56 protein-coding genes (2 of these 56 running past the window's edge) are annotated in these 57671 nt (G+C 53.7%); 39 read left to right on the top strand and 17 right to left on the bottom strand.

What is annotated here, in order from left to right; all coding sequences use genetic code 11:
• The 6 genes from KE671_RS02390 to opgB form a co-directional block, all read left to right on the top strand.
• Positions 1–639: the 3' portion of a threonine/serine ThrE exporter family protein gene (locus tag KE671_RS02390; protein WP_206161551.1), read on the top strand. It extends 138 nt beyond the left edge of the window; the window shows 639 of its 777 coding nt (coding positions 139–777); its start codon lies beyond the left edge, outside the window; the stop codon is at positions 637–639.
• Positions 630–1103 carry a threonine/serine exporter gene (locus tag KE671_RS02385; protein ID WP_042321994.1) on the top strand — a complete coding sequence of 158 codons (474 nt, stop codon included), beginning with the start codon at positions 630–632 and terminating at the stop codon, positions 1101–1103. The genes KE671_RS02390 and KE671_RS02385 overlap by 10 nt, the downstream gene beginning before the upstream one ends.
• A 96-nt stretch (positions 1104–1199) precedes the next feature.
• The gene (gene dnaT, locus KE671_RS02380; RefSeq protein ID WP_206161550.1) at positions 1200–1739 is read left to right on the top strand and encodes a primosomal protein DnaT; all 540 of its coding nucleotides are present in this window, start codon (positions 1200–1202) and stop codon (positions 1737–1739) included.
• Positions 1740–1741: 2 nt separating this feature from the next.
• Complete coding sequence (gene dnaC, locus KE671_RS02375; RefSeq protein WP_206161549.1) at positions 1742–2479, top strand: DNA replication protein DnaC; 738 nt, start codon at positions 1742–1744, stop codon at positions 2477–2479.
• Positions 2480–2534: 55 nt separating this feature from the next.
• Positions 2535–3032 (top strand): DUF2501 domain-containing protein, encoded by a 498-nt coding sequence (locus tag KE671_RS02370; protein WP_283093062.1) that lies wholly within the window; start codon positions 2535–2537, stop codon positions 3030–3032.
• A 272-nt stretch (positions 3033–3304) separates the two neighbouring features.
• A complete protein-coding gene (gene opgB / locus KE671_RS02365) occupies positions 3305–5596 on the top strand; it encodes a phosphatidylglycerol--membrane-oligosaccharide glycerophosphotransferase (protein ID WP_206161548.1) in 2292 nt (763 codons plus the stop codon).
• 57 nt (positions 5597–5653) lie between these two features.
• Here opgB and KE671_RS02360 read toward each other — a convergent pair whose 3' ends face one another.
• A complete protein-coding gene (locus KE671_RS02360; protein WP_206161547.1) occupies positions 5654–6676 on the bottom strand; it encodes a zinc-binding alcohol dehydrogenase family protein in 1023 nt (340 codons plus the stop codon).
• Between the two features lie 139 nt (positions 6677–6815).
• Between KE671_RS02360 and KE671_RS02355 the strand changes: the two genes are divergently transcribed.
• The 5 genes from KE671_RS02355 (at position 6816) to KE671_RS02335 (ending at position 11288) form a co-directional block, all read left to right on the top strand.
• Entirely contained in the window at positions 6816–7721 is a 906-nt protein-coding gene (locus KE671_RS02355; RefSeq protein ID WP_206161546.1) for a GntR family transcriptional regulator, read from the top strand.
• Between the two features lie 172 nt (positions 7722–7893).
• Positions 7894–8865: a C4-dicarboxylate TRAP transporter substrate-binding protein gene (locus KE671_RS02350; RefSeq protein WP_206161545.1), complete on the top strand. Its 972-nt coding sequence runs from the start codon at positions 7894–7896 to the stop codon at positions 8863–8865.
• Positions 8866–8932: 67 nt separating this feature from the next.
• A complete protein-coding gene (locus KE671_RS02345) occupies positions 8933–9406 on the top strand; it encodes a TRAP transporter small permease (protein ID WP_206161544.1) in 474 nt (157 codons plus the stop codon).
• Positions 9403–10674 (top strand): TRAP transporter large permease, encoded by a 1272-nt coding sequence (locus tag KE671_RS02340; protein ID WP_206161543.1) that lies wholly within the window; start codon positions 9403–9405, stop codon positions 10672–10674. Before KE671_RS02345 ends, KE671_RS02340 begins: the two co-directional genes overlap by 4 nt.
• Positions 10675–10772: 98 nt before the next feature.
• Positions 10773–11288: a GNAT family N-acetyltransferase gene (locus tag KE671_RS02335; protein ID WP_206161542.1), complete on the top strand. Its 516-nt coding sequence runs from the start codon at positions 10773–10775 to the stop codon at positions 11286–11288.
• Here the strand turns inward: KE671_RS02335 and tsr are convergent.
• Positions 11285–12949: a methyl-accepting chemotaxis protein gene (gene tsr / locus KE671_RS02330; RefSeq protein ID WP_206161541.1), complete on the bottom strand. Its 1665-nt coding sequence runs from the start codon at positions 12947–12949 to the stop codon at positions 11285–11287. The genes KE671_RS02335 and tsr overlap by 4 nt on opposite strands.
• A 165-nt stretch (positions 12950–13114) precedes the next feature.
• Positions 13115–14122, bottom strand: coding sequence for an Ldh family oxidoreductase (locus tag KE671_RS02325; RefSeq protein ID WP_206161540.1), 1008 nt, complete (start codon positions 14120–14122; stop codon positions 13115–13117).
• Between the two features lie 296 nt (positions 14123–14418).
• Here KE671_RS02325 and btsT point away from each other — a divergent pair, with 296 nt between their 5' ends.
• The 3 genes from btsT to yjiA all read left to right on the top strand — a co-directional run bounded on the left by btsT (position 14419) and on the right by yjiA (position 17850).
• Positions 14419–16569 (top strand): carbon starvation CstA family protein, encoded by a 2151-nt coding sequence (gene btsT, locus KE671_RS02320; protein WP_206161539.1) that lies wholly within the window; start codon positions 14419–14421, stop codon positions 16567–16569.
• 108 nt (positions 16570–16677) lie between these two features.
• Positions 16678–16881 carry a YbdD/YjiX family protein gene (locus KE671_RS02315; protein ID WP_024130742.1) on the top strand — a complete coding sequence of 68 codons (204 nt, stop codon included), beginning with the start codon at positions 16678–16680 and terminating at the stop codon, positions 16879–16881.
• Between the two features lie 12 nt (positions 16882–16893).
• Positions 16894–17850 (top strand): GTPase, encoded by a 957-nt coding sequence (gene yjiA / locus KE671_RS02310; protein WP_206161538.1) that lies wholly within the window; start codon positions 16894–16896, stop codon positions 17848–17850.
• 93 nt (positions 17851–17943) lie between these two features.
• Here yjiA and KE671_RS02305 read toward each other — a convergent pair whose 3' ends face one another.
• The 4 genes from KE671_RS02305 to KE671_RS02290 all read right to left on the bottom strand — a co-directional run bounded on the left by KE671_RS02305 (position 17944) and on the right by KE671_RS02290 (position 20850).
• The gene (locus KE671_RS02305; protein WP_206161537.1) at positions 17944–19008 is read right to left on the bottom strand and encodes a DUF2955 domain-containing protein; all 1065 of its coding nucleotides are present in this window, start codon (positions 19006–19008) and stop codon (positions 17944–17946) included.
• The gene (locus KE671_RS02300) at positions 18998–20065 is read right to left on the bottom strand and encodes an HlyD family secretion protein (protein ID WP_206161536.1); all 1068 of its coding nucleotides are present in this window, start codon (positions 20063–20065) and stop codon (positions 18998–19000) included. The genes KE671_RS02305 and KE671_RS02300 overlap by 11 nt, the downstream gene beginning before the upstream one ends.
• 5 nt (positions 20066–20070) lie before the next feature.
• Positions 20071–20535: a MarR family transcriptional regulator gene (locus KE671_RS02295; protein ID WP_206161535.1), complete on the bottom strand. Its 465-nt coding sequence runs from the start codon at positions 20533–20535 to the stop codon at positions 20071–20073.
• Positions 20536–20685: 150 nt separating this feature from the next.
• Entirely contained in the window at positions 20686–20850 is a 165-nt protein-coding gene (locus tag KE671_RS02290) for a DUF1127 domain-containing protein (RefSeq protein ID WP_206161534.1), read from the bottom strand.
• A 176-nt stretch (positions 20851–21026) separates the two neighbouring features.
• On the opposite strand from KE671_RS02290, the gene KE671_RS02285 reads away from it, so the two are divergent.
• Positions 21027–22472 carry a PLP-dependent aminotransferase family protein gene (locus KE671_RS02285; protein ID WP_206161533.1) on the top strand — a complete coding sequence of 482 codons (1446 nt, stop codon included), beginning with the start codon at positions 21027–21029 and terminating at the stop codon, positions 22470–22472.
• Positions 22473–22498: 26 nt separating this feature from the next.
• Here KE671_RS02285 and KE671_RS02280 read toward each other — a convergent pair whose 3' ends face one another.
• The gene (locus KE671_RS02280) at positions 22499–23149 is read right to left on the bottom strand and encodes a GntR family transcriptional regulator (RefSeq protein WP_206161532.1); all 651 of its coding nucleotides are present in this window, start codon (positions 23147–23149) and stop codon (positions 22499–22501) included.
• Between the two features lie 273 nt (positions 23150–23422).
• On the opposite strand from KE671_RS02280, the gene KE671_RS02275 reads away from it, so the two are divergent.
• The 7 genes from KE671_RS02275 (at position 23423) to KE671_RS02245 (ending at position 30176) form a co-directional block, all read left to right on the top strand.
• Complete coding sequence (locus tag KE671_RS02275) at positions 23423–24196, top strand: SDR family NAD(P)-dependent oxidoreductase (RefSeq protein ID WP_206161531.1); 774 nt, start codon at positions 23423–23425, stop codon at positions 24194–24196.
• A 14-nt stretch (positions 24197–24210) separates the two neighbouring features.
• Positions 24211–24921 carry an SDR family oxidoreductase gene (locus KE671_RS02270; protein WP_206161530.1) on the top strand — a complete coding sequence of 237 codons (711 nt, stop codon included), beginning with the start codon at positions 24211–24213 and terminating at the stop codon, positions 24919–24921.
• Positions 24922–25004: 83 nt separating this feature from the next.
• Positions 25005–26285 (top strand): MFS transporter, encoded by a 1281-nt coding sequence (locus KE671_RS02265; protein WP_206161529.1) that lies wholly within the window; start codon positions 25005–25007, stop codon positions 26283–26285.
• A 17-nt stretch (positions 26286–26302) separates the two neighbouring features.
• Positions 26303–27442 carry a mandelate racemase/muconate lactonizing enzyme family protein gene (locus tag KE671_RS02260; protein ID WP_206161528.1) on the top strand — a complete coding sequence of 380 codons (1140 nt, stop codon included), beginning with the start codon at positions 26303–26305 and terminating at the stop codon, positions 27440–27442.
• A gap of 2 nt (positions 27443–27444) precedes the next feature.
• Entirely contained in the window at positions 27445–28326 is an 882-nt protein-coding gene (locus KE671_RS02255; RefSeq protein ID WP_206161527.1) for a D-hexose-6-phosphate mutarotase, read from the top strand.
• Positions 28327–28335: 9 nt separating this feature from the next.
• Positions 28336–29454 (top strand): mandelate racemase/muconate lactonizing enzyme family protein, encoded by a 1119-nt coding sequence (locus KE671_RS02250; RefSeq protein ID WP_206161526.1) that lies wholly within the window; start codon positions 28336–28338, stop codon positions 29452–29454.
• A 2-nt stretch (positions 29455–29456) separates the two neighbouring features.
• A complete protein-coding gene (locus KE671_RS02245; RefSeq protein WP_206161525.1) occupies positions 29457–30176 on the top strand; it encodes a serine aminopeptidase domain-containing protein in 720 nt (239 codons plus the stop codon).
• 36 nt (positions 30177–30212) lie between these two features.
• On the opposite strand, the gene KE671_RS02240 is transcribed toward KE671_RS02245, so the two are convergent.
• Positions 30213–30926 carry a FadR/GntR family transcriptional regulator gene (locus KE671_RS02240; protein WP_206161524.1) on the bottom strand — a complete coding sequence of 238 codons (714 nt, stop codon included), beginning with the start codon at positions 30924–30926 and terminating at the stop codon, positions 30213–30215.
• 270 nt (positions 30927–31196) lie between these two features.
• Between KE671_RS02240 and KE671_RS02235 the strand changes: the two genes are divergently transcribed.
• The 9 genes from KE671_RS02235 (at position 31197) to mdtM (ending at position 42116) form a co-directional block, all read left to right on the top strand.
• Complete coding sequence (locus KE671_RS02235; RefSeq protein WP_241029714.1) at positions 31197–32912, top strand: dihydroxy-acid dehydratase; 1716 nt, start codon at positions 31197–31199, stop codon at positions 32910–32912.
• A gap of 50 nt (positions 32913–32962) precedes the next feature.
• On the top strand, positions 32963–34267 hold the full coding sequence (locus KE671_RS02230; protein ID WP_206161523.1) for an FAD-dependent oxidoreductase: 1305 nt from the start codon (positions 32963–32965) through the stop codon (positions 34265–34267).
• An 11-nt stretch (positions 34268–34278) separates the two neighbouring features.
• Entirely contained in the window at positions 34279–35175 is an 897-nt protein-coding gene (locus KE671_RS02225; protein ID WP_206161522.1) for an NAD(P)-dependent oxidoreductase, read from the top strand.
• Positions 35175–35939 carry an HpcH/HpaI aldolase family protein gene (locus KE671_RS02220; RefSeq protein WP_241029713.1) on the top strand — a complete coding sequence of 255 codons (765 nt, stop codon included), beginning with the start codon at positions 35175–35177 and terminating at the stop codon, positions 35937–35939. Before KE671_RS02225 ends, KE671_RS02220 begins: the two co-directional genes overlap by 1 nt.
• A gap of 60 nt (positions 35940–35999) precedes the next feature.
• The gene (locus KE671_RS02215; RefSeq protein WP_206161521.1) at positions 36000–37349 is read left to right on the top strand and encodes an MFS transporter; all 1350 of its coding nucleotides are present in this window, start codon (positions 36000–36002) and stop codon (positions 37347–37349) included.
• A gap of 60 nt (positions 37350–37409) precedes the next feature.
• Positions 37410–38933 (top strand): UxaA family hydrolase, encoded by a 1524-nt coding sequence (locus KE671_RS02210; protein ID WP_206161520.1) that lies wholly within the window; start codon positions 37410–37412, stop codon positions 38931–38933.
• 119 nt (positions 38934–39052) lie between these two features.
• Positions 39053–39868, top strand: a complete 816-nt coding sequence (locus tag KE671_RS02205) for a helix-turn-helix domain-containing protein (protein ID WP_206161519.1) — start codon at positions 39053–39055, stop codon at positions 39866–39868.
• A 48-nt stretch (positions 39869–39916) separates the two neighbouring features.
• On the top strand, positions 39917–40558 hold the full coding sequence (locus KE671_RS02200) for a LysE family translocator (protein WP_206161518.1): 642 nt from the start codon (positions 39917–39919) through the stop codon (positions 40556–40558).
• Positions 40559–40883: 325 nt separating this feature from the next.
• On the top strand, positions 40884–42116 hold the full coding sequence (gene mdtM / locus KE671_RS02195; RefSeq protein WP_206161897.1) for a multidrug efflux MFS transporter MdtM: 1233 nt from the start codon (positions 40884–40886) through the stop codon (positions 42114–42116).
• Between the two features lie 30 nt (positions 42117–42146).
• On the opposite strand, the gene metC is transcribed toward mdtM, so the two are convergent.
• Both metC and KE671_RS02185 read right to left on the bottom strand, forming a co-directional pair.
• Positions 42147–43337, bottom strand: a complete 1191-nt coding sequence (gene metC, locus KE671_RS02190; RefSeq protein WP_206161517.1) for a cystathionine beta-lyase — start codon at positions 43335–43337, stop codon at positions 42147–42149.
• Between the two features lie 26 nt (positions 43338–43363).
• Positions 43364–44602: a dicarboxylate/amino acid:cation symporter gene (locus KE671_RS02185; RefSeq protein ID WP_206161516.1), complete on the bottom strand. Its 1239-nt coding sequence runs from the start codon at positions 44600–44602 to the stop codon at positions 43364–43366.
• 224 nt (positions 44603–44826) lie between these two features.
• Here KE671_RS02185 and KE671_RS02180 point away from each other — a divergent pair, with 224 nt between their 5' ends.
• The 8 genes from KE671_RS02180 to KE671_RS02145 all read left to right on the top strand — a co-directional run bounded on the left by KE671_RS02180 (position 44827) and on the right by KE671_RS02145 (position 51866).
• Positions 44827–45753: a LysR family transcriptional regulator gene (locus tag KE671_RS02180; RefSeq protein WP_206161515.1), complete on the top strand. Its 927-nt coding sequence runs from the start codon at positions 44827–44829 to the stop codon at positions 45751–45753.
• A gap of 50 nt (positions 45754–45803) precedes the next feature.
• Positions 45804–47087, top strand: a complete 1284-nt coding sequence (locus tag KE671_RS02175; RefSeq protein ID WP_206161896.1) for a DUF445 domain-containing protein — start codon at positions 45804–45806, stop codon at positions 47085–47087.
• 9 nt (positions 47088–47096) lie between these two features.
• Positions 47097–47336, top strand: coding sequence for a DUF2164 domain-containing protein (locus KE671_RS02170; RefSeq protein ID WP_206161514.1), 240 nt, complete (start codon positions 47097–47099; stop codon positions 47334–47336).
• A 96-nt stretch (positions 47337–47432) separates the two neighbouring features.
• Positions 47433–48584 (top strand): double-cubane-cluster-containing anaerobic reductase, encoded by a 1152-nt coding sequence (locus KE671_RS02165; protein WP_206161513.1) that lies wholly within the window; start codon positions 47433–47435, stop codon positions 48582–48584.
• Positions 48585–48593: 9 nt separating this feature from the next.
• On the top strand, positions 48594–49361 hold the full coding sequence (gene yjiL, locus KE671_RS02160; protein WP_206161512.1) for a putative 2-hydroxyacyl-CoA dehydratase activator YjiL: 768 nt from the start codon (positions 48594–48596) through the stop codon (positions 49359–49361).
• Positions 49358–49615 carry a DUF3343 domain-containing protein gene (locus tag KE671_RS02155; RefSeq protein ID WP_206161511.1) on the top strand — a complete coding sequence of 86 codons (258 nt, stop codon included), beginning with the start codon at positions 49358–49360 and terminating at the stop codon, positions 49613–49615. Before yjiL ends, KE671_RS02155 begins: the two co-directional genes overlap by 4 nt.
• Positions 49616–49796: 181 nt before the next feature.
• Positions 49797–50588, top strand: coding sequence for an SdiA-regulated domain-containing protein (locus KE671_RS02150; protein WP_241029711.1), 792 nt, complete (start codon positions 49797–49799; stop codon positions 50586–50588).
• Between the two features lie 78 nt (positions 50589–50666).
• Positions 50667–51866 (top strand): MFS transporter, encoded by a 1200-nt coding sequence (locus KE671_RS02145; RefSeq protein ID WP_206161509.1) that lies wholly within the window; start codon positions 50667–50669, stop codon positions 51864–51866.
• Between the two features lie 80 nt (positions 51867–51946).
• On the opposite strand, the gene KE671_RS02140 is transcribed toward KE671_RS02145, so the two are convergent.
• The 6 genes from KE671_RS02140 to tssH all read right to left on the bottom strand — a co-directional run.
• On the bottom strand, positions 51947–52147 hold the full coding sequence (locus KE671_RS02140; RefSeq protein ID WP_206161508.1) for a hypothetical protein: 201 nt from the start codon (positions 52145–52147) through the stop codon (positions 51947–51949).
• 618 nt (positions 52148–52765) lie between these two features.
• Positions 52766–53185 (bottom strand): hypothetical protein, encoded by a 420-nt coding sequence (locus KE671_RS02135; protein WP_206161507.1) that lies wholly within the window; start codon positions 53183–53185, stop codon positions 52766–52768.
• A 180-nt stretch (positions 53186–53365) separates the two neighbouring features.
• Positions 53366–53887 carry a toxin-antitoxin system YwqK family antitoxin gene (locus KE671_RS02130; protein WP_206161506.1) on the bottom strand — a complete coding sequence of 174 codons (522 nt, stop codon included), beginning with the start codon at positions 53885–53887 and terminating at the stop codon, positions 53366–53368.
• The gene (locus KE671_RS02125; RefSeq protein ID WP_206161505.1) at positions 53887–55848 is read right to left on the bottom strand and encodes a type VI secretion system Vgr family protein; all 1962 of its coding nucleotides are present in this window, start codon (positions 55846–55848) and stop codon (positions 53887–53889) included. Before KE671_RS02125 ends, KE671_RS02130 begins: the two co-directional genes overlap by 1 nt.
• A 61-nt stretch (positions 55849–55909) precedes the next feature.
• Positions 55910–56422, bottom strand: coding sequence for a hypothetical protein (locus KE671_RS02120; RefSeq protein WP_206161504.1), 513 nt, complete (start codon positions 56420–56422; stop codon positions 55910–55912).
• 1 nt (position 56423) lies between these two features.
• Positions 56424–57671, bottom strand: the 3' end of a protein-coding gene (gene tssH / locus KE671_RS02115; protein WP_206161503.1) for a type VI secretion system ATPase TssH. 1293 nt of this gene lie beyond the right edge of the window; the window shows 1248 of its 2541 coding nt (coding positions 1294–2541); its start codon lies off the right edge, out of view; it ends in the stop codon at positions 56424–56426.

The following is a 57671-nucleotide window of genomic DNA, read 5'->3' as shown; positions in this document are numbered from 1 at the left end:
AGCGTCGAAAGCGCTATCTCCTCTAATGCAATCGTTCTGACCACAATTAAAGACGGGCAATGCCTGACCTCCACGCGAAAAAACCAGGATCGCGGCATTAATATGCATGTGGTCACTGAGGTTCAGCACATCGTCATTCTCGCCGAACATAAGCTGCTGGATTACAAAGGCGTCGAGAAGCGTTTCAGTCAGGTCAGGCCCTTGCGCTATCCGCGTTGGCTGGTCGCGCTGATGGTCGGCCTCTCCTGCGCCTGTTTCTGTAAGCTGAATAACGGCGGTTGGGACGGCGCGGTGATTACCTTTTTTGCCAGTATGGTGGCAATGTATATTCGTCAAATCCTGGCGCATCGCCATTTGCATCCACAAATCAACTTTTGCGTTACGGCTTTTGTCGCGACCACCATTTCCGGTCTGATGTTACACCTTCCCACCTTTAGCCAGACGCCCTCGGTGGCAATGGCCGCCAGCGTCCTGCTGCTGGTTCCCGGCTTTCCGCTGATCAATGCGGTGGCGGATATGTTTAAAGGACACATCAATACCGGCCTGGCGCGTTGGGCGATCGCCAGCCTGCTGACGCTCGCAACCTGCGTGGGCGTGGTCATGGCGTTGACACTTTGGGGGCTTCGCGGATGGGTATAATCGATTTTATTCTTGCGTTGATGCAGGACATGGTGCTTTCCGCGATCCCTGCGGTAGGGTTCGCGATGGTCTTTAACGTCCCGCACCGCGCCCTGCCCTGGTGTGCGCTGCTTGGCGCGCTCGGTCACGGTTCGCGCATGGTGATGATGACCGCCGGGTTTAATATTGAATGGTCCACGTTTGTCGCCTCGCTGCTTGTCGGCAGCATCGGCATCCAATGGTCGCGCTGGTATCTGGCGCATCCCAAAGTGTTTACCGTTGCGGCGGTGATCCCCATGTTCCCAGGAATCTCAGCCTATACGGCGATGATCTCAGCGGTGAAAATCAGCCACTTCGGCTACAGCGAACCGTTGATGATTACGCTGCTGACCAATTTTCTGAAAGCCTCGTCGATTGTGGGCGCGCTTTCGATCGGACTCTCCGTGCCCGGCCTGTGGCTCTACCGAAAACGCCCACGCGTTTAATCGCCGCGGCAGGCGCATCCCTGCCGCTCCCCCTCATCGGTGTGTTACTATAGAAGCAGTGTCCCTTCTCGGTTGCAGTCGGTATTGAGAAACGTTATGTCATCCAGAATTTTGACCCCGGACGTCATTGGTATTGACGCCTTATTACACGATCACCAGACGGTGCTGGCGAAGTCTGAAGGTGGCGCGGTGGCGGTGTTTGCCAATAACGCCCCGGCTTTTTATGCGCTGACCCCCGCACGCCTGGCGCAACTACTGGCGCTCGAAGAAAAGCTCGCCCGACCAGGGAGCGATGTGGCGCTGGATGCACAGTTTTATGAAGAACCGCAGCCAGTGCCGGTCGCCGTACCGCTGGGTAAATTCGCTATGTATCCCGCCTGGCAACCGGATGCCGATTTTCAGCGCCAGGCCGCGCTCTGGGGCGTGGCATTGAGTGAACCTGTCACTCCCGAAGAACTGGCCTCGTTCGTCACGTACTGGCAAGCGGAAGGCAAAGTGTTTCACCACGTGCAGTGGCAGCAAAAACTGGCGCGCAGCGTCCAGATCGGCCGCGCGAGCAACGGCGGCCTGCCGAAGCGCGATGTGAACACGGTCAGCGAACCGGATAATCAAATTCCACCGGGTTTTAGAGGTTAACCATGAAAAACGTTGGCGATCTGATGAAACGTCTGCAAAAAATGATGCCCGCCCATATTGAACCAGCGTTCAAAACGGGTGAAGAGCTACTGGCGTGGCAGAAGGAGCAAGGCGAAATTCGCGCCGCCGCCCTGGCTCGCGAGAATCGTGCAATGAAAATGCAGCGCACTTTTAACCGTTCCGGCATCCGTCCGTTACATCAAAACTGCTCGTTCGAAAACTATCATGTGGAATGCGAAGGCCAGATGAATGCGCTAAGCAAAGCACGCCAGTACGTGGAAGAGTTCGATGGCAATATCGCCAGCTTTATCTTCTCCGGCAAACCGGGGACAGGGAAAAACCACCTCGCCGCGGCAATCTGCAACGAACTGCTGCTGCGCGGAAAGTCAGTGTTGATTATCACCGTGGCGGACATCATGTCAGCGATGAAAGAGACGTTCAGCAATCGTGAAACCAGCGAAGAACAGTTGCTGAACGATCTGAGCAATGTTGATCTGCTGGTCATTGATGAGATCGGCGTACAAACCGAGTCGCGCTATGAAAAGGTGATTATCAACCAGATCGTCGATCGCCGTTCCTCTTCAAAGCGCCCGACCGGCATGCTCACCAACAGCAACATGGAAGAAATGACCAAACTGCTGGGTGAACGCGTCATGGATCGCATGCGACTGGGCAATAGCCTGTGGGTGATCTTCAACTGGGACAGTTTCCGCAGTCGGGTAACCGGCAAAGAGTATTAAGACCATTCTGAGACTTTGCGGCGCTATACTGCAACGAAAGTCCTCTCTACGAGTAATGATGATGAATACGACCAAACGTCTTTTGTGCTGTGCAATAACCGCGAGCGCACTGTTCGCCACCAGCGCCTTCGCCGCCTCCTGGCAAGAATCACTCTCCAGCGCCGCCAGCGAACTGAGCAAGCAGAGCACCGCCTCATCGCAAAGCGGTACTTCGCTCTCTTCCCTGACCAGCCTGCTCAATGGCGGCAACCAGGCGCTGAGTGCGAACAATATGAATAACGCCGCCGGGATTTTGCAGTACTGCGCAAAACAGAAGCTGGCGTCGGTTACCGATGCAGAAAATGTGAAAAATCAGGTGCTGGATAAACTGGGGCTTGGCGCAACCGAGCAAAAGCAGGACACCAACTATCTGGACGGTATTCAGGGTCTACTGAATACCAAAGATGGTCAGCAGCTTAACCTGAATAATATCGGCAGCACGCCGCTCGCTGAAAAAGTGAAAACGAAAGCCTGCGACCTGGTGCTCAAACAGGGTATGAGCTTTATTTCCTGATCCCTGACGCCGCGTTTTGGTCGTTTTCTGCCAGAGGCGGCGTGTCTCTCCCCTTTCCCCCCTTCTCCATGACGCATCCCAGGTATGGCGGGAAGTGACGGTGATCAAAAAAGTCCCTATCTAAACCAATTCTGAATAACAACGTAATTAAATGTCACTAGAATTGCAGCTAAGTGACAACCCCATTACATTGTACTTTCTGTAAACGCTGAGCTGCCAGTCGAACGCCTGGTTTAGAGCCTTATCACAAGGCTATTTGTGAGGATCGTCCGTTGTCTGAGTTACTCTCCATCGCGCTGTTTCTTGCCTCTGTACTGATTTATGCCTGGAAAGCGGGTCACAACACCTGGTGGTTTGTCGCCACCCTGACGGTGCTGGGCCTTTTTGTGGTTCTGAATATCACACTCTTCGCCAGCGACTATTTCACGGGTGATGGCATTAACGATGCGGTACTCTACACGTTGACGAACAGCCTGACGGGGGCCGGTGTCGGCAAATACATACTACCGGGCATCGGCATTGCGCTGGCGTTAGTGGCGGTTTTTGGCACGCTGGGCTGGGTGCTGCGTCGCCGCCGTCATCATCCCCACCATTTTGGTTACAGTCTTCTGGCACTGCTGTTAGCGCTGGGCTCCGTCGATGCCAGCCCGGCATTTCGTCAGATCAGCGAACTGGTTAAATCTCAAACCCGCGATGGCGATCCCGATTTCGCGACCTACTATAAAGAACCAGCGAAAAGCATACCCAACCCGAAGCTGAATCTGGTGTACATCTACGGTGAAAGTCTGGAACGTACCTATTTCGACAATGAGGCTTTCCCGGACCTCACGCCAGAGCTTGGCGCGTTGAAAAACGAAGGCATGGATTTCAGCCATACCCAACAGTTACCGGGTACAGACTATACCATCGCCGGGATGGTGGCATCCCAGTGCGGCATTCCCCTGTTCGCGCCGTTTGAAGGCAACGCGTCGGCATCGGTCTCCAGTTTCTTCCCGCAGAATGTCTGCCTCGGGGATATCCTGAAAAACTCCGGCTACCAGAACCACTTTGTCCAGGGGGCTAACCTGCGTTTTGCCGGGAAAGACGTGTTCCTGAAGTCCCACGGTTTCGATTATCTGTATGGCGCCGAAGAGTTAAAAAGCGTCGTTGCCGATCCGAATTACCGCAACGACTGGGGCTTCTATGACGATACTGTACTGGATGAAGCGTGGAAGAAGTTCGAAGAACTCTCCCGTTCTGGTCAGCGTTTTTCATTGTTTACCCTGACCGTCGATACCCATCATCCGGACGGCTTTATCTCACGTGCCTGTCAGCGAAAACGCTATGATTTCGACGGTAAACCTAACCAGTCTTTTAGCGCCGTCAGCTGTAGCCAGGAAAATATCGCGGCGTTTATCAATAAAATCAAAGCCTCTCCGTGGTTTAAAGATACGGTGATCGTGGTCTCTTCGGACCATCTGGCGATGAACAACAGCGCATGGAAATACCTGAACAAACAGGACCGCAACAATCTGTTTTTCGTGATACGTGGCGACAAGCCTCAGCAGGAGACGCTGGCGGTCAAGCGTAACACCATGGATAACGGCGCCACGGTGCTGGATATTCTCGGCGGTGATAACTTTATCGGTCTGGGACGCAGTAGCCTTTCAGGCCAGTCGATGTCGGAGGTGTTCCTTAACAGCAAAGAAAAGATCCTCGCCATGAAGCCGGATATCATTCGCTTGTGGAACTTCCCGAAAGAGATGAAGGATTTTACCATCGACCAGGATAAAAACATGATTGCCTTCTCCGGCAGCCATTTCCGTCTGCCCCTGCTCTTACGGGTATCAGATAAACGCGTCGAGCCCCTACCGGAAAGTGAATACTCAGCCCCACTGCGCTTCCAGCTTGCCGACTTTGCCCCACGAGATAACTTCGTCTGGGTCGATCGTTGCTACAAGATGGGCCAGTTGTGGTCACCAGAACTGGCGCTCTCAACCGACTGGTGCGTCTCGCAGGGCCAGCTTGGCGGAGAGCAAATCGTCCAGCATGTTGATAAAGCGCAGTGGAAAGGCAAAACGGCCTTTAAAGATACGGTTATCGACATGGAACGCTATAAAGGGAACGTCGATACCCTGAAAATCGTCGACAACGACATCCGCTACAAAGCCGACAGCTTTGTCTTCAACGTGGCGGGCGCGCCGGAAGAGGTGAAACAGTTCAGCGGAATTTCTCGTCCGGAATCCTGGGGGCGTTGGTCCAACGCGCAACTGGCTAAAGAAGTGAAGATTGAATACAAACAGCCGCTGCCGAAAAAATTCGACCTGGTGATCACCGCCAAAGCCTTCGGCGACAATGCTAATCGACCGATCCCGGTACGCGTAGGCAATGAAGAGCAGACGCTGGTGTTGGGCCACGATGCCACCACCACTACCCTACATTTCGACAACCCAACGGAGGCAGATACGCTGGTGATTGTCCCGCCCGAACCCGTTTCGACCAACGAAGGCAACATTCTCGGTCACTCGCCGCGTAAGCTAGGGATCGGGATGGTAGAAATCAAAGTGGTCAGCGCTCAGGGCTGACCACCGATAATAAAAAAAACAGCGCCCAACACAGCTCCGGGCGCTGCATGGCAATCGTCAGAACGTTATCACCCCTTTGATCAACGTCCGGTTGTTAATCACATCGCGTTCGAAGACCTCCGCAAGCTGGCTGAACGGATAGCGATGCGTAAGCATCATTTCAGCGTTCAGTTTGCCTTCTGCCATCAGTCGTCCGACCTTCGCAAAATCCTCCGGCGTGGCGTTACGGCTACCCATCATGGTGGTCTCTTTCTTGTGAAATTCCGGGTCAGAGAACTGTAAATCGCCCTTAAATAACCCGACAAAGACAATGGTGCCGCCGTGACGAATAAGATTAACGCTATTGTTCATCGCGTGCTGGCTACCCGTCGCATCAAGCACTTTCAGCGCCAGTGAACCGCCAAATTGCGCGCGCAGTTGAACCTCAAAATCTGCCGCAGAGGGATCCACCACCGGCAGCCCAAGCCGGGACGCAACGTGTTCGCGACGCGCAGCACTGGTATCGGCGACAACCACCTGCGCCCCCTCCGCTTTGGCAATCGCCGCTGCGCCGATACCAATCGGTCCGGCCCCAACCACCAGCACCTGTTCACCCGGGGCGATCGCCGCCCGGCGCACCGCATGTGCGCTGATTGCGTAAGGCTCGATCAGTGCTGCCGCCTGAGGATCAATCCCCTCCGCCTGCAGCAGATTGGTTGCCGGCACGCTGAGATATTCGCTAAACCCTCCATCCTGATGCACGCCGATCACGGAGATCTTCTCGCAGCAGTTCGTACGTCCACCCAGACACGCAGGGCACTGCTGACAGGCGACATAAGGGATCACCGCCACCTGCTGACCTACTTTAAACTGCGTTACCTTCTCGCCGAGCGTCACAATATCCCCACATATTTCATGGCCTAACACGCGTGGATAACTAAAAAAAGGTTGATTACCACCCCAGGCATGAATATCGGTTCCGCAAATCCCGACAGATTTAATTTTAATTAGCGCTTCATGTTTATCCGGAACCGGAATCTCGCGTTTCTCATGAATTAATTTTTTGGGTTCCTGGCAAATCAACATATTCATTGTGGACATCGTTATACGCTCCTGTTTCTTTGATGCTTCAGATATTGATGAAAATAGAAATAGGCGCGTAACGAGAAAGCTAATTTGTGAAACCCTGCGCATTAAAATGTTTTAAATCGGGTTTTAATGCAGTCAAAAGGAGATCCCGATGAGCCGTTCGCAAAATTTACGTCACAATGTCATTAACCAGGTGATCGATGATATGGCGCGCGGTCATCTTCCTTCTCCGTTGCCGTCGCAAAGCGCACTAGCGGAGATGTACAACATCAGCCGTACCACCGTGCGCCACATGCTGAACCACCTCAGCGAGTGCGGCGTACTCACCCTTGTTGGCAACGAGTACGTCATTACCCGAATCCCCGAACATGATGATGGTTTTGCCTGCACCACCGCTTCTATAGCGGAGCAGAGCCGTATCTTCGAGCAGGCGTTTTATACGATGATTAACCAACGCCAGCTTCGCGCTGGCGAGACGTTTTCTGAACTTCAACTGGCCAGAGCGGCGGGCGTCAGCCCGGTGGTGGTACGAGAGTACCTCTTAAAATTTGGACGTTACGATCTTATCCAGAGCGAGAAGCGCGGCCAGTGGAGCATGAAACAGTTCGATCAGTCCTATGCCGAACAGCTTTTTGAGCTGCGAGAGATGCTGGAAACCCATGCTCTACAGCATTTTCTCAATCTGCCGGATGACGATCCGCGCTGGCTGCAAGCCAAAATGCTGCTGGAACGCCACCGCATGCTGCGCGACAGCGTCGGCAGCAACTTCCGGATGTTCTCCTTGCTGGACCGTGATTTTCACGCGCTACTGCTTTCCGCCGCCGATAATATATTTTTCAATCAATCACTTGAGATTATCTCGGTGATCTTCCATTTCCATTACCAGTGGGATGAGCGCGATCTTAAACAACGTAATATCATCGCCATTGATGAGCACATGACTATCCTCAGCGCACTGATTTGCCGCAGCGATCTCGATGCGCTTCTTGCTCTGCGTAACCACCTGAATACGGCGAAGCAATCGATGATTCGCTCTATTCGACAAGAAAATGCGTAAAATTAAAAACACATTAAAAACAACAAACCTTTAGCAAGAGCACGATTTCATACAACACCTACAGCACCATAATGACTTTCTGCTTACTTTCTGATTAGGCAGGATTCACGCTGAATTATTCCGCCAGTACAAATGTTGGTTTTATTCGTTGACCCCTGGGAGCAAGTAGAAAATGAACAAGATAATAGCCGTGCTGATTACTGTTTGTACTTTTTTTCTGCCATTCACCATTCAGGCGAAACCACTTTCAATTAAAGTTGCATATGAGAATAATCCAGGCGAGCCATTAGATGTGGTGATGCGCTACTGGGCTGACATTCTGAACAAAAAAAGTAATGGAGAAATAACGCTGGTTCTCTATCCCAGCTCACAGCTAGGGTCAAAACAAGATGTGACTGAACAAGCCATGATGGGAATGAACGTCATCACGCTCACCGACGTGGCTTTCCTTGCCGATTATGAACCTGATTTAGGTATTTTGTTTGGGCCTTATCTGACTGACGATCCACAGAAACTTTTCAAAATTTATGAGAGCGACTGGTTCCGTCAAAAAAATGAAGACCTGAAGAAAAAAGGGATTCATGTGGTGATGAACAATTATCTGTACGGCACCCGTCAGATTATTTCCAAAAAACCGATTCGCAAGGTGGAAGATCTTGCAGGGATGAAAATCCGCGTACCAAATAACGTCATGCAAATTAAAGCTATCCAGGCAATGGGCGCCACGCCAACCCCTATGCCGCTAGGTGAAGTTTACCCTGCACTGACTCAGGGCGTTATTGATGGCGTCGAAAACCCGATTTCCGTTCTGCAAGGGCAAAAACTGTTTGAGCAGGCGAAATATCTGTCGATGGTCAATTACCTGACCAACACCTCGGTATGGATTGGCGGCGAAGCCTTTTTCAGTACGCTTTCTCCCGAACAACTGGAATTGATTCACTCGACGGGTTATGAAGCAGGGCTCTACAGCCAGAAATTAACCATTGAACGCGACGCCGAAATGCTGAAGAGCATGGAGGCGGAAGGCGTCGAAGTGATTTACCCGGATACTGAAGCATTCCGCCAGAAAGCTCGCGACGTTTACACGCAATTCCCGGAGTGGACGCCGGGTTTGTATGAAACCATTCAACAGCAACTGCAATAAATACCGGCACAGATCGCCCGAGACCTTTTTTCTTTCAAGGCCTGGGCGACTTTCTGAAGGAGGATTAATGCGTTTCTTTGGCAAGCTTGTAGAACTGAGCGCAGCACTGGCACTGTTTATCCTGGTGATAATGACAATTGCCGCTGTATTCATGCGCTATTTTGTCGGACAGCCTATTCAATGGACCGAGGAAATGTCCGGACTGCTGATGATTTGGGTGGTGATGTTGGGCGGCGTAGTCGCTGAGCGCGACCGGGCGCATCTGACTATTCCTTTTGTCGTTGACTTGCTCCCGCATAAAATCAAACGCGTTATTGCCTCGCTGGTTGCTCTGCTGTCCATTGGATTGCTGGTTTATATGGCCTGGCTGGGTTATCGACTGGCGGAAATGGCGCAGTTTAAGGTCACACAAATATTAAAAGTGTCCTGGTTCTGGATTGATGTTGCTGTTCCGGTCGGTACCCTGGCAACGGCAGTTTATACGCTCTACTGGTTAATTAACGACGTTAAACAGGCCGATGTCGGTGAGGAAAAACAATGAGCTGGTTATTAATTATTCCACTAATGATCGTGTGCTTATTCCTGAATATTCGTGTGTATCTGGCAATGTTTATCGGCATTATTGCCTATTTCCTCTTCTTTTCCACGGTTCCGATTGAAATTGCTGTTCAGCGGTTGATTGCCCCCACCCAAAGCCCATCCCTGCTGGCAATACCCTTCTTTATCTTGTTGGGGACGCTGATGAGTTATACCGGTATTGCAGAACGTATCCTGCAGGTGGCGAATATTCTGGTCGGTAAAATGCGGGGCGGACTCGGGGTCGCCAATATTCTGGTCAGTACCATGATGGGGGGAGTCAGCGCCTCAAACCTGGCCGATGCCGCAATGCTGTCGCGCATGATGGTTCCTGAGATGGAGCGTAAAGGCTATAACCGCGCCTTTGCGGCGGCGATTACCGCCGGGGGATCGCTTGTCACCCCGATAATCCCCCCGGGAATTGCCCTGATTATCTATGGTCTGGTGGCAGACGTTTCCATCGGAAAAATGTTCATGGCCGGCCTGATTCCGGGTCTGCTCTGTGCGGTGTTGTTAATGTTTACGGTTTATCTGGTTGCCCGTAAAACGAACGCTAAGCCCTCACGCGACACCTGGCCTACCGGTAAGGAAGCGCTCTTCTCGCTTGGGCAGGCATGGCCCGCCCTGTTTTTGATTTTTGCCGTCGTAGGGGGGATTCGCGCCAACATCTTCACCCCAACAGAAGCCGGTGCGGCAGCGGTACTCATCGTGTTGATTATCGGTTTCTTCATTTATCGTCAAATGACTCTCGGTCATGTCGTGAAAGCGCTGGGAGAAACGGCACGGGCAACGGCATCGGTCATGTTAGTCATCATGGCAAGTGCCGCGCTCGGTTGGATCTTTTCAATGGAACATGCCGGCGTCGCGGTGGCGAACTTTGTCACGACGCTGACAGAAAACAAATACATGTTCCTGTTAATTATCAATATTCTTTTGCTAACGCTGGGGATGTTTCTTGAAGGGAATGCCATTCTGCTGATTCTGGTTCCCTTGCTTAAACCTGTCGTGGCGCATTTTGGTATCGACCCGGTACATTTCGGTATCATCATGATTTTCAACCTTTCTATTGGCGCCTTCACGCCGCCGGTTGGCACCGTCATGTTATTGGTCTGCAATATTACACAGGTTTCCGTCGGACAGTTTTTCCGCCAGTCTCTACCGTTGCTGGGTACCTTGTTACTCATGCTGTTGCTGGTGACCTACATACCGGCCATTTCGTTATTGCTCGTCTAAGCCGTTAGCACTGAAACGTCCCCGCTCCCGGGGACTTTCCCCTGTAACCGGGTACCGCGTTATACTGCCCTCATTGTCACCTCATTTCCGGTATCGTTATGCACATTACAGTTCGCCCCACCACACCGGCAGACGCTGCCGCCCTGCCCACCATTGAGCGCTCAGCAGGACAGCGTTTTTTAGCGGTGCCAGCACTGGCGTGGATCGCGGACGATCACATTGTCAGCGCGGAACTGCACCGGGAATATGCCGCTAAGGGAATGAGTTGGCTGGCGCTGGTTGACGATCGGCCCGTTGGATTTATGCTGGGCGAAGCGATGGGGTCATCTCTGTATATTGCCGAATTTTCGCTGCATCTGGCGTGGCAGGGTAAAGGCATTGGCCGCCAGTTAATCAACACCGTCGCGCAGTGGGCGCGTGAGCAGGGTTTTACCTCCCTGACGCTTACCACTTTTCGCCATGTCGCCTGGAACGCGCCGCTGTATCAACATCTGGGATTTGAAATACTGGAAGATGACGCACTGCCGGCTGCATTACGCCAGAAGCGAGAGGAAGAAACGGCGCATGGCATCCCGTTTGAATCGCGTTGTGCCATGCGCCTGATGCTTAATTAAAACGTTTCCCAGTTATCCCCGGTTTCCGCTACAGCGGCTTTACGCGGTTGAACCGTTGCGGAAACGGATTTCACGCTGACGGCGTCACGCGCACGCTGCTGTTCTTGTTGGATGCGGAACACGGCTACGGCCTGCGTCAGACGGCTGGCCTGCTCTTCCAGCGCAGCTGCGGCAGCGGCTGATTCTTCCACCAGCGAGGCGTTCTGCTGAGTCACACGATCCATTTCCGCCACGGCCAGACCCACCTGGTCAATCCCACGGCTTTGCTCATCGGAAGCCGACGCGATTTCGCCCATGATGTCGGTCACGCGAGTCACCGCATTCACGATCTCATCCATGGTTTCACCGGCGCTTTCAACCAGCGTAGAACCGACGTCAACACGGCTCACGGAGTCTTCAATCAGGCTCTTGATCTCGCGCGCGGCCTGCGCACTGCGCTGCGCGAGGTTACGCACTTCACCGGCAACCACCGCAAAACCGCGACCCTGTTCGCCTGCACGCGCCGCTTCTACCGCCGCGTTTAGCGCAAGAATGTTAGTCTGGAAGGCAATACCGTCGATCACACTGATAATGTCAGCAATTTTCTGCGAACTGGAGGCGATATCGCGCATGGTTTGCACAACGTTATCCACCACTTTCCCGCCTTTCTGCGCCGTTTCGGACGCGCTCAGCGCCAGATGGCTGGCCTGACGGGCGTTTTCGGCGTTCTGCTTAACGGTAGCGGTCAGCTCTTCCATGCTCGCCGCCGTCTCTTCCAGAGAGGCCGCCTGCTGCTCGGTTCGCGAAGAGAGATCGTTGTTACCCATCGCGATTTCGCTGGCGCCGCTGTAAATGGCGTTCGCGCCGTTACGCACGTCGCCCACGGTACGCACCAACTCACCCTGCATGTGGCGCAGGCTTTCCGCCAGTTGGCCCATTTCATTGGTGCCTTCCACATCAATCCGCTTCACCAGATCGCCGCTGGCAATGTGACGAATGCTCGCGATCAGGCGGTTCATTGGCGCGATCAGCGACAGCTTGATGCCAAACCAGACGGCAATAATGACCACCAGCACCGCCAACAACACGCTGCCCAGAACCCACATCGCCTGGCTGTAAGAGCTGTTGTTGTCTGCTACCGCCAGGTCATACAGACGGTCATTCTGTTGCAGATAGTTCACATACTGCTTCTCAAAACCATCCTGATAACCTTGAGTGGGCTGATCGAAAAAGTCGTTGATCTTCCCGGCCCCCAGCAACTGGATCAGTTCGGCCAGCGCGTTGTGATAGATATCGTAATTGCGTTTAATTTCCGCCGATGCCGCTTCGCTTTGACGCGGGTCGCGCGGCAGCGCTTCGTAATCCGCCCAGTTTTTTTCCGCCTGTTTCAACGAGGCGCTGGCAATCTGCATCAGATCCGCAACGGTCGCGCCGCTACCGATATTGTTCTGATCCATCATGTAGCGGATACCCGCACGGTTCAGGGTGTTACGCGTTTGCAGTAGCGCCACCCAACTGCCATTCAACGTGGACTGCTGCTGGCGAATGGTTTGCAGAACGGTGAAGTTCTCTTTGTCATTTTTCAATGCATTAAAGAACAATCCGCCTGATGTGAGTTGTAAAAGGCCAAATAAAACCAGAACCAACAAGAGGCTGGTTACAATCTTGATACGTTTTAACATGTTTTCTCTTTCCGCTAGACAGATACTCTGGTTGTCGGCCCGGAATGAGAAAACTTTATGAGATCGCGAGGGGTATCACAGGAAATTTGTTCAATTAACTGGCAAAAAATGCGATTACCCTCTACCCGAACGGGAATCAGGCGAGAATGACTCGCCCATTCTGCCTTATCTCAGCGCGGAAATATCCTCAAACAGGGAGCGGGTAATCGTTAGCCCTTCCTGTAGCGATTTCTCACGCGAACTGAAGCGTCTTTCTCCCGGCAAGCGTGCGCCCTGCTCTTGCATTGCGGCAAACAGGATTTCCGCGCGCTCCAGATGATGATGCGCCTCATCCCCGAGGAACCGGAACGGATCAAGCGCCAGAATCAGCTCGCCGCCGTACGGCAGACCTCCCGCCCCCTCATCCCAGGCCAGCGATTCCGCACTGGTCATATCGCCGATGAGCGGACCGGCCAGTAGTTCAACCATTGCCGCAAACGCCGAGCCTTTATGGCCGCCGAAAGTCAGCATCGCGCCGTTTAATACCGCCTGCGGGTCGGTTGAGGGTTGTCCTTCGCTGTCGATACCCCACCCTTCCGGGATCGCTTTTCCGGCCCGCTGATGCAACTGGATCTCGCCGCGTGCCGCCGCGCTGGTCGCCATATCAAAAATGTAAGGCGGTTTGCCTTTGCGCGGCCAGCCAAACGCTATCGGGTTCGTACCAAACAGCGGACGCGTACCACCTGCTGGTGCGACCCAGGCGTGACTTGGCGTACAGGCGTAGCCCACCAGTCCGGCGCCCGTCAGGGGTTCAATGTCCGCAAACAACGCAGAAAAATGAACGCAGCGGTTGATCGCCAACGCCGCGATTCCGCATGCGCTGGCTTTACTCATGAGCAACGGCAGCGCCTGTTCATAGGCCACCAGTGAGAACGCGCCGCCAGCATCCGCTTTGACGATAGCGGGCGCCTGATCGAAAATCTGCGGACGGGCATCAGCGGAGACTTTTCCTTTACGCAGGGTCTCGACGATCCCCAGCAAGCGCCATAACCCGTGAGATGCGCAGCCATCACGCTCGCCCGCCGTCACATTGCGTGCAATCGCATCCGCATGTTCCGCGCTAAAGCCGTTGCTGTTCAGCACCTCACGCGCCAGCATGTAAGCCTCAGATAAAGTGAGGTTTACTGTTTCCATGTTGTTCTCCTTATGATGTTGTCGGCAATAAGCGTAGTCGGTATTCGCCATTCGTTGGCGGATTTTTCTTTGTGATCTCAGTCACATAATATTCGCCGCTCGGCGATCCTCTTTACCGCTTACTGACACTTCTGACCGCTTAACTCACCATTTGACCGCTCACTTATTTACCTTACTTTACGCGCGCGACTCTCTGGCAAGATCGTCACCAACATAGCAGTCAAATTACCTCTTCAAACGCAACCCAAACCAAACGGCTTCGGCCAATTATTCATCTTATAAAACCAGGTTTTACTATGGATACGAAAAAGATATTCAAGCACATACCCTGGGTGATCCTCGGGATCATCGGGGCATTCTGCCTCTCGGTTGTCGCCTTACGCCGGGGTGAACACGTCAGCGCCCTGTGGATCGTGGTCGCTTCCGTGTCGGTATATCTGGTGGCTTACCGCTACTACAGCCTGTACATCGCCCAGAAGGTGATGAAGCTCGACCCTACCCGTTCTACTCCTGCGGTCATCAATAACGATGGCCTGAACTACGTTCCAACCAACCGCTACGTGCTGTTCGGGCACCACTTTGCCGCAATTGCTGGCGCAGGTCCGCTGGTCGGTCCGGTTCTGGCAGCGCAGATGGGATACCTGCCTGGTACCCTGTGGCTGCTGGCGGGCGTGGTACTGGCGGGTGCGGTCCAGGACTTCATGGTGCTGTTTATCTCTTCTCGCCGTAACGGCGCGTCGCTTGGCGAGATGATTAAAGAAGAGATGGGCTCCGTGCCGGGGACCATTGCCCTGTTTGGCTGCTTCTTAATTATGATCATCATCCTCGCGGTACTGGCGCTGATCGTCGTAAAAGCGCTGGCCGAAAGCCCGTGGGGGGTCTTCACCGTTTGCTCCACCGTACCTATCGCGCTGTTTATGGGTATCTATATGCGCTTCCTGCGTCCGGGGCGTGTGGGTGAAGTGTCGGTGATTGGTATTGTTCTGCTGGTTGCGTCTATTTATTTCGGCGGCGTGATTGCTCACGACCCGTACTGGGGCCCGGCGCTGACCTTTAAAGACACCACCATTACCTTTGCGCTGATCGGCTATGCGTTCATTTCTGCACTGCTGCCGGTATGGCTGATCCTCGCACCGCGCGACTATCTGGCCACCTTCCTGAAAATCGGCGTGATCGTCGGCCTGGCGCTGGGTATCGTTGTCCTGAACCCAGAGCTGAAAATGCCGGCCATGACCCAGTATATCGACGGTACCGGTCCGCTGTGGAAAGGCGCACTGTTCCCGTTCCTGTTCATTACCATCGCCTGTGGTGCGGTCTCTGGCTTCCACGCGCTGATCTCTTCCGGTACCACGCCGAAACTGTTGGCCTGTGAAACAGACGCCCGCTTCATCGGTTACGGCGCGATGCTGATGGAATCCTTCGTGGCGATTATGGCGCTGGTTGCGGCGTCCATTATCGAACCGGGTCTCTACTTTGCGATGAACACCCCACCGGCAGGCCTGGGCATTACGATGCCGAACCTGCATGAAATGGGGGGTGAGAACGCGCCGCTGATTATGGCACAGCTGAAAGACGTGACCGCGCATGCGGCGGCAACCGTCAGTTCCTGGGGCTTCGTGATTTCGCCAGAGCAGATCCTGCAAACGGCGAAAGACATCGGCGAACCGTCCGTTCTGAACCGTGCCGGTGGCGCACCGACGCTGGCGGTAGGTATTGCGCACGTGTTCCACAAAGTGCTGCCGATGGCTGACATGGGCTTCTGGTACCACTTCGGTATTCTGTTTGAGGCACTGTTCATCCTGACCGCGCTGGATGCCGGTACCCGTTCTGGTCGCTTTATGCTGCAGGACCTGCTGGGCAACTTCGTGCCGTTCCTGAAGAAAACCGACTCTCTGGTGGCGGGTATCATCGGTACGGCGGGTTGCGTAGGCCTGTGGGGCTACCTGTTGTATCAGGGCGTGGTCGATCCGCTGGGCGGCGTTAAGAGCCTGTGGCCGCTGTTCGGTATCTCTAACCAGATGCTGGCAGCTGTGGCGCTGGTTCTGGGCACCGTGGTACTGATTAAAATGCAGCGCACCAAATACATCTGGGTGACCGTTATCCCGGCAGTATGGCTGCTGATCTGCACCACCTGGGCGCTGGGTCTGAAACTGTTCAGCTCCAACCCACAGATGGAAGGCTTCTTCTACATGGCTAACCAGTACAAAGAGAAGATTGCCAACGGCGGCGAGCTTACCGCACAGCAGATTGCCAACATGAACCACATCGTTGTGAACAACTACACGAACGCCGGGCTGAGTATTCTGTTCCTGGTGGTGGTGTACAGCATCATCTTCTACGGTTTCAAAACCTGGATGAATGTGCGCAACGTGGACAAACGTACTGATAAAGAAACACCGTACGTTCCGGTTCCAGAAGGCGGTATTAAAACCTCTTCACATCACTAACCGATGTGCCGGGTAGCGCTTCGCTTACCCGGCCTACAGAATGCTGTAAGCGTAGGCCGGATAAGGCGAAAATCGCCATCCGGCTTTAATCATTCACGAGGCGGCACAATGTTTGGTAACTTAGGTCAGGCAAAAAAATATCTCGGCCAGGCGGCAAAGATGTTGATTGGTATTCCAGACTACGACAACTACGTCGAGCATATGCAAACCAACCATCCTGACAAGCCGTACATGAGCTATGAGGAATTCTTCCGCGAGCGCCAGCAGGCGCGCTACGGCGGCGATGGTAAAGGCGGCATGCGCTGCTGTTAGAAGGAGAAGTGAATGACCCCGATTGCAGTCACCCTACTCACCGGTTTTCTTGGCGCGGGTAAAACCACCCTGCTGCGCCACATCCTCAATGAAGAACACGGTTACAAGATTGCCGTTATCGAAAACGAATTCGGCGAAGTATCCGTTGACGATCAGCTGATTGGCGATCGCGCCACGCAGATCAAAACCCTGACCAACGGCTGCATCTGCTGTACCCGTTCCAACGAGCTGGAAGACGCGCTGTTAGACCTGCTCGATAACCTCGATAAAGGCACCATCAATTTTGATCGTCTGGTGATTGAGTGCACCGGCATGGCCGACCCCGGTCCAATTATTCAGACCTTTTTCTCCCACGAGATTATTTGTCAGCGTTATCTGCTGGACGGCGTGATTGCGCTGGTCGATGCGGTTCATGCCGACGAGCAGATGAACCAGTTCACCATTGCGCAGTCGCAGGTCGGCTATGCCGATCGCATTCTGCTGACTAAAACCGACGTCGCTGGCGAAAGTGAAAAGCTGCGCGAACGTCTGGCGCGCATCAACGCCCGCGCCCCGGTGTATACCGTTACGCACGGCGATATCGATCTTTCTCTGCTATTCGACACCAACGGTTTTATGCTGGAAGAGAACGTCGTCAGCACCAAACCGCGCTTCCACTTTATCGCCGACAAGCAGAACGATATCTCTTCCATTGTGGTGGAACTGGATTACCCGGTGGATATTGGCGATGTCTCCCGCGTGATGGAAACCCTGCTGCTGGAGTCGGCGGAAAAACTGCTGCGTTACAAAGGAATGCTGTGGATTGAAGGCGAACCGAATCGTCTGCTATTCCAGGGTGTGCAACGTCTGTACAGCGCCGACTGGGACCGACCGTGGGGCGACGAGCAACCGCACAGCACGCTGGTGTTTATCGGCATTCAACTCCCTGAAGACGACATCAGAGCCGCCTTTGCGGGGCTGAAGAAATAACGTTCTTGCCCGATGGCGCAAGCTTATCGGGCGCCCTACCCCGTAGGCCGGATAAGGCAAAGCCGCCATCCGGCATTGGCTCGATAACCCCCCTTATCCCTCCACCACAAACCGCGTCGCCGCAAAGCAGTTGAGTATTCGATGGACCAGAAAAACCATCGTCAGCGTCGCCACCAGCGCCACGGTCACGGAAGTGATGCGATACAGATCGCTGAACACTAAATCGCTGTTCGGGTGCAGGTTCTGACCGAACATAATGCCGATGGTGGTGATGCTGGCGAAGCCAACGCCTGCCCCCACTTTTTCCATCACGTGCAGACGCGCGCTGAATGCCAGCCCGAGGCCAATCAGCGGCATCATCAGCAGCATGTGGTTGCTGAAATCATAGATAAGCAACTGCACCACCAGAATATAGAGACAAGCCAGCACCACGCCGACGACGCGCCAGATTGAGCTCAGGACCGCGCCGCGATAATGCATCGGAAACAGAATCAAAATCCCCGCCATCAGCGCCGACAGCGAATCGCTCAGATCGCAGACCTGAAAAATCACAAAGATCATCGTCGCAACGGTCCCGGAAAGCAGCGATTCGTGGCGAATACGGGCATCATCTTTCTCGATGCGCGGCGGTGGTTTGCGCGGCTCCACATCGGGGATCAGGTAGTGCAGCAGCGCGCTCAGCGCCACCGCCATCACGCAGGCTTCCATGTTGGAAAACATCAGCGTGTGCCAGTCGGTAGCGAGATAGCTCATAAAGTTGAGCATGGTGCTTTGACAGACCACGCCCATCGAACCCAGCAGAAACAGCGGCCCTTTGCTCATAAAGCGAAAGCGCATCACATACAGACCAAACACCACCAGCGTCATGATCGCTGGCCACTGCGAGAGATAACCGACAATCAGCACCATTTCGATGCAGTTCACCGCCGCACTGAACACAAACTGTTGCGCCACGTGGCGATTAAACACCGGCACGAGCGACATCAGCATCAGGGGATACACCACGAAGAACACGCCGTACTGCACGTTATAAAAGGTCGAAATGCTCAGCGCGATCGTCCCCGCAACGGCTATGCGCAGAGTCTGGCGAAAGTCATTGGCCGTATAGACAATGTTGTCATGTGGCGTGAATACGCGCGCCAGGGTGTTAATAGACATAATGCAGCCAGCTGACCAGGCGAATTTGCGCGCCAGCAAAAGTACGGGCAAATGGGCCTTCGCTGTTATATAACTGCACCGTGGCGCGGGCGCCGGTCGGCAACGGCTTGTCCAGCGGCTCACTCAACGTCACATGAATACGCATTCGCTGCGCATCGCGCACCCAGCGCGTGGATTGTTCCGGCTGCGACAACTGACCATTGACCGCTTCCTGTCCGGCGAGGATCCCCGCATCGCTGCTGGTCACGCGCGCACGGAACACTTTCCCCGGCATGGCATCAAACACCACGGCAGCATCGGTGTTCACGCGGGTATGGCGCAGGCTCTTCTCGCGGAAATCGGCCACGATGTCCGTCTGATTGCTGACCAGCGCCAGTAGTGGCGTGGCGGCGGTGGCGTAAAGCCCGGCGTTAAGCTGGAGATTACTCACTGTCCCGTCCGTCTCTGCATGCACTTTTGTCCATGCCAGATTCAACTGCGCCTCTTCCAGCGCGTTACGGTATTTTTGCAACGTCACGTTATGGCTATCTTCGCGCTCGCCACGTTGGATCAACAGATTCTGGATGTTGGCATGCAGAGCGGTTACCGACTGTTCACTGGTCTGCCAGGTCGTCCGTACCCTGTCGAGATCCGCCTGCGAGACGTTTTGCATCGCGCTTAGCCGCTGATAGCGCTCGAACGTCAGTTTGTCATTACGCGCCGTATATTCGGCAGTACGAAGGTTGGCGCGGGCGGAGGCAATCTGCGCGTCCAGTTGCTGGTTACTCAGTCTGGCCTGCGCAAAGGCGATTTGTGCGGCTTCGACTTTGTTCATAAATGGCGTGGGATCCAGCTCATAAAGCAGATCGCCTTTTTTTACCGTGCTGTTGTTCTGCACGTAGACGTGCGAAACATACCCGGAAACGCGTGCTGAAACCGGCGTAACTGTACGCATCACCGTGGAGTCTGGCGTCAGCGGGATCCAAATATCGGCAACGATAAACCAGGCGAATATGGCAAGGAAAGCGGCAATACTCACCCTTACCCAACGGGCAAACTTCTGTTCTGGGGTCATCATAGTTTTTAGTGTTGATTATCTTCTTCGCGGATTGTCCGCAAATTGCAGGCGATTAAATTAAGGGTGGCGCTGAAGGAAGCGAGATCCGCTTCAGGAATGGTACGCGTGACGCGATGTTGATAGGCCTCAATTACCCGGTTCAGCTCTTCCAGCCGGGCACGGCCTTCCGCGGTTAGCATTAACAAGCGGATGCGTTTGTCATAAGGCGATGTGGAACGCACCAGATAGCCCTGATTTTCCAGTTGCGTGAGCGTGCGCATCAGGGGCGGCAGTTCAATACCCTGCACCTGGGCCAGTTCACTGACCGAGACGTTATCACCCAACTGATGCAGTTGCATCAGCACCGTCCAACTGGACTGAGTCAGGCCGGTATCAGTGATAGCCGCATCAATAATGGCGCGCCATTGACGCACTACCATCGCCATACGCATCCCCATCGGACGGCGGGCAAACAGCGCATCTTCAGTCATGTGTCTTTCCTCTCTTAGCGAAAGAGAAAATAATACTTATCAGGATAAGTATCAAGAAACACGCCCTCAGGAAGCATAAATTGATAAATTTTCTAAATGTAAAAAAGGCCGGACAGTGTCAACATCCAGCCTCTGACTCCCGAAATCGTGCTAGTCAATCTGATCCCGACGTAATCCCAGATCGTTGAGCCGTTCGTCACTCATCTGTTGCAGGATCCGTCGGGTTTGCGCCTGTAGACGCCATTTTTTAAACGCTCGCCAGATCAGGACAAAACCAATAAACGGCTGCTTCGCTCTGTTTTCATGAAATTCCATACTCTACCCCCTCGCATACCAGAGACTTTATTCTGCCGGTTTCCGGGTTGAACAATACAGATTCAAAAACAGCTTTTGTTTAACATACAGATCCGCTAAAACAGTCTCTGCACCGCACATTTTCCGCCTGTCTGTACTGGTTTTTACATCTGTATGGCATCTACGAGGGATACAGAATGACGCGTTACCAACATCTGGCCAACCTGCTGGCCGAGCGTATTGAACAAGGGCTGTATCGTCACGGAGAGAAATTGCCGTCGGTACGTAGCCTGAGTCAGGAGCACGGTGTCAGTATCAGCACCGTACAGCAGGCGTATCAGGTACTGGAATCATTACAACTCATTACGCCGCAACCCCGTTCAGGCTACTTCGTCGCGCCGCAGAAAGCGCTGCCGCCGGTCCCGCCGATGTCGCGTCCGGTACAGCGTCCGGTTGAGATTACCCAATGGGAGCAGGTACTGAACATGCTGGAAGGCCATCACGACCAATCGGTTATCCCGCTTAGCAGCGGTATTCCGGATGTTAGCCAACCCAGCCTGAAACCGCTCTGGCGCGAACTCAGTCGCGTAGCACAACACAATCTGAGTGCGATTCTGGGCTACGATGAACTGGCTGGCAGCCTCGCACTACGCCAGCAAATCGCCCGGCTGATGCTGGATGGCGGATCGGTGGTTGACGCCGACGATCTGGTGATCACCAGCGGCAGTCAAAGCGGCATGTCGCTGGCCCTGCTGGCCGTCTGCCAGCCAGGAGACATTGTCGCTGTGGAATCCCCGGCTTATTACGGCACCATGCAATTGCTGCGCGGTTTAGGGATCAAAGTGATTGAGATCCCGACCGATCCGGATACCGGCATCAGTATTGAAGCGCTGGAGCTGGCGCTTGAACAGTGGCCGATCAAAGGCGTTATCCTGGTGCCCAATTGTAATAACCCGCTCGGTTTTATCATGCCGGACGCCCGTAAGCGGGCGGTGCTGGCGCTCGCCCAACGCCACGACATTGTGATTTTCGAGGATGATGTTTACGGTGAACTGGCGACAGAGTATCCCCGTCCCAGAACCATTCACTCCTGGGATATCGACGGTCGGGTTATCCTTTGCAGTTCATTCACCAAATCGGTCGCTCCTGGCCTGCGCGTCGGCTGGGTCGCTCCGGGTCGTTATCACGACAAATTACTGCATATGAAGTATGCGGTCATTGGCACCAACGTTCCCGCCACCCAACTGGCGGCAGCGACGTTTGTCCGGGAAGGACACTACCATCGCCACGTCCGGCGTATGCGCCAGATTTATCAGCGTAATATGGAGATTTATACCTGCTGGGCGCGGGAATATTTTCCCTGCGGCATCTGCGTTACGCGACCAAAAGGCGGTTTCATGCTGTGGGTCGAATTGCCAGAACAAGTGGATATGGTTTGCGTTGCCAAACAGCTTTGCCGCCTGAAAATTCAGGTCGCGCCGGGCTCACTGTTTTCCGCATCAGGGAAATATCGCAACTGTGTGCGCATAAACTGTTCGCTCCCGCCCAGTGAGAAGCACCGGGACGTGATGCAGAAGCTGGGCGAGGCGTTAAAGGTGGCGATGGAAGAAGTCGCGACGCCAGGCGTGGTAAGCGGCTCCTGACAGCCCCATCCTGCCATGCCGTCGTGTTATCGCGCCAGCACCTTGTAGGTAAATTCGGTAAAGTAATCGTTGACGTTTTTCGAGGCGCTGGCAGCCAGTTCTTCATCGCCATGACAGATATTGCGCAGCATTATCGCGTTCAGTTGTGAGGCTTTCACCAGCTCATGCTGATTGCTGGCGCTAAGCTGGGCAAACCAGAAGCGGCTGGAAAGTCCTTGTAGAGGCGAAAGACACGGCTGCAAGTACTCATTCTCTGCCGCCAGACCAATCAATGCATAGGATTGCTTTAGCAATGCGCCAAACTGACGCATCTGAGAAATTTCGTTAATCGCCTCAAAGGCCTCCGCCAGTTGCAGCATTTCCTTCTTCTGCTGATGCGTACCGCGCCGGGTTGCCAGACGCACGGCGAACTCTCCCACGCAGCGGCGCAGTTCTAACACTTTGAGCTGTACCTCAACAGAAATAGCAGGGATAAAAACGCCTTTATACGGATAGATCTCAACCAGCCGGTCATTTGCCAGACGCTGTAACGCTTCCCTCACCGGGCTACGCCCAAAGCCCGTCAGCTCCATGAGCTGGGCTTCGGACACCATCGAACCTGGCGCAAGATCCTGAAAAATAATCATGCTTTCAATAGCTTCATAGGCCTGGTTCATTTTATTGACGGGCGGATTCATTGGTGTTCTCCCTGCTGAGTTGCGGGCATTATCCCCCTAACGCAACAAAAATGAAAATTAGAAATTCTCTGTTAATTAGACAGTTACGACAAAATTTGTGATCTCCATCGTAATTAACCCAACAGATGATGGATGTTTTTTCTGCAAAGTGCAAATCTAATAACCAACTAATATATTAGTTGTTGATTAAGTGCTTGAGATATCGTCAACACAGGATGCTACTACGATTCCATACATTGCCGTCGCGTGTTGCACACTTAAAAGGAGAAGGTCGTGAGTCTACAAAACCAGGTCGCACTGGTGACCGGTGCGGGAAACATGAAAGGAATAGGTAAAGGCATTGCCTGCGCCCTTGCTGAGGCGGGTGCAGATATTGTCATCAACTACGTTATTAACCCACAGGAAGCCGAACAGGTTGCCAACATCATTCGCGGACTTGGCAGGCGCGCGCTGCTGGTTGAAGCCGATATTTCTCATCCAGAGCAGGTCCGTCAGATGTTTATGGACGTCGACGCCCACTTCGGTCGTCTGGATATTTTGGTGAACAACGCCGGTGTTTGCGTCTGGGAACCCTTCCTTGATATCACAAAACCCGCCTTTGACCATGCGGTAAACATCAATATCAAAGGTACCTATGATTGTGCACGCCACGCAGCACGCATGATGGTGAAAAAAGGTATTCGTGGTCGCATCATCAATATTGCTTCTGGACATGCTCGCCGTCCAATGGCGCTGATGGGCGTTTATGCTGCGACCAAAGCTGCAATTGATCAGATGAGTCAGTCAATGGCTTTCGAACTGGCACGCTATGGCATTACAGTAAACCAACTCTGGCCAGGGTTTGTCGATACAAATATCAACGATCCGAAGCCCGAACTGGCCACCGATGAGGGGCGGAAGAAGTTGCTGGCAACAATTCCTATTGGCCAGCCCGCAACCATTGAAGAGCTAGGCGCTGCCGCAGTCTATCTGGCAGGAAACCACGGTGCCGTCGTAACGGGTGATTTTATTAAAATTGATGGCGGCCAACATATCCGCTGTATTTAATCAGGAGAATAGAAATGGAAAATAAAAATACCATTCTGATTACCGGCGGTCAGACTGAACCCAACCTGTTATCCACGCTGGAAAAATATTATTCCCAACAGGGATGGAGTGTTTATTTTAGTCAAGAAACTGAATATCACAAAATGACCATGGCTATTGACGAGATTACTATCGGCGAGAAAAAACTGAATGCCTTTATATACATTTCCCCACCACCACGCCAGGGCTCAATGTTGGACGATGACGAACATTTCATTGCCGAAACGATGAATGACGATCTGGAAAGAGGATTATGGTGGGTACAAAATGCCTGTAAAAAAATGGTACAACAAGGTGTGCAAGGGCGCGTTGTCACGCTCGCACATATTGCAGCGCTGGTGCCCACTGAGTACTACTCTTATGGCGCCGCCAGTCAGTTGGCCCTGATGAATATCTGCCGTTCCGGCATTCAGGAACTGGTACCTTATGGCATTAAAATCAATACGATATTCCGTGGTTTTAGTGAAGAAGATCCACAACAAAAAGCGTTTGTCGAGCAATTAAAGCAACTGCATAAAGACGATGGTATTCCACTATTGGAATATGTTAAGGCTGAAGAGATTGCCAAAACCAGTATACTGTTAACCGATCCGGATATTCACAGTTTTAACGGGGCTATGTTAACGCTCGATGGCGGTTTTTATGTCACCCGAAAAATACGCTATCTGAATTCTGTCAAGCAATGACTGGATAATAACGACAACATAATCTTTACGAAAAATCATGACTTATTTATACCGCTAACCTCATATTAGTGAAGGGTCCCCCTATGAATACGCAATTCCGTCGAGTCATTCTGGTCATGCTGACGCTGGCGATGATCATTAATTATCTCGACCGTTCGGCATTAGCCTACGCCATGCCTTTTATTACTCAAGACTTTCATCTGACACCTGAAGAAAAAGGTATAATTTTCGGCAGTTTCTCGATTGGTTATGCCTTATTTAATTTTATTGGCGGCGTGTTGGCTGATAAATTTGGACCCAAGCGGGTGTTTACCTGGTCAATGTCCATCTGGTCGATTATTTGCGGCCTGACGGCAGGCTGTTTTAACTTCTGGACCATGTTTATTGCCCGCGCCTTTTTCGGTGCCGGAGAAGGTCCCATTTCTACCACGGCCAACAAAGTCGTGAATAACTGGTTTCCGCTGAACGAGCGCGCCCGTGCGGTAGGCATTAACCAGGCTGGCGGGCCGCTGGGCGGGGCGATATCCGGTCCGATCGTCGGTTTTCTGTGCATCACGTTCAACTGGCGTATTTCCTTTGTCATCATTGCTTTTATCGGCATTACCTGGGCCATTATCTGGGCGCTGATTGCCACCGACAGGCCGCGGGATAACAAACGGGTATCTGCTAATGAAGCCCAATTAATTGAAGGCGATGAGGACGTGCTCATTCCAGACGCGGAGCCCGGTGCCCCAGCCCCTTCAATGTGGAGTGCGATCCTCCAGCCGTCTATTCTCGCCACAGCGCTGTCGCTGTTCTGCTTCAACTACGTGCTGTTTTTCTTCATGAACTGGTTCCCGACATTTCTCGTCGATACCACTGGGATCAGCCTGAAAGACATGAGTCTGGTCGGCGTGCTGCCGTGGGTTGCCGGGACGCTCGGCTACATTTCCGGTGGCTTCATTATCGACTTCATCTACCGTAAAACCGGCAAACAGCTCTTCTCCCGCAAAGTGGTACTGGTGACCTGTTTCGGCATCTGCTCCGTCTGCGTGGGGCTGATCAGTCAGACGCAAACCGCAATGGGCGCTGTTGCGTTGATGACTGTCGCCTTTGGTTTCATGCAAATTGCCGCCCCAGCCTACTGGACGTTGATTCAGGACGCCGCGCCGAAGGAGTACGTCGGGAGTGCGGGCGGACTGATGCACGGTCTGGCCAATATCTCTGGCATCGTCGCACCTACCGTGACCGGCTTTATTGTCGGCTCTGGCTCTTATGCCGCGGCCTTTATTCTCGCTGGTTGCCTCGGCGTATTGGGGGCGACTGTGGTGGCGCTGTTTGTGAAAAAAGCAGCCCGGCATGACGCGCATAAATCACTCGCATAGCGCAAAAGGAGGACCGAGTGAAAATTATCGATTTTGAATCCGGGCTGTACCGCGTCCCGCTCACTGAGAACTGGGGTTCGTCAAACTACGCGTTTTCCAGTCTGGAATTTGTGGTGGTGTGGTTAAAAACGGATACCGGACATACCGGTACCGGCTGGACGTTCAGTACTGGCAACGGCGGCAGCGCGTTTAAAAACCTGATTGACCATTATCTTGCCGCTAAAGTGATGGGAGAAGATCCACTGAACGTCGAGCGCCTGTGGAGCCGCATGTGGCTTGAAAGCCACGATATCGGCTCGGCGGGCGTGACGACCCACGCAATCGCTGCCGTGGATATCGCGCTGTGGGATCTCATTGGTCAGCAGTTGAATCAGCCGCTATACCGACTGCTCGGTGGCTATCGGGATACCTTACCGGGTTACGGCAGCGGCGTGAATCTGCATCTCTCACTCGATGCATTGCTTGCACAAATGGACGGTTTTCTCAGCGCAGGCTATCGCACGGTCAAAATGAAAATCGGTAGCGAGGATGTTGAGGAGGATCTGGTTCGCCTGTTGGCGGTACGTAACTTTGTGGGGCCATCGATTAACATCGCCGTAGATGCCAACAAGAAGTGGTCCTCGGGTGATGCCGCTCGTCGGATGGCAATACTGAAGCAGGTCGGGCTGTACTGGCTGGAAGAGCCGCTACTCAGCGACGACATCCCCGGTCACCGCCTGCTGCGCCAGAAATGTCCTGTTCCGGTTGCCGTTGGTGAAAGCCTGTACACCAAATACCAGTTCGCTCACTGGATCAGCCAGGAGGCATGTGACTACATTCAGCCTGATGTTTATCGGGTGGGTGGAATTACCGAGTTTGTAAAAATCGCGAAATTAGCTGAAAGCCACAACATACCCGTGATCCCGCATTTCGGTATGGAACTGATGGCGCATCTGGGCTGTGGCTTGTCCAATATCCAGCTCTTCGAGGGGTTAAAGGGGGCGAGTCTGAGCGAGATGGGAATAATTTCTCAATCCTGTCAGGTCATAAACGGCACCATTCGTCCGGGCGAAGAACCCGGACATGGCATCACGTTCGATCGTCCCGCGCTGGCGCGCTATGCGATGAACGACGATCTGTTACGCCAGCAAAATGTCACTACACGGACGGATGTCTGACGATGAACGTAATTCAACAGCTATTCGCTCTACCGGTGCTGGAGACGCTCAGCCCCGGTATTACCCGGCGGAAAATGGATGAACTGGATATTCTGGTGATACAGACGTCCTACTGTGACGCCGCTGTAGCCTTACAGGGTGCGCATCTGCTCGCCTGGAAACCGTTGCGACAAACAAATTCCGTACTGTGGTTAAGCGATAACACGCCGTTTAAAGCCGGTATTGCCCTTCGTGGCGGCGTTCCCGTTTGCTGGCCGTGGTTCACCGACCTTGGCGGTGAGCCGTTTCACGGTTTTGCCCGAATCATGCCGTGGCAGTTAACGGTTCTCGACAGTACCAGAACAGCCCTTTCTCTGACATTGCGCCTTTGTGAGACACCGCAAACTCGCCAGTGGTGGAACCATGCTTTTCAACTGGAGTTGACGCTGAATTTCACGGCAGAGATCTGCGAATTGCTGCTAACCGCTCACGGTAATTACACTACCACCGCCGCCCTGCACAGCTATCTCGCGACGTCAAATATTCGTACTACGCGTATTCACGGAGTGGGAACGCAAGGCTACGACACCGTTGCAAGGAAACCGCGACAGAATCTGCCATCGCCGCTTTCCCTAAATGGCGAATTTGGCGCGATCTGTTCACATGCGCAACCGCAGACGGTACTCATCACGCCGGACAGAACCCTGACGCTCACCCATGTCAATAACAGCAACGTAGTGGTGTGGAATCCCGGGCAGCAACGGGCTGCACAGATAAGCGACATACCGGATGACGGCTGGCAACACTTTGTCTGTCTGGAAACGGCGGCGATCGACCGCCCTCTTGTCAGCACGCCTCAGCATCCTGCTTCTCTGGGTGTGCAGTTCGCGCTCTCTCATCATTAAGGACACTTTATGCGTATTACGAACATAGATAGCTTTCTGGTCCGTCTGCCTTATACGCCAACAATGACGCGCACCACCGATAAACAAGGTCTCTTTAATGCCGCGCGGTCGCTAAACCCCACCCTGGATGCATTGCTGGTGAGAGTCGAAACCGATAGCGGACTTACCGGTTGGGGAGAAGCATTTGGTCACGCCTGTAATCCCGCCAGTATGGCGCTGTTAAGCAGATTACTCGCGCCATTCTTTACAGGCGAAAAGTGCGACGATATAGAGGCGTTGATGCAGAAAGCACACTATGCCTTTCACAGCTATGGTCGTGGCGGTTCCATGATGTATGCACTTTCCGCGCTGGATATCGCCCTGTGGGATCTGCGTGGCAAAGCAGAGAATCTGCCGCTGTGGAAATTGCTCGGCGGCACGCGCTCCCAGGTTGAGTTGTATCCCAGCCTCGCCAGTTTCGACGGAAATGTCGCTAAACTCATGGAGTGTATTAATCCCTTAATTAAAAAGGGTTATCGGCATATTAAACTGCACGAACGAGATCCGCAGGCTATTGTTGAGGTTGCCCAGGCGCTGCCGGATGAGGTCACTCTGATGGTAGACACCAACTGCGCATGGAACGCGCAGCAAGCAGAAGAGATTCTCCCCCAACTACATGCTGCAGGAGTCGACTTTGTTGAAGAACCGACATTCCCGCCAGAAAACATAAGCCAACTCCGTTACCTGCGTCAGCTGACGGGCGCACGCGTTGCTGCAGGAGAAAACTTTAACAACAGCGAAGCGTTTGCGTTAAGTATGGCGCTTGATGCAGTAGATGTACTGCAGCCCAGTGTCGCTAAAATTGGCGGTGTCTCCGCCGTACTGGACATTATCAAACACGCACGCGCGCATGAGAACGTTAGCCTACTGCCACACTGTTTTTATTATGGTCCCGGACTCCTCGCCAGCGCCCATCTCCTAAGCGTGTTGCCAAAACCCGCTCCACTGGAAGTGCCATGGTTGATGTTTGAACAAACCCTGCATCCGTTTATGCATTTCCAACCTGTGATGGATCTGCCACAAGCGCCGGGTCTGGGCTTTACGCCTGATATCGACGTACTGGAACGCCATCTGATTGCGAAGGAATAATCGTGGACATTGTTATTTCTGACCGCCTGATTGCCAACACGCCTGTGCTCTGGTTTCGTCCAGCAGACGGTAGTGCCAGTCGCAGACCGCTCATCGTACTGTTTCATCGCTTTATGGCCTCGCGCGAGTTAGATGCCAATCTGGGTTATATGCTCGCGAAGGCAGGTTACAGCGTGGTTTGTCCACAGGCGGCGATGCATGGAGTGAAAGATGATGCAACGCTTCGCGCCGCCTCTTTCTGGCAGATCCTGCAACATACCCTGGATGAGCTCCCCGTATTAATCGCAGCATGTCAGCAGGATAACCTGGGCGATATTTCTCGACTCGGCTTGCTGGGTACCTCAATGGGTGGTTTTGCGGTGCTGGGGGCGATGGCACGTTATCCGGCTATTCAGGCGGGAGCCGCCTACATGGCAAGCGGTTATTTTTCCGACGCCATCCCTGCGATTCATCCTCCTTCAGGCAACATGACTGCAGATTGCCTGTGCGGATTAGCCCCTTACGACGTCGCAGGAAAAGAAGCTATTCTGGCTCAACGACCCCTTTTTCTCTGGCACGGTAAGCAAGATACGATTGTCGACGTACAGTACACTGAACGTCTCCGGGAGGCCATCAACAGTGATTCACTAACCTGCATCATCGATCCACTAGCAGGGCATAAAATCACGCAATCCTCCGTTGAGGAAGGCCTCCTGTTTTTCCGTCAATCCTTACCAGTTTAACTCGAGCAGCCCGGTATCACCGGGCTTTGTGCGCAATCAGTCGATTTCTTTATCCACATGCTGGACAATCAGATCGGCAACGCGCGCTGAGTTCTTCGCCGCCAGCGCGTCCATAATCGCTAAGTGCTCCTCATGCAGTACCTCAGTTTGCTCCGGCGTAAATCCATACTGCTTCCATGCCAGCACCCATAAATGGTGTAATTGCTCCTGCATGTTGATCAGGATCGGATTGCCGCCCAACTGGGCCACTTTTTTCTCAAAACTCAGATCCAGCGCGCTGTCATCATCATCGCAATTCTGGCTCGAGAATTTTTCCCGGTTAAGCTCGATCAGTTCCCGTAGTTGGTTAATTCCCGACTTATTGGCGCGCCAGGCGTAGTCTTCAAAGATGGCTCGCTCGATCGACGTCCGTGCCACTATCAGATTACGCAAGAACTCTTTTGTCACCCCACCTTCGATCAACCTTTCAAGACTATGGGTATCGCTAAGCGACACCGTCGGTGGTTCCGCCAGGAAGGTTCCGCTGCCCACGCGCGTCTCAATACGTCCGGACGATTCGAGAACCTTCAGCGCCTGACGCACCGAGGTACGGCTGACATTAAGCATACTGGCAAGCTCGCGCTCGGATGGCAGGCGCTCACCCGGTTTGATCTGTTTGCTGTCGAGGAAATTAGTGATGTGTTGGATAATCGTCTGAAAAACGTCCGTGCGCTTAATGGGGATCATCGTGAATTTATTCTTGTCCGGCATACCGTTACCTCTTCCCAACGACATATCGCACTTGTGGGCAGTTGCTTTCTCTGCACTACGTCGTACTCAATCACTGTGGCGAAAAAATTGGATGGACCACTATATCATTATTGGCCGTTAAGCGCCCTACCTTTCCCCTTGCAAGGATAAAAAAGACTAAAAATCCTCCGTTTTGTGACCTTTGTTGCATTTTACCCAAAAATTGGTTGGACAACCAACCCAATAAGAGGATATTCCGGATCATATATCCACAACCCGATAAAGGAATTCATGATGTACAGAAGCAATTTTAAGCCGGGCTCGACCCGCTGGGCAGTACGTCGTGCGCAATGGCGCAGTATGGGGATCCGCGAAGAAGACATGCATAAACCGAAGATCGCGATCATCAATACCTCCAACAAGCTCTCCTGCTGTTATGTCCATCTGGATGAACTTTGCCGAATCGTTGAGCAAGCGATTCGTGACGCAGGGGGATTACCATTTGAAGTGCGCACTGTCGCACCCAGCGACTTCGTGACCAGCGCGGGAAAAAAAGCACGGTATCTGATGCCAACACGTGACCTGATGGTTAACGAAGTGGAGTGCATGATGGAAGGCGCCGTACTGGACGGCATGATCTGTCTCTCCTCCTGCGACAAAACGACACCGGCACACCTGATGTCAGCAGCACGATTGAATGTGCCGTCCATGCTGCTGACCTGCGGCTACCAGGTGGGCGGCAAGTGCTCGAACGAGAAATTTGACGACCAGTTCTTCGATATTGATGACGTTTACGAGCAGGTGGGGGCCCTGGCAACCGGAGCAATCAGCGAAAAAGATCTGACCGACATGACCGATGTCGCGATCCAGTCGCCGGGCGTGTGCGCTGGTCTGGGTACTGCCAACTCTATGCACATCGTGGCTGAAGCATTAGGTATGACGCTACCTGGCAACTCGCCGATCTGGGCCAACGGTCGCAAAGTGAAAGAGTACGCGCAGGCCGCCGGGAAACGCATCGTTGAACTGACCCAACAGCAGGTTCTACCACGCGAGATCCTCACAGAAAAGGCTATCCAGAACGCGGTCATGACAGTGCTGGCCGTCGGTGGTTCGGTGAATACCGTTCGTCATCTCTCCGCAATCGCCACCGAAGCCGAACTGCCGATCGATGTCGTCAGCCTGTATGAAAAATACGGTAAAAACATCAAATTACTGACCTCTGTTCGCCCTAACGGTCCGTTCCGTACAGAAGATCTGGAAGCGGCAGGCGGTACCACCGCGGTGATGAACCAGCTGCGCGATTTCCTCAATCTGGATGCGCTGACCGTCACACAAAAAACCGTTGGTGAGAACATTAAAGACGCAGTGGTGAAAAACCACGAAGTGATCCGCAGCCTGAATAACCCGGTCAGCCAGCGCCCTGGCGTGGCGATCCTGCGCGGCAATCTCGCTCCGGATGGCGCCATCGTCAAACTTTCTGCTGTGCCAGGGGAGCTGGAGCAGTTTACCGGCCCAGCCAATATCTACGAAGGCGAAGACGAAGCCATTGAGGCGTTGGGCGAAGGCAAGATCCAGAAAGGCGATGTGATTGTCCTGCGCAATATGGGGCCGGCGGGTGGCCCCGGCACGGTATTCGCCTGTAGCTTCGTGGCGGCGCTAAACGGCGCAGGGATCGCGGAACATGTCGCAGTAATCACCGATGGCGAACTCTCCGGTCTGAACCGCGGAATTATCGTCGGCCAACTAATGCCTGAAGCCGCTGCTGGCGGGCCACTGGCGGTGATCGAACAGGGAGAGATCGTCCACATCAACTTCGTCGATCTCAGTATCAATATGGATGTGCCGCAGGAGGTGATCGACACCCGGATGTCGCAGTGGCAGCCCAAACCGCTGCCTCTCGGCGGCGGCAGCGGCACTTACCTGTCGCAATATGCGCAACTGGTACAGCCGATTGCACAGGGCGCGGTGCTGGGTAAGCGCCGTATCCACGCTAAAAACGTCGATTAAACATCACACCACTTGGGTGAATGTTCACCCAAGGGTGAAGGAGGCACATCATGCAAATCTGGCACGAAGCCGCCCATGAACTCCCCATCGCCTACGACGTTGAAGTTCTGATTGTGGGTGGTGGTCCAACCGGTGTTGCAGCAGCCACCGCTGCCGCGCGCGCCGGGGAAAAGACACTGCTGATCGAACGCTATGGTTTTTGCGGTGGTATGGCGACTGCAGGTATGTCAGGGGCAATTTGCGGGCTATTTACCTCGGGTAAAGGTCCTCATGAGCAGTTAGTACACGGCTTTGCCGGTGAGTTTTACCAGCATCTGAAGCATCGCGGCGCCGTCAGCGATCCCTTTCCGTTTGGCGAGACCTGTCTGGTAGTTCATGAACCACACACCTGGAAAGAGATCGCCGACGATCTGCTAGCCGACAGCGGCGCTAAGGTGTTGTTTCACACCCTCGCCACCGACGTGGTGATGGAAGGCAATCAGCTGCGCGGGGTGATTATTGAAAATAAAAACGGCCGACAGTTGATTACCGCGCGCCGTTTTATTGATGCCACCGGTGATGGCGATCTGTGCGTAAAAGCCGGGGTGCCTTATACCTGCGGACGTAACGGGATGGTGCAGTACCCCACGATGGTGTTCCGCATGGGCAATGTCGATATCGCGCGCGGTATTGGCCATCCGGTTACCCAACTGGAAACGTGGGTGGAAGCCGCGCAGGCCAAGGGGTTTCACCTGCCGCGCAAGCATATTTATCTGCTGCCCTCCCCACGTCCCGGCGAAGTCATGTGCAACGTCACCAGCATATTACGCGACGACGGTAGACCCATTGACGCGACCTGTACGGAAGATCTGACCTTTGCCGAGCAGCAAGGACGTAAGCAGGTACGTGAATATGAACGGTTTCTGCGTGCATGGGTACCGGGGTTCGAAAACGCCCAGCTCAACGATGTCGCGGCGCAAATTGGCATCCGTCAGAGTCGGACGATCGAAGGTCAACGTTGCCTGACTAATGATGATGTCTTTCAGGCCAAAAAAAGTCAGAGAGCTGTTGCCAGCAGCGCCTGGTGTATTGAAGCACACGGGCAGGATGGCATCTTCATGTTCTATCTGGACAACGACTGGTATGACATTCCCTACGACACATTACTTCCAGAGGACGTTCCTAACCTCATCACTGCGGGCAGGACGCTCTGTGCAGAACATGAAGCTCTGGCTTCGGCAAGAGTGACCGCGCAGTGCTTTTTAACCGGATATGCCGCAGGTACTGCAGCCTATCTGAGCCATCGAGATTGTTGCGCCTTCGATGAAATAGATGTTGCGGAATTACGCAGCATTATTGAATACCAAACTTATTAAGGGTGATACGCATGAAACCAGTTTTAGGCTTTATTGGTCTGGGCATTATGGGCAAACCGATGGTGCGCAACCTGTTAAAAGCGGACTACACCGTCCATGCCTACAGCATTGTGGCACAGGATGTTGAAGAGATAGTCCGCGATGGCGCCGTCGGTCAGACCTCGGCGCGTGCCGTGGCGGAAGCGGCAGATATTACCATCACCATGGTGCCCAATACGCCACAGGTTGAAGACGTGCTGTTTGGGGAAAACGGCCTCGCCTCTGCGCTGCGGGAAGGCAAAGTGGTTATCGATATGAGCACTATATCGTCCCTGGCCACCCGTCACTTTGCGGAAAAGATCAAAGCACTGGGCGCAAATATGCTGGATGCCCCGGTGAGCGGCGGCGACAAAGGAGCGAAAGGTGGGACACTGTCGATTATGGTCGGCGGCGAAGCGGACGTTTTTGCCCGCTGCAAACCCATCCTTGAGGTGTTAGGTGGGCGGGTAACGCATGTTGGTAGTAATGGTGCAGGTCAGGTAGTGAAATCCTGCAATCAGGTGCTGGCCGCGGCCACCATGGCAGCATTAGGTGAAGCGCTCGTCATGGGCGCCAAAGCGGGAGTGGATCCGGCAAAAATTGTGGAAGTGCTCTCTGCGGGCTACGCACGCTGTGGCGCGTTGGATATCCGAGGGAACCTGATTCTGGAGCGCAACTTCGACCCAGGCTTTATGACCCGCTTACAGTACAAAGATCTCAATCTGGCGATGGAACTCAGCCAGGGTATCGACTCCCCGATGCCGATCGCAAGCCTGGTGCGTGAGTTGTACAAAACGTGCATGGCACAAGGTACAGGAAACGAAGACCATTCAAACATTATTAAAGTCTTTGAGCAGCTTTCCGGCATCGAAGTACAGGCAAGGAGCTAATGATGCGTTTTCCAGATTTTAAACAACGGCTCCGCGAGGGGCCATTACACGGTTGTTTTGTCACCTTCCCCTCCGCGGCGCTCACTGAATTTACCGCCGCGATGGGATTTGATTTTGTGCTTATCGATAACGAGCACGGCAATATGAATCCAGAGACAGTAGAAGATATGGTACGTGCCTCGCACAGCCAGCAGGTGCCTTGTCTGGTACGGGTTCCATACAACCGTGCGGAGTACACGCGTAAAGCGCTGGATTTCGGTGCTGACGGGGTACAGGTACCGCTGATCAATACCGTAGAAGACGCCCGACTCGCCAGTCGGCCAACGCTGTTTCCGCCACAGGGCGATCGCGGAGTCGCCTTCCTGCCACGAGCGGCAAATTATGGTATGTGCGCAGATAAAGCACGTTATCTGACAGAAGCCAACACGTCACGCGTGCTGTCAGTACATATTGAAACCGTGGAGGCGGTAGATAACCTGGATGACATTCTGGCTGCGGGACTGGCTGACGTTTATTTCGTCGGCCCTGGAGATTTAGCCGTATCCATGGGGTACGGACACGATTTGAATCATCGTGATGTACTGGACACCATTGAACGCTGTATCCGCAAAATCGCCGCCAGTGGCAACATCGCCGGGACTTATGTCGGTACACCGGAACGCGCAGCAGAAGCGATAAGCTGGGGCGCAAACTACCTGGTGACAGCTATCACTCCGCATATGGTGAACGGCGCGAAACACTACTTACAAATAAAAAATAACTAATTTGCCTTCTCTACCCTACAACATCGTCTGACTCAGAAAGTCAGAACTGGAGAGTGCAGTATGAGCACCAAAAATAAAAAAACGCATGCCCGTTATTACATCCTGTTTATGATAACGCTGGTGTTAACGCTGGCCACCGGCGATCGCGCCACGCTGTCCGTCGCGGGGCCAGAGATGCAAAAAGAGCTGGGTATTACCGCCGTAGAAATAGGCTATCTCTTTTCCGCGTTCAGTTGGGCGTACGTCATCAGTATGACGCCCGCTGGCTGGGTCGCGGATAAGATCGGCTCTAAACGCGCCATGTTTCTGGGCATCTTACTGTGGTCAGTAATGACTGTTCTGATGGGGCTGGTCAGCTATATCACGTTTGTTGTCCCTGCACTGCTAATCCTGCGTTTCCTGCTGGGCGTGTGCGAGTCGCCGGTTGGTCCCTCTGCCGGACGAATCATCGCCGCCTGGTTTCCCTCTCAGGAACGTGGTGTCGCTGGCGCCATCTTTAACAGCGCGCAATACGCATCCCTCGCCATCTTCACACCGCTGATGGCGTGGCTTTGTCATGCCTTCGGCTGGGATCACGTGTTTATCGTGATGGGGGTAATCGGCATCGTGATCGCTTTCTGCTGGTCAAAGTTCTTCCACGTCCCGATGAAGCATCCAGGGATCAACAGCGAAGAGATGGAATATCTGAAAGAAGGTGGTGCGCTGGTAGAACTGGACACTGTTACCACCGTGAAAGATGAACGTAAACGTGCCGGGCTGCAGGAGATCGCGCAACTGTTTAAAAGCAGGATGCTGATCGGCATTTTCATTGGTCAGTACTGTATTTCCGCGATCACTTGGTTCTTTATGACCTGGTTTCCGATTTATCTGGTGAAAGAGCGCGGCATGTCGATCTTACAGGCAGGATTTATGGCCTCGGTGCCCGCGATTTGCGGTCTGGTGGGCGGCATACTGAGCGGCTTTTTCTCAGACTGGCTGTTGCGTAAAACCAATAACCTGAGCCTGGCGCGTAAAGTGCCCATCACCATCGGTCTGACCATGAGCGCCAGTATGATCCTCTGTAACTACGTGGGGTCAGAAACGCTGGTGATGTTCCTGATGAGCGCCGCTTTCTTTGGTAAAGGCTTCGGTTCACTGGGCTGGGCGGTTGTTGCGGATACCGCGCCGAAAGAGATTATCGGCACCACCGGTGGCCTGTTCAATTCCCTCGGCAACGTTGCGGGCATCATTACCCCGGTTGTCATTGGCTACATCCTGCAGGAAACCAACTCGTTCGCCAATGCGCTGGTTTTTGTCGGCACCCACGGCATCATCGCCGTCTGCAGCTATTGGTTCATCGTAGGCAAAATTGAGCGTCTGAAGATTGCCCCGCGTGAAGGCGCGACAACCCTGCAAAAACGTGAAGTCTGAACCCTGAGTTCTGCTCGTCGATGCACGGGCAGACGCTGAATAAAATAAGGAAGCAATATAATGACAAAATCTCCGGTTATTCGCCTTGATGAAAAAGATAACGTTGTTGTCGCCCGGGTCGCCATCGCTGCTGGTACACCTATCGTCGGTGAAAATATCGTTACTCTGCAGGATGTTCCATTAGGTCATAAGGTCGCGACAAGACTCATTAAAAAGGATGAACCTATCCTCAAATACAACACGGTCATTGGTTTTGCTCCGGAAGATCTGCCAGCTGGCACCTGGTTGCATAGCCACAATATTGTATTTGAAGATTTTCAGCGTGATTACGCCTTCAGCCGTGATTATCAACCTGTGCAAACGGTGCCGCCGGCGCAACGGCGCACTTTTAACGGCTATGTCCGTGAAGATGGTCGGGTAGGAACCCGTAATATTCTCGGCGTGTTTGTCGTCGGAAACTGTGGCGCAACGGTGGCGCGAAAAATTGCTGCGCACTTTACACCAGAGCGTCTGCAGGCATGGCCGAACGTTGATAATGTTGTCCCCTACGTCCACGAACTTGGTTGCGGTATGGAAATGACCGGTGAACCGATGGATCTGCTGCGTCGCACGCTGGCCGGGTATATCAACAACCCGAATACCGCGGGTGCGCTGGTCGTCGCTTTAGGCTGCGAGCGCAATAATATCCACGGCTTCTTCGAACAGATGGGCCTCGAAGAGAATCCGATGTTACGCAAACTGGTGATTCAGGATACCGGCGGCACGCGAAAAACCATTGACGAAGGTATCGCTATTGTCGAATCAATGTTGCCCCGTGCGAATGCAGTCAAACGCCAGCCCGTCTCCGTGGAACATCTGACTGTAGGACTTCAGTGCGGTGGTTCCGACGGATTCTCCGGCCTCTCAGCGAACCCGGCACTGGGCGTCGCGATGGACCTGCTGGTGGAACAAGGTGGCACCGCGATCCTCTCCGAAACCACCGAAATATTCGGTGTGGAGCACACCCTCACGGCGCGCGCAGTCACACCGGAAGTGGGGCAAAAACTCGTCGATTGCATCAACTGGTGGCTGGAGTACAACAAAGGACGTGATTGCCAGATTAATGGTCGCGTTAGCCCTGGCAATAATGCAGGCGGGCTGGCGAATGTGCTGGAAAAATCGCTGGGTGGGGCGAAAAAAGGCGGAAACTCTCCACTGATGGAAGTTTACCGTTACGCGTACCCCGTCACGCAAAAAGGCCTGGTCTTTATGGATACTCCAGGTTATGACCCGGTCTCAGCAACGGGGCAGGTCGCAGGCGGCGCCAATATGATTGCGTTTACCACCGGGCGTGGCTCTTGTTTCGGCTCAATGCCTGCGCCCACCGTAAAACTCGCCAGCAACACGCCCATGTATCAGCGCATGGAAGAAGATATGGATCTCAACTGCGGTGTCGTTATTGACGGAGACGCCACCCTGCGTCAGATGGGAGAAGCAATTTTTGAGAAAATTATCGCAGTCGCTTCCGGAGAACAGAGCAAAAGCGAAGCGCTGGGATTAGGCGAAAACGAGTTTGTTCCCTGGCCGATTGGCGTATTGGCGTAATACAACGGGCGGTATGTCCTGACATGCCGCCCGTCATCCTCCACATAACGTCACGACAATGCGTTTTCACGGCCAGGTCTGTGATATAACAAAGCATGACTATGCCGGAGGCGCTGACCGTGACCCACACCCGAGATATTCCACAATCGTTCTGGCGTGATGACCGGCTTGCGTGGCTGGAGCTGCGCAGCACCTGGCGCAGTCATCAGGCCTACAAGCGCCATCACCATCCGCAACTCTCTGTTGGGGCTATTCTGGAAGGTGAAACCTGCTGTGTTAGCGACGGCAAAGAATACCGTCTGCAGGTGGGCGACCTGATTGTGATCCCGCCACGGGTACCACATAGCTGTAATCCGGTCGATGGGCAGTTTCGCAGCTACCATATGCTCTACCTGGACGCAGACTGGTGTCTGGCTCAGTTGCCTGAACAGTCAATCCCTGCACCGTTTTTCGCCCCGAACCCGGTGATCCGCAACCCACAACGTTTTCAGCATTTTCTCAACCTTGTGGCGTTAATGGAGAAACGGCAAACCGCGCCGCTTATCGATGCAGTCCGCCGACTGCTGCACGCACTCCCCTTGCAGTCAGGAAATCCGCCGCGTCCGCGAGCAACCAGCCAGTCTCTGAAAGCGCGACTACAAAGCAATTTGCTTTCTCCACCGTCGCTTGATGATGTCGCGCAAGAGTTCGGCATGCGCAAAGAGACGCTGATCCGCACCTTTAAGCAGGATACCGGTCTGACGCCGGGCAGCTATCTGAACATCGCGCGGATCGATTTTGCCAGGACGCGACTGCGCGCCGGAGATGATATCGCCGACGTCGGCTATCAGAGTGGTTTTGCCGACCAGAGCCATTTCCACCGTACCTTTGTCAGCTATACCGCCGCTACGCCACGCCAGTATGCGCGGGGACGATCAATATCAGACAATAATTAGCGTTTCACCGGGCGTAGCGTGAACTCAGATTTGCACTCTGAGGTCACTATGGAACCATTATCTGTACTCTTTCCCCCTGCCTTTCCCGCCCTGGCGCTGGCTCACTTTGTGGCGCTGCTTAGCCCCGGACCGGATTTCTTTTTACTGGTGGGCTACGCCGTTCGCTATCGACTGCGCGGCAGCGCCGGGCTGTGCCTTGGGATCGCCGCCGGTAACGGGATCTATATCCTGCTGGCGATTGCCGGCTGGGGGATCCTGCGGCAACTCCCCCTGCTCTTCACGTTGATCGCACTGTTGGGCGCACTCTATTTACTGTGGATCGGCAGCCTGCTGCTACGCAGCCGTCCGCAAACGCTGACGGGTGCAGATGCCCAGTCCACGTGTCCAGGATTGGGTAAACAGGTGCTGCTGGGGCTGGGCTCGTCGCTGCTAAACCCGAAAAACGCGCTGTTCTATCTGGCGCTGATGACCGCCCTGCTTGGCCCGTCAGTAACGCTGGTGCAGCAGGCCGTCAGCGGGATCTGGATGACCAGCGTCGTGCTGTGCTGGGATCTGTTGATTGTGATGGGGATTGGCCTGCCGTTTATCCAGCGACGACTGAGCCATGGGATCGTATGGATCGAACGCATTGCCGGTGCCGTGTTGATCGCCTTTGGCGTCGGGATCGTCTGGCGCTTACTTTTCCCTTAGCTCATTGAGGTACTGAATGAATTCATCCTATTCTATTGACTAACATCAAATTATAATGACACTTAAGGTGTATATTTTCCGTTCAACTTACTTTTCCCGAGGTGTGATGTGCTGATAACCATCTGTAATCGCTACACATTCTGACAGAAGTCAGAATGTGTTCCCCTGTCTGTGATTTTCATGGGCAGTGCTTTTGATTACATGAAATTCAGTACATCCGCAGTCTGCTGTTCTCTATTTTCTGCCTGATGTCCCTGTGACAGTATTGAATTTCGTTGTTCCCGTTAAGGGGTTCTCCACATGGAGTTCGTTTTGTATGCAATGGATTATTGAGTTTTTCAAGCGGCACGCCACGACGCTGTTCTTTCCGATGGCGCTGATTCTGTACGATTTTGCCGCCTATCTGTCGACCGACCTGATTCAGCCCGGCATCATCAATGTTGTGCGTGAGTTTGATGCCGATGTCAGTCTGGCACCGGCGGCAGTCAGTCTCTATCTCGCGGGTGGGATGGCGCTGCAATGGCTGCTGGGGCCGCTTTCTGACCGGATTGGTCGTCGTCCGGTACTGGTCACGGGAGCGCTCATTTTTTCCCTCGCCTGTACCGCCACGCTGTTCACCACCACAATGACACAGTTCCTGGTCGCGCGCGTGGTGCAGGGCACCAGCATCTGCTTTATCGCGACGGTTGGCTACGTCACGGTGCAGGAGGCGTTCGGACAAACGAAAGGCATCAAGCTGATGGCGATCATCACCTCTATCGTGCTGGTGGCGCCGATCATCGGCCCGCTTTCCGGCGCGGCGCTGATGCACTTTGTTCACTGGAAGGTATTATTTGCCATTATTGCGGTAATGGGGTTTATCGCTTTTATGGGCCTGTTGCTGACGATGCCGGAAACGGTCCAGCGCGGTGCGGTGCCGTTTAGCGCGATCGGCGTCGTACGCGATTTCCGCGATGTCTTTCGCAACCGCGTGTTCCTCTTTGGGGTCGCCACGATCTCGCTCAGTTACATCCCGATGATGAGCTGGGTCGCCGTTTCCCCGGTGATCCTGATCGACGCGGGTGGCATGACGTCCTCACAGTTCGCCTGGGTGCAGGTTCCGGTGTTCGGTGCGGTAATTGTCGCCAACATGGTCGTTGCACGTTTTGTGAAAGATCCGACCAACCCGCGCTTCATCTGGCGTGCGGTGCCGATCCAACTCAGCGGCCTGTTGGTACTGATCGCCGGGAACCTTTTCTTGCCTCACGTGTGGCTATGGTCGGTATTGGGTACCAGCCTGTATGCGTTTGGTATCGGGCTTATCTTTCCGACGCTGTTCCGCTTCACGCTGTTTACCAACAACCTGCCGAAAGGAACCGTATCGGCCTCGCTGAACATGGTCATCCTGACGGTGATGGCCGTTTCCGTCGAAATCGGTCGCGGACTGTGGTTTAACGGCGGCCGGCTCCCGTTCCACCTGCTGGCGGTGATTGCCGGAGTGGCGGTGGTATTCACGTTGAAAGGGTTGTTAACACGGGTACGTCAGTATCACGCAACGGAACTGGCAACAGAGAAGTAAAATCAGGCCCCGTCATGCGGGGCCGTTTTGTTAAGCAATGCGGGCAAATCCGGCTTCAAGGTCGGCAATCAAATCACCGACATCTTCCAGGCCGATGTGCACCCTCACCAGCGTTCCGCTGAAATCAACATCTCCGGCCGGGCGAATGCTGTTCAACTCTTCCGGTTGGTTCGCCAGAATCAGCGACTCAAACCCGCCCCATGAATAAGCCATATGGAACAGCGAGAAGTTATCAAGGAAGTTCGCTAACTGCTCATCCGTCAGTCGCTTTTTCAGTACAAACGAGAACAGACCAGAACTGCCGCTGAAATCACGCGTGAAGTATTCATGGCCCGGACATTCCGGCAGCGCCGGATGATTCACTCGCGCCACTTCCGCGCGTGCCGACAGCCAGCGCGCAATCTGAATGCTGCTCTCCTGATGCTGCTTCAGGCGCACCGACAGCGTGCGCAGGCCGCGACTGCCGTTATACGCGGTATCAGCATCCAGCGTTTGCCCCATCAGATATGAGTTTTCACGCAATTGATCCCAGCAGCGGGCGTTGGACACCGCCGTTCCCAGCATGCCATCAGAGTGACCAATCGTGTACTTGGTGCCAGCCTGAATCGAAATATCCACCCCATAGTCCAGTGCTTTAAACAGCACACCGGCCGCCCAGGTGTTATCGATCATAATGACGATCTCCGGGTTCACCGCCCGGATCGCCTTCACCATACCCGGTACATCCTGCACTTCCATGGTGATCGAGCTGGGTGATTCAAGAAACACCACTTTGGTTTCCGGGCGGATCAGATCAACAATTCCGGCACCGATCATCGGATCGTAGTACGTCGTTTCGACGTTGAATTTGCTGAGGATCTTATTGCAGAAATCCTGCGTCGGTTCATATGCCGCCCCGGTCATCAGCAGATGATCGCCACGCTGTACAAACGCGAGGATAGCGTTCGTCACCGCCGCCGCACCGCACGGATAGAGCGCGCAGCCGACGCCGCCTTCCAGTTCACTCATCGCCTTCTGGAACGCAAAGTGGGTATAAGTGCCGCGACGACCGTAAAACAGCTCGCCGTTTGCACGATTGGCGGTGGCGAATTTTTTATCCTTCACAGTATCAAACACCAGCGAAGAGGCGCGCTGGATAACCGGGTTTACCGCGCCCTGGGTATAGCGTTTATCACGTCCGGCGATGATCAACTGGGTGTCGAGTTTCACTGAATCTTTCATAACCTTTTTTATCCTTAATCCGTGCGTTAAACCTCGGCGACTGTCGCCGTCGCATTCATCTCTGCATTCACCGACTTTTTCCCGGAGAAGCGTTCTACAATTTGTGCCGCATTCAAATCATGAATCACGTTAATCAGCGTCGCCGGGGCATCGGTGATTGTGCCCAGCACCACTAACATCGGAATGGTTTCCATCGGCAGTCCCAGCGTGGTGACGATAAAGATCTCCCCGAGGAATGCCCCACCCGGTACGCCGCCGACGATAATCGCGGAAAGCACGGCGATCAGCATGGTCAGGAAGAAGGTTTCCATGGTGAATGGGATCCCCAGCACCGAACAGATAAAGACGATCTTCAGCGCCGCAATCATCGCCACGCCGCCTTTATTCAGATTGACCAGCAGTGGGATAGAGACATCCACAATTTCCGGGTTAATCCCCATCGCTTTGCCCGCGCGCAGGGTCACTGGCAGCGTGCCCAGTGAAGAACAAGTACCCAGCGCCGTCACGGAAGGTTCAATGGCGTGACGCCAGAAGGCCTTCACGGCCGGTACGCCGCCGCCAATGTAAGAGTAAAGAATAGAACCGAAAATGTAGTAAGCCAGCGTAGCGACCATGAACAGGCCAATCGCCCGGGCAAAGGTGAGCAGCAGTCCGGAATCCTGACTGGCCATCGTGGCCGCAAAGTAGCAGCCGAGCCCCAGCGGCGCGACCTTCATGATGATCGACACGATCTTCATAATGACGGTGTTGGCATCTTCCAACAGCGAAGCAATACGTTTACCCGCCTGCTCTGACTGACCAATCGCGATCCCGGCAATGATCGCCATGACGATCAGCGCGAGGATATTCGACTTAGAAAACAGACCAATAAAGTCGTTGGTGGTGATCATGCTGACAAAATCCATCTTGCCGCTGCCCGCCTGCACGGACTGCGAGAGATCGATAGTGGCTCCCTGCGCCGGGTTGTACCACAGAGCCAACGCCACAATCCCGGCCGCCGGAATAAACGCCATTGCGATGGAAACGATAAAGATAATCGCCATAATCCGTCCCAGCCGTTTCAGGTCGGTCATACTGGCGATGGAAGACATTACGCTGATTCCCACCAGCGGAACGATAATCATAAATAACAGGTTCAGGAAAATCTGACCTATCGGTTGAAGTTTACTGGCAAACGCGGGGGCGTAAATCCCTAATAAACCACCTGCAACCAGCGCAAGTAATAAAATAATTGACGATTTGTAGGGTTCGAGTCGTGTCCACATAATCGGTACCTTTTATAAGAATGGAATTAAATGAGAGTAAATTCACAATTTGGCGACGTTCTGTTTTTGCCTCCTTACTATTTGTGACGCAACTCACTTAAGTTGTTATTTTTTCATTTTGTGTGTAGGTCATTTCCTGTGATTCAATAGTTACATGTTTCAAAACCCAATGTAACGGCCTATTCGTACCGTTTTTGCAAATCACTTGTGAGTAAAAGGAAACAATGAGCGCACCCATTTCTCTCAAGCATTTAGAATTTTTTGTCCGGATTGTGGACTGCGGAGGATTATCTGAAGCCGCGGTGCAACTTAACGTGTCACCGTCCGCGGTCAGTAAAAGTCTGGCGGCAATGGAGGATACGCTGGGGACAACATTAATTAAGCGTACGACCCGCAGTATTACCCTGACCGACGCCGGGCAATATTTGTTTAATCGGGCCAATAAATTACTGAAAGAGTTTGATGAAACGTTAAATACCACCTCCGGTTATTATCACAATCCGCAGGGTGAATTACGCATTACCTGTTCGATTGCCTTCGGCTATTCCCGACTGGTTAATCTGGTGGACAAATATCGCGCCCAGTACCCGGATGTGAATCTGTATATCGATCTCAACGATAACTTCGTCAATCTGAACGACACGGATTTCGATATCGCCCTGCGCATCTCCACCGCCCCGCCGCAAAACTATGCCATGCGTAAGCTGGTGCCTATCCGCTGGGCGTACTGCGCGTCTCCCGGTTACCTTGCGAAAAAAGGGATGCCGCTGCGGCGTACCGATCTGGTGAATCATGACTGTCTGGTTTACCCCGGCCTGACCCCCGTTCTGAAGGTTGCCGACGAGCAGGATCGCCTGCATCAGTTGAAACTGCATATGCCTATCCAGGCCAACAGCAGCCTGGTGCTGCTGAAATCGGTGCTGGAAGATCAGGGTGTAGCCTATCTGCCTACCTATCTGATTGGCGATCATATTCAGAAAGAGGAGATCACCCCGCTGATGCTCGATGGTACAATCGCCTGCGAAACGCACACCCTTTACGCGCTCTACTTCCCCAGCAAGTACAGCAACCCGAAGGTGCGTTCGTTTATTGATTTTCTGGTCGTCGAATTAGGGACCCTGCCAGCATGGGACAACTGGATCCCCGACTGATCCCCGGTTGTTTTTGCACGATCCCCCCGTCTGGCTCTATTCTTAACTCTATGAATAAAATCGCTGAACTCAAACGCGCCAAACTGCTGGCGCTCTCGTTACTGCTGATCGCGGCCACCACGTTCGTCGTCACCCTCTTCCTGCCGCCCGGCTTTTGGGTCAGCGGGATCAAAGCCATTGCCGAGGCAGCGATGGTCGGTGCGCTGGCGGACTGGTTTGCGGTGGTGGCGCTGTTTCGCCGCGTTCCTCTCCCGTTCATTTCGCGGCACACGGCGATTATTCCCCGTAATAAAGACCGGATCGGCGAAAATCTCGGGCAGTTTGTGCAGGAGAAATTCCTCGACACTCAATCCCTGGTCGCGCTGATCCGTCGTCATGAACCGGCGCTGCTGATTGGCAACTGGTTCAGCCAACCAGAAAACGCCCGCCGTGTCGGACAGCATCTGTTGCAGATCATGAGTGGCTTTCTGGAACTGACCGACGATGCCCGTATCCAGCGCCTGCTAAAGCGTGCGGTACATAAGGCGATTGATAAGATCGACCTCTCCGGTACCAGCGCCCTGATGCTGGAAAGCATGATCAAAAACAATCGCCACCAGGTGCTGCTCGATACGCTGATCGCCCAGTTGATAGCACTCCTCCAGCGCGACAGTTCCAGGGCGTTTATCGCCGGGCAAATCGTCCACTGGCTGGAGACCGAACACCCGCTTAAGGCCCGAATTCTGCCCACCGAGTGGCTGGGCGAACACAGCGCAGAGCTGGTGTCGGATGCGGTGAACTCGCTACTTGATGACATCAGCCACGATCGCGCGCATCAGATCCGCCACGCCTTCGATCGCGCCACCTTTACGCTCATCGACAAACTGAAACACGATCCGCAGATGGCGAACCGGGCGGAAAGCATCAAGGCTTACCTGAAAGAAGATGAGGCCTTTAACCGCTATCTCGGCGAGCTATGGGCGGATTTACGCCAGTGGCTGAAGCAGGATATCAACGCCGACGATTCCCGTGTGAAACAGCGAATCGCTCATGCAGGACAGTGGTTTGGCGAAACGCTGATTGCTGACGATGCACTGCGCGCCTCGCTCAACGGCCATCTGGAGCAGGCCGCCCATCGGGTAGCGCCGGAGTTTGCCGCCTTCCTGACCCGCCACATCAGCGATACGGTGAAAAGCTGGGATGCCCGCGATATGTCGCGACAGATTGAACTTAACATCGGGAAAGATTTGCAGTTTATCCGCGTCAACGGCACGCTGGTGGGCGGGACGATCGGGCTGCTGTTATATCTGTTATCGCAAATCCCCTCACTGCTGCCCGCACTGTCCACTTTTTAAGGAGAAAAAATGGCTGACATTACCCTGTCTCCGGCACAGCGCGACGGTCTGCGCGAGGCGCTCAGAGACTACTGTCGCGATCGTTTCGAACTGGAGCTGGAACAGTTCGACGCCGAGTTTTTTATTGATTTCATTAGCGAAAAACTGGGCTCCGTGTACTACAACGCGGGCATTGAAGAAGCGATTCGCACGCATATGGCCTGGAGCGAGCGCATCCAGGAAGAGATGGATCTGAAGAAAATTTTATAATGCCTTACCTGGCGGGAGATCAATAAACCCACAGTATTGACGTGGTTATAATGCGAACACTTTTAACATCTCCCGTGTCACGGGGAAGGAAAATCCATGTCGCTTATCACCGATCTGCCCGCCATTTTCGACCAGTTCTCTGAAGCCCGCCAGAAAGGCTTTCTCACCGTGATGGATCTCAAAGAGCAGGGTATCCCGCTGGTGGGAACCTATTGCACCTTCATGCCGCAGGAGATCCCAATGGCGGCGGGTGCGGTGGTGGTCTCGCTGTGTTCAACGTCGGATGAAACCATCGAAGAAGCCGAAAAGGATCTGCCGCGCAACCTTTGCCCGTTGATCAAAAGCAGCTACGGCTTCGGCAAAACCGACAAATGCCCCTATTTCTACTTTTCCGACCTGGTGGTAGGTGAAACCACCTGCGACGGCAAAAAGAAAATGTACGAGTACATGGCGGAGTTCAAAGCCGTTCACGTTATGCAGTTGCCAAACAGTAGCCAGGATGCCGCCTCCCGCGCACTGTGGAAAGCAGAAATTCTGCGCTTGCAACAGGCCGTGGAAGCGCGCTTTGGGACGCCGGTAACCGAAGCGGCGCTGCGCGATGCTATTGTCCTTAAAAATCGTGAACGTCGTGCGCTGGCGAATTTCTATCGTCTCGGCCAGCTAAATCCCCCTGCATTGAGCGGCAGCGACATCCTGAAAGTGGTGTACGGTGCGACCTTCCGCTTTGATAAAGAAGCCCTCATCGACGAACTGGACAGCATGACCGGACGGGTGCGCCAGGCGTGGCAAGACGGTAAACGACTGGACGCCCGTCCACGCATTCTGATCACCGGTTGCCCGATTGGCGGAGCGGCAGAAAAAGTGGTACGCGCCATTGAAGAAAACGGCGGTTGGGTGGTGGGATACGAAAACTGCACCGGCGCGAAGGCGACCGAGCAGTGCGTCGCGGAAACCGGCGACGTATACGACGCGCTCACCGACAAATATCTCGCCATCGGCTGTTCGTGCATCTCTCCAAACGAGCAGCGCCTGACGCTGCTCAGCCAGATGGTGGAAGAGTACCAGGCAGACGGCGTGGTGGACGTGATTTTGCAGGCCTGTCATACCTATGCCGTTGAATCACTGGCGATTAAGCGTCATGTTCGCCAGCAGCACAACATTCCTTACATCGCCATTGAAACCGACTACTCCACCTCGGATGTCGGCCAGCTCAGCACCCGCGTCGCGGCCTTTATTGAAATGCTGTGAGGGGCAGGCGTGACATATTCGATAGGGATTGATTCCGGCTCGACGGCGACCAAAGGCATTTTACTGGCAGGCGGCGTGATCGAGCGCCGATTCCTGTGCCCGACGCCATTCCGCCCTGCCGATGCTATCCGCGAGGCCTGGGACGTGCTCGCAAAAGGTCTGGAAACGCGACCGTACCTGACCTTAACCGGTTATGGTCGCCAGTTGGTTGATTTTGCTGACAAGCAGGTCACCGAAATCTCTTGTCACGGACTGGGCGCACGGCTACTGGCTCCCGCCACCCGCACGGTCATTGACATCGGTGGACAGGACAGCAAGGTGATCCAACTGGATGACGACGGTAACCTCACCGACTTCCTGATGAATGACAAATGCGCGGCGGGCACCGGCCGTTTTCTGGAGGTCATTTCGCGAACCCTGGGTGCCAGCGTCGAGCAACTCGATACCATTACCGCTGGCGTAGCGCCACACGCCATCAGCAGTATGTGCACCGTTTTTGCCGAATCCGAAGTCATTAGCCTGCGCTCTGCGGGTATCGCCCCGGAAGCAATCCTCGCGGGCGTGATCAACGCAATGGCACGGCGCAGCGCCAACTTCATCGGTCGACTCTCTTCAGAGGGGCCGCTGCTGTTTACCGGCGGCGTCAGCCACTGCACAGCCTTTGCCCGGATGCTGGAAAGCCATGTCGGCATCCCGGTAAACACCCACCCGGACGCGCAGTTTGCCGGTGCCATCGGCGCGGCGCTGATCGGTCAACGACAGAGAAAGCGCGGATGACGGAATATCTGTTTTTATTTCATTCGACGGTGGGCGTGATCCAGACCCGCAAAGCGTTGCAGGCCGCAGGCATGACCTTTCGGGTTGCCGACATTCCCCGCCAGTTGCGCGGGGGCTGTGGGCTGTGTGTCCACCTGCATTGCCATCCCGGAGAACAAGAACGATGGGTGATCCCCGGTCACACCGAGTCTATTTACCGCCTGGAGCAGGGCGACTGGCAATGTGTGGCAACCTTCGATGCGCCAGTACGTTGATCCGCGTAACCGCGATAGATTCCGCGCATTCGCGCAGGTTTAAGAATTCATTAAGATTAATCTTTATACTTTCTCCCTTAATGCCTTTGATTTTATTTAAGGAAGAATAATGAGATTGTCCGCCCGATATCTGAACTCACCTCTGCGAGTCCTGCTTCTTCTTGCTCTACTCCTTGCGGGAATGAGTTATGTCATATCGGGTGGAGCCGCACCCGACAACGACAATAACTCCCTTGCGGATTATCGCGCGACAATAGACGGCAAAAAGATCGACGGCGTGAAAAAAAATGTCTCCTCACTCACCTGGTCCGATAAAAGTGATACGTTGTTCAGCACGATTAATAAACCTGCCACGATTATTGAATTGACCAAACAGGGACAATTGCTGCGTAGCATCCCGCTCGATTTTATTCGCGATCTGGAAACCATCGAGTTCATTGGTGACGACACGTTTGTTATCAGCGATGAAAGTGATTATTCCATTTACATCATTACGATCAATGCGCAGTCGCAAGTGAATATCCTCAAAAAGTTAAAGCTTGATCTGTATGAAACCCCGACTAACGACGGCTTTGAGGGACTCGCGTGGTCACGAGAAAAAGAGACGTTCTGGTTTTTTAAAGAAAAGAGACCGATTGGGATCTATAAAGTGACGGGGCTGCTCAATAACGACAATTTAACCATTAGCAAAGACAATACTCTGCAACAACAGCTTAATGTAAAAGATATTTCAGGCGCGGAATTTAATGCGCAAAAGAATAGCCTGCTGATCCTCTCTCACGAATCACGCATGCTCAAAGAGGTCAAAATCGACGGCGACGTCATCGGTGTCATGACGCTAACCGAAGGCCACCACGGGTTGGCGCACACCATACAGCAGGCTGAAGGGATTGCAATGGATAACCAGGGATCGCTGTTTATGGTTGCAGAGCCTAATCTGTTTTACCGTTTCACATCTGACACCGCACAATAATCCACCCGCCGCCCTACCCATTTGTTATAAATTTGTTACCATCATATTTCACACATGACAAATAACAATGGGTACGGCATGAGCCAGCAACCGCACATCGCAGACCGTTATTCTCTTAGCTCCGCCCTTTTCGGGATGATGGTCCTCGCGCTGGGCATGGGGATTGGGCGTTTTCTCTATACCCCGATGTTGCCAGTGCTGCTGGCCGAGGGGCGTTTCACCTTTTCCGAACTGTCGTGGATAGCCAGCGTCAACTATGCGGGATACCTGGTCGGAAGCCTGCTGTTCTCCTTCGGGCTTTTTCATCAGCCAGGCCGTTTACGGCCGATGCTATTAAGTTCAGCGGTGGCGACCGGCGGACTGATCCTCGCGATGGCGCTGTTCTCCGATCCCATAATCGTGATGCTGGTGCGTTTTCTGGCGGGCGTCGCCAGCGCCGGAATGCTGATCTTTGGCTCCACGCTGGTGCTGCAACACACCCGCAATCCTTTTGTCATTGCCTCGCTGTTTTCTGGCGTCGGCGTTGGGATTGCGCTGGGCAACGAGTACGTGATTGCAGGGCTGCACTTTGCGCTCTCTTCCCACACGCTGTGGATCGGGGCGGCGGTCTTCTCCGCCGTGCTGGCGATTCTGCTGGCGCTGTTGCTTCCGTCCCGCACCCACGCGCTACCTGCCGCAACCCAGGCAAAAAGTGACCCGCAGCCGATGCGCTGGTGGTTGCTGGCGCTGCTCTATGGACTGGCTGGATTCGGCTACATCATCGTCGCCACCTATTTACCGCTGATGGCGAAAGGAGCGGGTTCTCCGCTGCTGACGGTTCATCTGTGGACGCTGGTGGGTATCTCGATTGTGCCGGGCTGCTTCGCCTGGCTGTGGGCCGCGAAACGCTGGGGAGTGCTGCAATGTCTGACGGCGAACCTGGTGATTCAGGGTGCCTGCGTGATCCTGACGCTTGCCAGCGAGTCTACGCTGTTGCTGGTGCTGAGCAGCGTGGGATTCGGCGCGACCTTTATGGGCACCACGTCGCTGGTGATGACCCTCGCGCGCCAGCTTATTGTGCCGGGAAACCTCAATCTGCTGGGTTTCGTGACGCTGACCTACGGTATCGGTCAGATACTGGGTCCGCTGTTAACCACGCTGTTGGGCAGCGGCACACAGGCGATTACTGATGCTACGCTGTGCGGCGCGCTGGCGTTATTTCTCGCTGCGACGATCAGCGCGCAGCAATTCTATAAACAAAAGCGTTTGTTGGCGTGTCGCATCAACGAAATGCGCTAACAGCCCTAATGCGATGACCGTAATACACGCCACAGAACGCCAGAATGGTAAAGGCATCATCCTGTAAAACCGACCCGCACCTATTCACGACCGCCTTCATGGGCGGTGCGATGAAGCATGAGCGCCTCAGCAATAATATCCTGTTTGCTTTTACGCGTTTCTAAAGCCAGAGCCCGAACATAGTCCCAAAGCGTGGTTTCAACACGGGCACTTAACAGCACCATATCTTTAGAACGGGTTCCTCTGGCTTTACGGATATCGGGATAATCGCGGGAAGGCATCGTCGTCTCCTGAAGGCTATGTCGTCTTAACTGGAGAGGAATATGCAGTTGGTCGAATAACAAGTCAACGTACAAAATTTCAGCAGCCGGGTGATGGAAATGTTAAGAAAAGACCTTGAAATGGAACGCCGTTTCAAGTGAAAGGCAACGCGTAGCAGGCTAATAATATCAGGATTTATTGAGAGACAAGGGTTATTTCAGTGCTTTTTGCTTCCCGTTCTCCGGCCCAAACATTCAGAGTAATTATTGAAAATTCCTATCCGCCAATATGTTACTTCTGAGATAAATGTTTACATTGAGAACGATAACTGGCTTTTTTAGAGAGAGTTACGACGATCTCTTTCAATAATTTTCGCTAACGCAGTTAATCACTTTTGTCATCAGACGTCTTACCACCACGGCCATCAACGCCAAAAAAGTAAACAAGTCGTAAATAAGGACATTTTTTAACGACGCAAATTAAGTGTATCTTAATTGATATTTATCAATTTTAAAGGAGGAGATTTGCCTGTTTTTGGTAAGAATCTGATGAAACACACTAATACCGACTGCTTTTGTACAGTAAATTTTACGTCATAAGACGATCGCGTAATCAGCAGGTGATATTGACTTCCCTTTTCACCGCCAGACCTCCAGTACGACTGAACCAAAGTTATTCCAGTACATCCCCGATATATCATTCGCAAAGACCACCAGCTCACCGCTGCGGGGCGCAATCCAGCCATTCTTTAGCCGGGTACCATCGCCAATCACAAACATGGTGTCGGTAGATTTGTCGATGGTACCAATCAGGGTAAACCAGGTCGCAGGATCGTGGCGGCACCGCAGCCAGATTCGGGCAAAATTCAGATAACCGACGGAGTAACCGTTCGCGTCACAGCAATAGCTCATATCGCACCACCTACCGGTGACACGGAAGAAATACCTGACGCCCTGCTCAACAAACAGTTCCGTTTCAGCCCATTTATCGCGTGAGCGAATTTGGGTTCGCTTCACCCGTCGTGAAGCCAGCGGCGGAACATCTATTCGATCAACCATACATCATCACCTTTGCGCAAACACTGTTATGCAGGTCGTAGAAAGCCGCTCGTGTAATACGATGACGAACAGAAGGCGGTAACACTAATTTTTATGAACTCTGCGCCCACGCTCCATAACAGGAAAGTCGTAGTCTGTACGTGCAGTTTCATACCTTTCAATGACCTGCCGCGATCGCGCTTACAGATGTTCCGTCCATTTACTGAACCGGGACTGGGGCTGCCCCTCAGCGTTGATGGCTCGACCATCCGGTAACCAGCGTTCGGGTGGGCGAACCGGGCGACCGTGGACATAGGGTTGGCGCATGGCGCAGGTTCCATCAGGATAGTACTGTTCACTCTGTTGATGACGCAGGCCGTCCTGCCACTGTTCGCGAATCTGCACCTGCCCGGACGGATAAAAGCAGCGGCACTCGCCGTGCAACTGCCCTGCCCGCCAGTGCTCTTCACGGATCAACACGCCCTCTTCGCTGAAGTAGCGCGCCACGCCCTGCAACCTGCCATGATGATATTCCTGATGCATCGCCAGTTGGCCGTTAGGATGCCAGCTTTCGGTGACGCCGTGCAGAACGCCCTGCTGATAGTGCATCGCCATCAGCCGACGCCCATGTTCCTCAATCTGCATCTCGCCGCAGAGCTGACCGTCCGTCAGGGCAGCCTGTAGCCGGGTGGCGTCCTGCTGATATTCCAGAAGCTCACTCATTAGTTAATCTTCACCATCCCGCCCTTGAGCGTCAGCATCCCGCCTCCCTCCAGAATCTGCGCTGCGCTGGCCTTGCTGGTCAGCGTGGCTTTCGCCTCCTGGCTTATCGTTGCCGCTTTCTGGGTGAGCGAACCCTTCGCATCGCTGGCGATACTGGTAGCGTCAAGATTCAGGCTCGTGGCCGCACTGGCTTTCAGATCCGTTCCGCTCTTCACCGTCAACGTTTTACCACTTTCCAGCATGAGCGTACCGCTGACATTAATCGTCAGGTTGCCGTCGACGTTCAGCGTGTAGTTGCCCTTCACTTTGTGCGTCTCATTGCCGTCCACCGCGTGTTCCTGATCGCCTTTCACCGTTACGCTGCGCTTATCTTTGACCGTCAGCGTATCGCTACCCTTTTCAATGTTGACCGCCCGGTTACCCTTCTTCAGCGTGACGGTTTCATTGCCTTCTTCAACGGTGCGCGTACGGTCGTTTTTGACGTTGTGGATCTCATCGTGGCTAATGGTGGTGTTACTGTCGTTGAGTACGAGGAGCTGGAAGTCTTTCTGCGCCTGCATTGCCAGCAGTTCGGCGTCTTTTTTGTCGTCGAAGCGCAGTTCGTTAAAACCCTTTTCGCTGTGGGTTTTAATGCCGGACTGGGTTTGATTTGCCGGCAGCGGGTACGGCAGGGCGTTATTACCGTTGTAGACACAGCCAGTAATTAATGGCTTATCCGGATCGCCATTGATAAAGCTCACCACGACTTCCTGACCGATGCGCGGAATAAACTGCGCGCCAAAGCTGTTGCCGCTCCAGGCGGTGGCGACCCGCAGCCAGCAGGAGCTGGTTTCGTCGCTTTTACCTTCTCTGTCCCACGGAAACTGCACTTTTACCCGCCCAAGCTTGTCGGTCCAGATTTCTTCTCCGCTTTTACCCACCACTGCCGCCGTCTGGGTATGCATAAACGGTGTTGGCGTCATCGATTGTGGGCGATACGGCGTGGATTTGGGAATGGCGGTGAAGCGGTTGCGATAGCGCTCGCCGTCGTACTCGTGGCTGACGGCGACGATCAGCCAGTCGATGTTAAGCGCGTTGTCATCGTGATCGATTAAGGTGAACCAGTGCCCGGCGGCCAGCGCCGCGCAGTCGCTTTCACCGACCAGCTGTTTCGCCTGCGCCTTCAGGGCATTAACCTTCCACGCCGCCAGCGCGTCACCGTCAGCTTTAACGCTAAACCGCCCCGGATGCTGATAATGCACCCCACCGTTCTTCTCACCGGCCTGGGCAAACAGCGCAGCCTTCGGCTGCTCGTAGTTATAATCGCTGCTCTGAAAGCCCTGGGCGGTAGCCTGCAAACGCAGCGCCGCCGATCGAATTGCCCCGGTTTCCCGCTCACCGCTCTGCGCCGCCTGATACTTCACCTTTTTCTCGCCGGGGATGGGCGGGAATGCGCTGTTGTCATCCGCCAGCACCAGCGTGTGCTTGCCTGCTACATGGGTAAAGAACCAGAAAATCCCCTCCTGCTCCAGCAGCCGCGAGACAAAATTAAAATCGCTTTCGTTGTATTGCAGGCAGTATTCACGCTTCGCCGGTTTGGTTTTGAGTTTGAACCGATAGTCGGTAAATCCGGCATCTTTAAACACCTTCTCGACGATCTCCTGTGCGCTGAGGTTCTGAAACACGCGGTTGTTACTGGAAAGCGTTAGCCACCAGAGCCATGGGCGTAGGATAAATTGGTAGCGTTCGGCGTTGCGCGTCGCGGGTAGTTGGTGAATCTCCGCAATCAGCCCGTCATAATCGACGTTGTTGATCGTGGCGGTAAGATGGGTCGCCAGCGCGGTATCAAGCGTTAACGGTGCAGAGGTGGTTACGGTAACCGTGGCGATGGTCAGGCCGTTAAGTTGAGAATCGGTTTGCAAGGTTGAGGCGGTTAGGCCAGTTAGCTTCGCGGTGAGTTTGAGGATGGTAGTGTCGGGCATGGGAAATTCCTTTTTAGTGCCTTTTTCATATAATAAAAAGATAAATGTTTTTAATATAAAGTCATAATTTATTACTAATAGGTATGGTGAATCTTCCTGGGAATACCGTAGAAAACGGAGAGTCTTGCTTTCTTGTATTACATGACATGCACATAAACTGTAGGTTTTCCAAATCATTATACCAGGCGTTCTCTGAACTTATTGTATTTAACTGTTTAATTGAACTCGTTTCCCGCCCAAAGGTAGATTGCGAAATTGTTTTTTCTTGTATATAACCAATACCGCCATGAACGACTCCAGTCATTGAATTTATTTTATTATGTGAAACGTTTAAAGAATAAAAAGACAATACACATTCAGAAATAAATTTATGTCCATATGATACAAATGGAAGTATATGGTCTAAATGCATACAGCACATGGGTAATTTTCTTCCGCAACCCGCACAAGTGCTGTAAAATTCCGAGCCAGCACCAAAATCATTCGTCCCATCAGAAAATTTCAAACTTGTAGTTACTGCTGATCTCGTTGCTGCCCAACTAAACCGTCCTTGCTCATCAACTAGAAGTTTCATATTATTTATCCATATTTCGTAATAATGATAAAAATTCACTCCCCATCACTTCCCCAACCACCAGATTCTCAACATCTCTGGCCCCGACGCCTTTACACTTCTCCATTACCCTTTTCACTAAATCATCATCCATATTCAACCGCTCCCCCGTTGCCACTAAATACCGCTGCGCTAATTTCTCCAATTTCGCCAGCACAATCCCTTTTAATATTTCTTCATCTAAAGCGCGATAGGCCACCGTGGTCATCCTTGCTAAAAACGCCGGGCGGAAATGGGTTAATAACTCCTCGCGCAATGCCGCATTAAACCGCTCGCTGTTTAATTCAGAAGCTGGCGTGTCGAGAATAAGCTCCGCGCCAACGTTGCTGGTTGCCAGCATTACCGTGTTTTTAAAATCAACAATTAGCCCGGTGCCGTCTTCCATTACGCCTTTATCGAAAACGTTATAGAACACCTCCAGCACGTCCGGGTGCGCCTTTTCAATTTCGTCAAGCAGCACCACCGAATAGGGACGACGGCGCACGGCTTCGGTTAACGCCCCGCCGCTGCCGTAGCCAACGTAGCCCGGCGGCGCGCCTTTAAGCTGGCTGACGGTGTGCGCTTCCTGATACTCGGAAAGATTAATGGTGATCAGGTTACGTTCGCCGCCGTACAGGGCGTCGGCCAGCGCATACGCGGTTTCGGTTTTGCCGACACCGGTTGGGCCCACCAGCAGGAACACGCCGACCGGTTTCTGCGGGTCGGTCAGGCCGCTGCGATAGGCGCGCAGGCGTTGGGCGATGGTTTCCAGCGCTGCCTGTTGTCCCATTACCCGCTCACTCATGCGTTCGACCAGCGTGCGCAGGGCGTGGGCTTCGTCGGTCAGCATTTGCCCGAGCGGAATGCCGGTCCAGCCGCCGATCACCGCCGCGACGGTCGCAGGGTCCACGCAGTCCGGCACCAGCGCGATCTCCTCCCGTAGCTGTGCCGCCGTGGTTTCCAGCCTGCCAATCAGCGCCGCGCATTCCACCAGTTGCTGCTCCAGTTCTTCGTCATCTTCATCGGGCCGTTCGCTCAGATTCAGCATCCGCTGACGAGCGGCGAGCAGCTCGCCGACCCGCTGGCGCTCATCCTGCCAGCGCCCTTCCACTTCCCGAGCCTGAAAACCCAATTTCTCCGCCTGCGCCTCCAGCTCGCACAGCCGGTCGTGATGATCAACGCCCACCAACAGCTCGCGGTTGAGACGTTCGCTCTCTTCTTCGATGGCCGC

It is taken from the genome of Citrobacter amalonaticus (assembly GCF_018252635.1).
Lineage (GTDB): Bacteria > Pseudomonadota > Gammaproteobacteria > Enterobacterales > Enterobacteriaceae > Citrobacter_A > Citrobacter_A amalonaticus_E.
This window is presented reverse-complemented; position numbering and strand designations above follow the sequence as displayed.

What these genes read in the sequence shown, in the direction of transcription:
- KE671_RS02385 (WP_042321994.1), top strand. Translation starts at nt 630, where the DNA reads ATGGGTATAATCGATTTTATTCTTGCGTTGATGCAGGACATGGTGCTT.
- dnaT (WP_206161550.1), top strand. Translation starts at nt 1,200, where the DNA reads ATGTCATCCAGAATTTTGACCCCGGACGTCATTGGTATTGACGCCTTA.
- dnaC (WP_206161549.1), top strand. Translation starts at nt 1,742, where the DNA reads ATGAAAAACGTTGGCGATCTGATGAAACGTCTGCAAAAAATGATGCCC.
- KE671_RS02370 (WP_283093062.1), top strand. Translation starts at nt 2,535, where the DNA reads ATGATGATGAATACGACCAAACGTCTTTTGTGCTGTGCAATAACCGCG.
- KE671_RS02360 (WP_206161547.1), bottom strand. Translation starts at nt 6,676, where the DNA reads ATGTCCACAATGAATATGTTGATTTGCCAGGAACCCAAAAAATTAATT.
- KE671_RS02355 (WP_206161546.1), top strand. Translation starts at nt 6,816, where the DNA reads ATGAGCCGTTCGCAAAATTTACGTCACAATGTCATTAACCAGGTGATC.
- KE671_RS02350 (WP_206161545.1), top strand. Translation starts at nt 7,894, where the DNA reads ATGAACAAGATAATAGCCGTGCTGATTACTGTTTGTACTTTTTTTCTG.
- KE671_RS02345 (WP_206161544.1), top strand. Translation starts at nt 8,933, where the DNA reads ATGCGTTTCTTTGGCAAGCTTGTAGAACTGAGCGCAGCACTGGCACTG.
- KE671_RS02340 (WP_206161543.1), top strand. Translation starts at nt 9,403, where the DNA reads ATGAGCTGGTTATTAATTATTCCACTAATGATCGTGTGCTTATTCCTG.
- KE671_RS02335 (WP_206161542.1), top strand. Translation starts at nt 10,773, where the DNA reads ATGCACATTACAGTTCGCCCCACCACACCGGCAGACGCTGCCGCCCTG.
- tsr (WP_206161541.1), bottom strand. Translation starts at nt 12,949, where the DNA reads ATGTTAAAACGTATCAAGATTGTAACCAGCCTCTTGTTGGTTCTGGTT.
- KE671_RS02325 (WP_206161540.1), bottom strand. Translation starts at nt 14,122, where the DNA reads ATGGAAACAGTAAACCTCACTTTATCTGAGGCTTACATGCTGGCGCGT.
- btsT (WP_206161539.1), top strand. Translation starts at nt 14,419, where the DNA reads ATGGATACGAAAAAGATATTCAAGCACATACCCTGGGTGATCCTCGGG.
- KE671_RS02315 (WP_024130742.1), top strand. Translation starts at nt 16,678, where the DNA reads ATGTTTGGTAACTTAGGTCAGGCAAAAAAATATCTCGGCCAGGCGGCA.
- yjiA (WP_206161538.1), top strand. Translation starts at nt 16,894, where the DNA reads ATGACCCCGATTGCAGTCACCCTACTCACCGGTTTTCTTGGCGCGGGT.
- KE671_RS02305 (WP_206161537.1), bottom strand. Translation starts at nt 19,008, where the DNA reads ATGTCTATTAACACCCTGGCGCGCGTATTCACGCCACATGACAACATT.
- KE671_RS02300 (WP_206161536.1), bottom strand. Translation starts at nt 20,065, where the DNA reads ATGATGACCCCAGAACAGAAGTTTGCCCGTTGGGTAAGGGTGAGTATT.
- KE671_RS02295 (WP_206161535.1), bottom strand. Translation starts at nt 20,535, where the DNA reads ATGACTGAAGATGCGCTGTTTGCCCGCCGTCCGATGGGGATGCGTATG.
- KE671_RS02290 (WP_206161534.1), bottom strand. Translation starts at nt 20,850, where the DNA reads ATGGAATTTCATGAAAACAGAGCGAAGCAGCCGTTTATTGGTTTTGTC.
- KE671_RS02285 (WP_206161533.1), top strand. Translation starts at nt 21,027, where the DNA reads ATGACGCGTTACCAACATCTGGCCAACCTGCTGGCCGAGCGTATTGAA.
- KE671_RS02280 (WP_206161532.1), bottom strand. Translation starts at nt 23,149, where the DNA reads ATGAATCCGCCCGTCAATAAAATGAACCAGGCCTATGAAGCTATTGAA.
- KE671_RS02270 (WP_206161530.1), top strand. Translation starts at nt 24,211, where the DNA reads ATGGAAAATAAAAATACCATTCTGATTACCGGCGGTCAGACTGAACCC.
- KE671_RS02265 (WP_206161529.1), top strand. Translation starts at nt 25,005, where the DNA reads ATGAATACGCAATTCCGTCGAGTCATTCTGGTCATGCTGACGCTGGCG.
- KE671_RS02255 (WP_206161527.1), top strand. Translation starts at nt 27,445, where the DNA reads ATGAACGTAATTCAACAGCTATTCGCTCTACCGGTGCTGGAGACGCTC.
- KE671_RS02250 (WP_206161526.1), top strand. Translation starts at nt 28,336, where the DNA reads ATGCGTATTACGAACATAGATAGCTTTCTGGTCCGTCTGCCTTATACG.
- KE671_RS02240 (WP_206161524.1), bottom strand. Translation starts at nt 30,926, where the DNA reads ATGCCGGACAAGAATAAATTCACGATGATCCCCATTAAGCGCACGGAC.
- KE671_RS02235 (WP_241029714.1), top strand. Translation starts at nt 31,197, where the DNA reads ATGATGTACAGAAGCAATTTTAAGCCGGGCTCGACCCGCTGGGCAGTA.
- KE671_RS02230 (WP_206161523.1), top strand. Translation starts at nt 32,963, where the DNA reads ATGCAAATCTGGCACGAAGCCGCCCATGAACTCCCCATCGCCTACGAC.
- KE671_RS02225 (WP_206161522.1), top strand. Translation starts at nt 34,279, where the DNA reads ATGAAACCAGTTTTAGGCTTTATTGGTCTGGGCATTATGGGCAAACCG.
- KE671_RS02220 (WP_241029713.1), top strand. Translation starts at nt 35,175, where the DNA reads ATGATGCGTTTTCCAGATTTTAAACAACGGCTCCGCGAGGGGCCATTA.
- KE671_RS02215 (WP_206161521.1), top strand. Translation starts at nt 36,000, where the DNA reads ATGAGCACCAAAAATAAAAAAACGCATGCCCGTTATTACATCCTGTTT.
- KE671_RS02210 (WP_206161520.1), top strand. Translation starts at nt 37,410, where the DNA reads ATGACAAAATCTCCGGTTATTCGCCTTGATGAAAAAGATAACGTTGTT.
- KE671_RS02200 (WP_206161518.1), top strand. Translation starts at nt 39,917, where the DNA reads ATGGAACCATTATCTGTACTCTTTCCCCCTGCCTTTCCCGCCCTGGCG.
- metC (WP_206161517.1), bottom strand. Translation starts at nt 43,337, where the DNA reads ATGAAAGATTCAGTGAAACTCGACACCCAGTTGATCATCGCCGGACGT.
- KE671_RS02185 (WP_206161516.1), bottom strand. Translation starts at nt 44,602, where the DNA reads ATGTGGACACGACTCGAACCCTACAAATCGTCAATTATTTTATTACTT.
- KE671_RS02180 (WP_206161515.1), top strand. Translation starts at nt 44,827, where the DNA reads ATGAGCGCACCCATTTCTCTCAAGCATTTAGAATTTTTTGTCCGGATT.
- KE671_RS02175 (WP_206161896.1), top strand. Translation starts at nt 45,804, where the DNA reads ATGAATAAAATCGCTGAACTCAAACGCGCCAAACTGCTGGCGCTCTCG.
- KE671_RS02170 (WP_206161514.1), top strand. Translation starts at nt 47,097, where the DNA reads ATGGCTGACATTACCCTGTCTCCGGCACAGCGCGACGGTCTGCGCGAG.
- KE671_RS02165 (WP_206161513.1), top strand. Translation starts at nt 47,433, where the DNA reads ATGTCGCTTATCACCGATCTGCCCGCCATTTTCGACCAGTTCTCTGAA.
- KE671_RS02155 (WP_206161511.1), top strand. Translation starts at nt 49,358, where the DNA reads ATGACGGAATATCTGTTTTTATTTCATTCGACGGTGGGCGTGATCCAG.
- KE671_RS02150 (WP_241029711.1), top strand. Translation starts at nt 49,797, where the DNA reads ATGAGTTATGTCATATCGGGTGGAGCCGCACCCGACAACGACAATAAC.
- KE671_RS02145 (WP_206161509.1), top strand. Translation starts at nt 50,667, where the DNA reads ATGAGCCAGCAACCGCACATCGCAGACCGTTATTCTCTTAGCTCCGCC.
- KE671_RS02140 (WP_206161508.1), bottom strand. Translation starts at nt 52,147, where the DNA reads ATGCCTTCCCGCGATTATCCCGATATCCGTAAAGCCAGAGGAACCCGT.
- KE671_RS02135 (WP_206161507.1), bottom strand. Translation starts at nt 53,185, where the DNA reads ATGGTTGATCGAATAGATGTTCCGCCGCTGGCTTCACGACGGGTGAAG.
- KE671_RS02130 (WP_206161506.1), bottom strand. Translation starts at nt 53,887, where the DNA reads ATGAGTGAGCTTCTGGAATATCAGCAGGACGCCACCCGGCTACAGGCT.
- KE671_RS02125 (WP_206161505.1), bottom strand. Translation starts at nt 55,848, where the DNA reads ATGCCCGACACTACCATCCTCAAACTCACCGCGAAGCTAACTGGCCTA.
- KE671_RS02120 (WP_206161504.1), bottom strand. Translation starts at nt 56,422, where the DNA reads ATGAAACTTCTAGTTGATGAGCAAGGACGGTTTAGTTGGGCAGCAACG.